The 57,671-nt window shown below is 59.9% G+C and carries 50 protein-coding genes and 2 pseudogenes (1 of these 52 running past the window's edge); 34 read left to right on the top strand and 18 right to left on the bottom strand.

What is annotated here, in order from left to right; translation table 11 throughout:
• From FLQ44_RS01045 to FLQ44_RS01060, 4 genes and pseudogenes are all read left to right on the top strand, one after another.
• A partial coding sequence (locus tag FLQ44_RS01045; RefSeq protein ID WP_147692669.1) for a DUF2345 domain-containing protein occupies positions 1-922 on the top strand: 922 nt, incomplete at its 5' end.
• The gene (locus tag FLQ44_RS01050; RefSeq protein ID WP_147692670.1) at positions 909-1,811 is read left to right on the top strand and encodes a glycoside hydrolase family 19 protein; all 903 of its coding nucleotides are present in this window, start codon (positions 909-911) and stop codon (positions 1,809-1,811) included. The genes FLQ44_RS01045 and FLQ44_RS01050, both read left to right, overlap by 14 nt.
• Positions 1,811-2,314, top strand: coding sequence for a hypothetical protein (locus FLQ44_RS01055; RefSeq protein WP_147692671.1), 504 nt, complete (start codon positions 1,811-1,813; stop codon positions 2,312-2,314). Before FLQ44_RS01050 ends, FLQ44_RS01055 begins: the two co-directional genes overlap by 1 nt.
• Before the next feature lie 147 nt (positions 2,315-2,461).
• Positions 2,462-2,770, top strand: a pseudogene (locus FLQ44_RS01060) (DUF2345 domain-containing protein); the annotation flags it as partial.
• 27 nt (positions 2,771-2,797) lie between these two features.
• Here FLQ44_RS01060 and FLQ44_RS23990 read toward each other — a convergent pair.
• From FLQ44_RS23990 to FLQ44_RS01095, 8 genes and pseudogenes are all read right to left on the bottom strand, one after another.
• Positions 2,798-3,271, bottom strand: a complete 474-nt coding sequence (locus tag FLQ44_RS23990; protein ID WP_338117447.1) for an integrase core domain-containing protein — start codon at positions 3,269-3,271, stop codon at positions 2,798-2,800.
• A gap of 9 nt (positions 3,272-3,280) precedes the next feature.
• Positions 3,281-3,574 carry a hypothetical protein gene (locus FLQ44_RS23995; protein ID WP_206208602.1) on the bottom strand — a complete coding sequence of 98 codons (294 nt, stop codon included), beginning with the start codon at positions 3,572-3,574 and terminating at the stop codon, positions 3,281-3,283.
• A gap of 41 nt (positions 3,575-3,615) precedes the next feature.
• Positions 3,616-3,930 carry a DUF1153 domain-containing protein gene (locus tag FLQ44_RS01070; protein ID WP_026108223.1) on the bottom strand — a complete coding sequence of 105 codons (315 nt, stop codon included), beginning with the start codon at positions 3,928-3,930 and terminating at the stop codon, positions 3,616-3,618.
• 268 nt (positions 3,931-4,198) lie between these two features.
• Positions 4,199-4,467: pseudogene (locus tag FLQ44_RS24255) on the bottom strand (transposase); the annotation flags it as partial.
• Positions 4,468-4,530: 63 nt separating this feature from the next.
• Positions 4,531-6,333 carry a sensor histidine kinase gene (locus FLQ44_RS01080; protein WP_147692672.1) on the bottom strand — a complete coding sequence of 601 codons (1,803 nt, stop codon included), beginning with the start codon at positions 6,331-6,333 and terminating at the stop codon, positions 4,531-4,533.
• The gene (locus FLQ44_RS01085) at positions 6,330-7,973 is read right to left on the bottom strand and encodes an EAL domain-containing response regulator (protein WP_147692673.1); all 1,644 of its coding nucleotides are present in this window, start codon (positions 7,971-7,973) and stop codon (positions 6,330-6,332) included. The genes FLQ44_RS01080 and FLQ44_RS01085 overlap by 4 nt, the downstream gene beginning before the upstream one ends.
• Positions 7,966-10,062, bottom strand: coding sequence for a sensor histidine kinase (locus FLQ44_RS01090; RefSeq protein WP_147692674.1), 2,097 nt, complete (start codon positions 10,060-10,062; stop codon positions 7,966-7,968). The genes FLQ44_RS01085 and FLQ44_RS01090 overlap by 8 nt, the downstream gene beginning before the upstream one ends.
• Before the next feature lie 113 nt (positions 10,063-10,175).
• A complete protein-coding gene (locus tag FLQ44_RS01095; protein ID WP_147692675.1) occupies positions 10,176-10,826 on the bottom strand; it encodes a HugZ family pyridoxamine 5'-phosphate oxidase in 651 nt (216 codons plus the stop codon).
• Between the two features lie 217 nt (positions 10,827-11,043).
• Between FLQ44_RS01095 and FLQ44_RS01100 the strand changes: the two genes are divergently transcribed.
• From FLQ44_RS01100 to FLQ44_RS01185, 18 genes are all read left to right on the top strand, one after another.
• On the top strand, positions 11,044-11,769 hold the full coding sequence (locus tag FLQ44_RS01100; protein WP_170252704.1) for a substrate-binding periplasmic protein: 726 nt from the start codon (positions 11,044-11,046) through the stop codon (positions 11,767-11,769).
• A gap of 196 nt (positions 11,770-11,965) precedes the next feature.
• Complete coding sequence (gene hybD / locus FLQ44_RS01105; protein ID WP_147692677.1) at positions 11,966-12,583, top strand: HyaD/HybD family hydrogenase maturation endopeptidase; 618 nt, start codon at positions 11,966-11,968, stop codon at positions 12,581-12,583.
• Complete coding sequence (locus FLQ44_RS01110; protein ID WP_147692678.1) at positions 12,583-12,909, top strand: HypC/HybG/HupF family hydrogenase formation chaperone; 327 nt, start codon at positions 12,583-12,585, stop codon at positions 12,907-12,909. The genes hybD and FLQ44_RS01110 overlap by 1 nt, the downstream gene beginning before the upstream one ends.
• A 19-nt stretch (positions 12,910-12,928) precedes the next feature.
• A complete protein-coding gene (locus FLQ44_RS01115; RefSeq protein WP_147692679.1) occupies positions 12,929-13,375 on the top strand; it encodes a thioredoxin domain-containing protein in 447 nt (148 codons plus the stop codon).
• Entirely contained in the window at positions 13,372-14,262 is an 891-nt protein-coding gene (locus FLQ44_RS01120; RefSeq protein WP_147692680.1) for a hydrogenase expression/formation protein, read from the top strand. The genes FLQ44_RS01115 and FLQ44_RS01120 overlap by 4 nt, the downstream gene beginning before the upstream one ends.
• Positions 14,259-14,471 carry a rubredoxin gene (locus FLQ44_RS01125; protein WP_147692681.1) on the top strand — a complete coding sequence of 71 codons (213 nt, stop codon included), beginning with the start codon at positions 14,259-14,261 and terminating at the stop codon, positions 14,469-14,471. The genes FLQ44_RS01120 and FLQ44_RS01125 overlap by 4 nt, the downstream gene beginning before the upstream one ends.
• Positions 14,468-14,950 (top strand): [NiFe]-hydrogenase assembly chaperone HybE, encoded by a 483-nt coding sequence (gene hybE / locus FLQ44_RS01130; protein ID WP_147692682.1) that lies wholly within the window; start codon positions 14,468-14,470, stop codon positions 14,948-14,950. The genes FLQ44_RS01125 and hybE overlap by 4 nt, the downstream gene beginning before the upstream one ends.
• Positions 14,947-15,954, top strand: a complete 1,008-nt coding sequence (locus FLQ44_RS01135) for a hypothetical protein (protein ID WP_147692683.1) — start codon at positions 14,947-14,949, stop codon at positions 15,952-15,954. Before hybE ends, FLQ44_RS01135 begins: the two co-directional genes overlap by 4 nt.
• Entirely contained in the window at positions 15,947-16,288 is a 342-nt protein-coding gene (hypA, locus tag FLQ44_RS01140) for a hydrogenase maturation nickel metallochaperone HypA (protein ID WP_206208603.1), read from the top strand. The genes FLQ44_RS01135 and hypA overlap by 8 nt, the downstream gene beginning before the upstream one ends.
• A 69-nt stretch (positions 16,289-16,357) precedes the next feature.
• Positions 16,358-17,395: a hydrogenase nickel incorporation protein HypB gene (gene hypB, locus FLQ44_RS01145; RefSeq protein WP_147692684.1), complete on the top strand. Its 1,038-nt coding sequence runs from the start codon at positions 16,358-16,360 to the stop codon at positions 17,393-17,395.
• 3 nt (positions 17,396-17,398) lie between these two features.
• Positions 17,399-19,711, top strand: a complete 2,313-nt coding sequence (gene hypF / locus FLQ44_RS01150; protein WP_147692685.1) for a carbamoyltransferase HypF — start codon at positions 17,399-17,401, stop codon at positions 19,709-19,711.
• Positions 19,690-19,926: a HypC/HybG/HupF family hydrogenase formation chaperone gene (locus tag FLQ44_RS01155; protein ID WP_147692686.1), complete on the top strand. Its 237-nt coding sequence runs from the start codon at positions 19,690-19,692 to the stop codon at positions 19,924-19,926. Before hypF ends, FLQ44_RS01155 begins: the two co-directional genes overlap by 22 nt.
• On the top strand, positions 19,923-21,047 hold the full coding sequence (hypD, locus tag FLQ44_RS01160; protein ID WP_147692687.1) for a hydrogenase formation protein HypD: 1,125 nt from the start codon (positions 19,923-19,925) through the stop codon (positions 21,045-21,047). Before FLQ44_RS01155 ends, hypD begins: the two co-directional genes overlap by 4 nt.
• Positions 21,044-22,081, top strand: a complete 1,038-nt coding sequence (gene hypE, locus FLQ44_RS01165) for a hydrogenase expression/formation protein HypE (protein WP_147692688.1) — start codon at positions 21,044-21,046, stop codon at positions 22,079-22,081. The genes hypD and hypE overlap by 4 nt, the downstream gene beginning before the upstream one ends.
• Positions 22,082-22,120: 39 nt before the next feature.
• A complete protein-coding gene (locus tag FLQ44_RS01170; RefSeq protein WP_147692689.1) occupies positions 22,121-23,557 on the top strand; it encodes a sigma-54-dependent transcriptional regulator in 1,437 nt (478 codons plus the stop codon).
• Position 23,558: 1 nt separating this feature from the next.
• Positions 23,559-24,551 (top strand): NADH-quinone oxidoreductase subunit B family protein, encoded by a 993-nt coding sequence (locus FLQ44_RS01175; RefSeq protein WP_147692690.1) that lies wholly within the window; start codon positions 23,559-23,561, stop codon positions 24,549-24,551.
• Entirely contained in the window at positions 24,548-25,993 is a 1,446-nt protein-coding gene (locus tag FLQ44_RS01180; protein WP_147692691.1) for a nickel-dependent hydrogenase large subunit, read from the top strand. Before FLQ44_RS01175 ends, FLQ44_RS01180 begins: the two co-directional genes overlap by 4 nt.
• Positions 25,994-26,361: 368 nt before the next feature.
• On the top strand, positions 26,362-27,702 hold the full coding sequence (locus FLQ44_RS01185; protein WP_147692692.1) for a PAS domain-containing sensor histidine kinase: 1,341 nt from the start codon (positions 26,362-26,364) through the stop codon (positions 27,700-27,702).
• Positions 27,703-27,759: 57 nt separating this feature from the next.
• On the opposite strand, the gene FLQ44_RS01190 is transcribed toward FLQ44_RS01185, so the two are convergent.
• A complete protein-coding gene (locus FLQ44_RS01190) occupies positions 27,760-28,149 on the bottom strand; it encodes a hypothetical protein (RefSeq protein WP_147692693.1) in 390 nt (129 codons plus the stop codon).
• A 297-nt stretch (positions 28,150-28,446) separates the two neighbouring features.
• On the opposite strand from FLQ44_RS01190, the gene FLQ44_RS01195 reads away from it, so the two are divergent.
• From FLQ44_RS01195 to FLQ44_RS01220, 6 genes are all read left to right on the top strand, one after another.
• On the top strand, positions 28,447-28,881 hold the full coding sequence (locus FLQ44_RS01195) for a GNAT family N-acetyltransferase (RefSeq protein WP_147692694.1): 435 nt from the start codon (positions 28,447-28,449) through the stop codon (positions 28,879-28,881).
• A gap of 229 nt (positions 28,882-29,110) precedes the next feature.
• The gene (locus tag FLQ44_RS01200; protein ID WP_147692695.1) at positions 29,111-29,689 is read left to right on the top strand and encodes a HupE/UreJ family protein; all 579 of its coding nucleotides are present in this window, start codon (positions 29,111-29,113) and stop codon (positions 29,687-29,689) included.
• 342 nt (positions 29,690-30,031) lie between these two features.
• Positions 30,032-31,141, top strand: a complete 1,110-nt coding sequence (locus tag FLQ44_RS01205; RefSeq protein WP_147692696.1) for a hydrogenase small subunit — start codon at positions 30,032-30,034, stop codon at positions 31,139-31,141.
• Positions 31,141-32,931, top strand: coding sequence for a nickel-dependent hydrogenase large subunit (locus FLQ44_RS01210; protein ID WP_147692697.1), 1,791 nt, complete (start codon positions 31,141-31,143; stop codon positions 32,929-32,931). Before FLQ44_RS01205 ends, FLQ44_RS01210 begins: the two co-directional genes overlap by 1 nt.
• Positions 32,932-33,134: 203 nt before the next feature.
• Positions 33,135-33,839, top strand: a complete 705-nt coding sequence (gene cybH / locus FLQ44_RS01215; protein WP_147692698.1) for a Ni/Fe-hydrogenase, b-type cytochrome subunit — start codon at positions 33,135-33,137, stop codon at positions 33,837-33,839.
• Positions 33,840-33,964: 125 nt separating this feature from the next.
• A complete protein-coding gene (locus tag FLQ44_RS01220; RefSeq protein ID WP_147683761.1) occupies positions 33,965-34,246 on the top strand; it encodes a HigA family addiction module antitoxin in 282 nt (93 codons plus the stop codon).
• Between the two features lie 4 nt (positions 34,247-34,250).
• On the opposite strand, the gene FLQ44_RS01225 is transcribed toward FLQ44_RS01220, so the two are convergent.
• Positions 34,251-34,682, bottom strand: a complete 432-nt coding sequence (locus FLQ44_RS01225; RefSeq protein ID WP_147692699.1) for a hemerythrin domain-containing protein — start codon at positions 34,680-34,682, stop codon at positions 34,251-34,253.
• Between the two features lie 303 nt (positions 34,683-34,985).
• Between FLQ44_RS01225 and FLQ44_RS01230 the strand changes: the two genes are divergently transcribed.
• Entirely contained in the window at positions 34,986-35,663 is a 678-nt protein-coding gene (locus FLQ44_RS01230; RefSeq protein WP_170252705.1) for a class I SAM-dependent methyltransferase, read from the top strand.
• A 62-nt stretch (positions 35,664-35,725) separates the two neighbouring features.
• Here the strand turns inward: FLQ44_RS01230 and FLQ44_RS01235 are convergent, their stop codons facing one another.
• Positions 35,726-36,496, bottom strand: a complete 771-nt coding sequence (locus FLQ44_RS01235; RefSeq protein WP_147692701.1) for a L,D-transpeptidase — start codon at positions 36,494-36,496, stop codon at positions 35,726-35,728.
• 242 nt (positions 36,497-36,738) lie between these two features.
• Here FLQ44_RS01235 and rlmD point away from each other — a divergent pair, with 242 nt between their 5' ends.
• Positions 36,739-38,334, top strand: a complete 1,596-nt coding sequence (gene rlmD, locus FLQ44_RS01240; protein WP_147692702.1) for a 23S rRNA (uracil(1939)-C(5))-methyltransferase RlmD — start codon at positions 36,739-36,741, stop codon at positions 38,332-38,334.
• Between the two features lie 114 nt (positions 38,335-38,448).
• A complete protein-coding gene (locus tag FLQ44_RS24760) occupies positions 38,449-38,673 on the top strand; it encodes an Arm DNA-binding domain-containing protein (protein ID WP_147692703.1) in 225 nt (74 codons plus the stop codon).
• Between the two features lie 77 nt (positions 38,674-38,750).
• Here the strand turns inward: FLQ44_RS24760 and FLQ44_RS01250 are convergent, their stop codons facing one another.
• From FLQ44_RS01250 to FLQ44_RS01265, 4 genes are read right to left on the bottom strand one after another with little or no spacing between them, the layout of a single operon-like run.
• Entirely contained in the window at positions 38,751-40,796 is a 2,046-nt protein-coding gene (locus FLQ44_RS01250; protein WP_147692704.1) for an AAA family ATPase, read from the bottom strand.
• Positions 40,796-41,236 carry a hypothetical protein gene (locus FLQ44_RS01255; protein WP_147692705.1) on the bottom strand — a complete coding sequence of 147 codons (441 nt, stop codon included), beginning with the start codon at positions 41,234-41,236 and terminating at the stop codon, positions 40,796-40,798. The genes FLQ44_RS01250 and FLQ44_RS01255 overlap by 1 nt, the downstream gene beginning before the upstream one ends.
• Positions 41,223-42,395: a hypothetical protein gene (locus FLQ44_RS01260; protein WP_147692706.1), complete on the bottom strand. Its 1,173-nt coding sequence runs from the start codon at positions 42,393-42,395 to the stop codon at positions 41,223-41,225. Before FLQ44_RS01260 ends, FLQ44_RS01255 begins: the two co-directional genes overlap by 14 nt.
• 1 nt (position 42,396) lies before the next feature.
• The gene (locus FLQ44_RS01265; RefSeq protein ID WP_147692707.1) at positions 42,397-43,440 is read right to left on the bottom strand and encodes a ComEC/Rec2 family competence protein; all 1,044 of its coding nucleotides are present in this window, start codon (positions 43,438-43,440) and stop codon (positions 42,397-42,399) included.
• 258 nt (positions 43,441-43,698) lie between these two features.
• On the opposite strand from FLQ44_RS01265, the gene FLQ44_RS01270 reads away from it, so the two are divergent.
• The 3 genes from FLQ44_RS01270 to FLQ44_RS01280 all read left to right on the top strand — a co-directional run bounded on the left by FLQ44_RS01270 (position 43,699) and on the right by FLQ44_RS01280 (position 46,522).
• Positions 43,699-44,025, top strand: a complete 327-nt coding sequence (locus FLQ44_RS01270; protein ID WP_206208605.1) for a hypothetical protein — start codon at positions 43,699-43,701, stop codon at positions 44,023-44,025.
• A 471-nt stretch (positions 44,026-44,496) separates the two neighbouring features.
• Positions 44,497-46,047 carry a Fic family protein gene (locus tag FLQ44_RS01275; protein ID WP_147692708.1) on the top strand — a complete coding sequence of 517 codons (1,551 nt, stop codon included), beginning with the start codon at positions 44,497-44,499 and terminating at the stop codon, positions 46,045-46,047.
• A 154-nt stretch (positions 46,048-46,201) separates the two neighbouring features.
• The gene (locus tag FLQ44_RS01280; protein WP_206208606.1) at positions 46,202-46,522 is read left to right on the top strand and encodes a hypothetical protein; all 321 of its coding nucleotides are present in this window, start codon (positions 46,202-46,204) and stop codon (positions 46,520-46,522) included.
• Between the two features lie 192 nt (positions 46,523-46,714).
• On the opposite strand, the gene FLQ44_RS01285 is transcribed toward FLQ44_RS01280, so the two are convergent.
• The 3 genes from FLQ44_RS01285 to FLQ44_RS01295 form a co-directional block, all read right to left on the bottom strand.
• Positions 46,715-51,232 carry a pilus assembly protein gene (locus FLQ44_RS01285; RefSeq protein ID WP_170252706.1) on the bottom strand — a complete coding sequence of 1,506 codons (4,518 nt, stop codon included), beginning with the start codon at positions 51,230-51,232 and terminating at the stop codon, positions 46,715-46,717.
• Positions 51,233-51,522: 290 nt separating this feature from the next.
• Positions 51,523-55,164 carry a pilus assembly protein gene (locus FLQ44_RS01290; RefSeq protein WP_147692710.1) on the bottom strand — a complete coding sequence of 1,214 codons (3,642 nt, stop codon included), beginning with the start codon at positions 55,162-55,164 and terminating at the stop codon, positions 51,523-51,525.
• 489 nt (positions 55,165-55,653) lie between these two features.
• Positions 55,654-57,671 carry the 3' portion of a pilus assembly protein gene (locus tag FLQ44_RS01295; RefSeq protein WP_147692711.1) on the bottom strand. It continues 1,645 nt past the right edge of the window, so the window shows 2,018 of its 3,663 coding nt (coding positions 1,646-3,663); its start codon lies beyond the right edge, outside the window; the stop codon is at positions 55,654-55,656.

Below are 57,671 nucleotides of genomic sequence, written 5' to 3' on the forward strand. Positions count from 1 at the left end.
CCTGGCGCAAAGCCTGGCCGACACCGCCAGCGCCCAGCTCGCCGACCGGCAGGAAACCGGCCCCGAGGAAATCAAGCCCGACAACAGCAAAGGGGCCCAAAAAACCGACGGCCACCTGCAGCACCACGCCGCTGCGCTGCGCGCCTGGGAAGCCGGCAGCAACACTGACGCAAACGGCAACACCGCCAAAGATCAAGCCGGCCAGCAGCCGCTGCTCATCCTCAGCGCCCCGGCAGGGTTGGCCGCCGCCACCGACAACAGCCTGACCCTGGCCGCCGGCAGCAATATCGACAGCGTCGCCCAGCGCGACACCAACCAGACCAGCGGCCGCCGCTGGCTGCACAACGTAGGCCAGCACATCAGCCTGTTTGTGGCGGGGGTAAAAGACAAAGTCAGCCTGAAACTGATCGCGGCAAAGGGCAAAGTGCAGATTCAGGCGCAAAGCGACGCGATGGAGCTGACGGCGGATAAGGACGTGACGGTCACGTCGTGCAAAGACCGCATCACCATCGCGGCGAAAGAGGAAATCCTGCTCAACGTCGGCGGCGGCGCCTACATCCGCATGAGCGGCGGCAATATCGAGGTGCACTGCCCTGGTACCGTGAGCGTGAAAGGCGCCAAGCATGAGGTGAGTGGGGGGACTTCTCTGGGGATACCAATGCCATGGTTCAAGGAAACACACGACAGCAGTATTCAGTATCAAATTTTGGACACTGCTGGAGAGCCAGTCGCAAACTTCAAGTACAAGTTACAAACAAAAACAGGATTAATGTACCAAGGCACAACAGATGAAAATGGATACACTCAACGTATCTATGCTGCAACAAAAGAGATTTTCACAATCAGTAAAAACATGAAAAAACAGGAACTCAAAGAGGATCTACAACCAGGAAGCAAAAGGATATTTAATGATGAAGAATAAAACAAAAGCAAGCCCCAATAATAATCACACACATTACGAAAGAGTAAAAATTGATTGCACATGCAATAGGAACATAACCATAGAGGAATTAACAGAATGCTACCCAGGTCAGAAAATATCTATTTTGGAGCGATTTCTACCTCATATAAACAGCGCTTTCAATAAATATGAAATCAACACCTGCATGCGTCGCATGCAGTTTTTGGCACAAATTGGTCACGAATCAGGCTGCTTGAGTTACACAGCAGAAATACTACCCAAAGGTGTGCTGGAGAGCAATATATATGACGGATATAAAGGAAGGGGGCTAATTCAAATAACATGGAAGGCAAATTATGACAAATACGGCAAATACATAGGAAAAAATCTTTTAGAGAATAACAAGATCCAACTTGAAGCAGAAGATTTAGCAACTGACTCTGCCGGATGGTTCTGGACAAATGGTAGCACACTCAACATAAACAATTTGGCTGACCCAAACGACTTTATTGCGATAACCATTACAATAAATGGTGGCCTCAATGGGTTTGAGCACAGAAAATCTTTATTAAAAAACTGCTACGACGCATTAAATCTAGGCGCATGCAAAAGTTTAGCTGCACTACGTGAGCACATGCCCGAGGAAGCAAAAAAAGCACTCTCTGCTGATAAATATCATCTTGATGACAGTATCGCCTTTAACAATCCGCGTAGTGCATTTGCTTGGGGATACTGGCACGATCCAAATAGCAAGCGATCTGGAACAAAAAAGAATAAAGAAGAATCTGCTCTAGGTTATAAACGATTCTTAGATCTAATTGAAAAGAAGCCATTCAAGAAAAAAGCATTTGGCCTGACCCCTGCTCAAATGGAAAAAATCGCAAGAACAGCAACCGAGAAGAAAGATTAATGATCAACATGAGAAAACTAATTTTATTTACAGTGCTAATCGTAAAATTTGCAACCGCAAACTCAAATAACGACATTGACATTGAGAAACGCCAACCGATAAAAATAATTGCATCAAAAGCAATAAGCACTACTATCAGCACACCCATTTTTATGCAGTACATTCAATACGGAAAAAAAACACCATCCTGCTCCATAATACTACAAGAAAAAGAATACAAAGTCATTTTCTTCGAGCAAGGCGACATCGACGACTATTCGAACTGTAACAATATTTACCCGCCAATAATAACAAAGGTAAATGGAAAATTTTATGCAGCCTACAAATACAGCGAAGAAGAAACTAGAGGATCACTAATCGATGGCTACATAGTAATCTCCATAAAAAATAATGATTTTTACATTTGCAGAAATCAAGAAAATCTTTCTTCAAAAATAAAAAAGGCAAAAAAGAAAACACCAAAAACATTAGAATGTGTTATTGAAAATGACAAATGTTTATAATTCAAAAGAACTTTACCGAGAAAGGCGGCGAATAAGGCACTGAAATCGGTATCGAGCTGCCCGAGATACTGCTGGTCGGCATCGTGATTACCGTCGAACCGATTATCTACTTTATTCCGACGCTGATCGACGCCCAGTAGGCCGAAGGCCTCCACGAGCAGTACATCAACAACGTTGGCCGCCGGCAGCAACCTCGACCACATCGCCCAGAGCGACACCAACCAGACCAGCGGCCGCCGCTGGCTGCACAACGTAGGCCAGCACATCAGCCTGTTTGTGGCGGGGGTAAAAGACAAAGTCAGCCTGAAGCTGATTGCGGCGAAGGGGAAGGTGCAGATTCAGGCGCAAAGCGACGCGCTGGAGCTGACGGCGGATAAGGACGTGACGGTGACGTCGTGCAAAGACCGCATCACCATCGCGGCGAAAGAGGAAATCCTGCTCAACGTCGGCGGCGGTGTAATGACCCAGCCCTTTCTGCACAGGTCAGGCTGCTAATTGATACGCCATCGCCGGCGTCTTCATCCCCAAAGCCTGGTGCGGGCGCCGGTGGTTGTAGAACCCGATCCAGTCGGCAATCATCCGGCTGGCGTGCGCCAGGCTTTCAAAGCGGTGCCGATGCGCGCACTGCTCTTTCAAGGTGCGGATCACCCGCTCCACCATCCCGTTCTGCTCCGGCGTGTACGGCGTGATGAACTCCTGCTGCAAACCGTAGCTTTTCACCAGCGCGATGTAGCTGCGACTGGTGAACACCAAGCCGTTGTCGCTGCGCAGCAGGAAGCGTTGCGGTACCCGCCCCAGGCAGCCAAAGCGGTTGATCAGCGCGTGTTCCAGCGCCGATTCGGCTGTTTTGGACTTGCCACTGCGTGACAGATGCCAGCCCAGCAATTCGCGGGTGCAGCAGTCAATCACCAACGCCAAATGGCACCAGCCATCCTTGCCGGCCCAGATGCGGCACAGGTCTGTCGCCTAGCGTTGGTTGGGCTCAGCCGCCACCGATGGCAGGGCTTGCACACGCGGGCGGAAGCCGACCGGACGCTTCTTCACCTGCCAGCCTTTGAGCTGAAAGATGCGCTGCACAGTGTTTTTATTCATGCCCAGCAGGCCTGCCACGGTGCGGTAGCCGAATGAGGGATTCTCCTCAATCATCTCTTTAATGGGCTCGACCAGCTGCGGCTGCAGCTTGGGCGCAGCCTTTTGCGGACGGTAGTACAGCGTGCGACGCGGCACGTCGAACCAGCGGCACAGCTTGCTGATAGGCACCTGAATGCCGTCGTCTGCCAGTCCCTGCCGGACGAGGTGGACTACTTGTCGTCCTCGCCCAGCAGAGACTGCAGCTTTTTTCGGGCACGTAGCTCCAGCATGGCTTCGCCGTAGGCTTCCTGCAGCTCTTTGAGCTGTTTTTCGTACTGCTCACGTATGTCCATCGGCTTGGCACGCAGAGCATTCTCCATGCCGCGCTTGGCCTCATCGACCCAGGTTTCGATCTCGGAGGGGGCCAGGTCGAAGGCGCGAGAGGCTTCGGCTACCGTGCTCTTGCCTTGAATGATCTCCATCACCAGCGCGGCTTTGCGCTTGGCGGTCCAGCGTTTGATGTCGTCTTCCATGGTCATACTCATCACATGCTCCTGTGTGGATTATGACCTGTGCAGGTTTTTAGTGGGTCATTACAAGACAACATTACGCTCATCAGCACGGATCATGGCCAATCATGGGACGAAACCGACGATGGCATGGCCTATGCCTGGTATTACGAAGCCGAGCGGAACCGTATCTGGAAATATCAGCTGAATTCACTGTATTGGCGGAAGGTCGAGTAAGGGTAGCTTTGTTGCACAAATCAGTTGAAAGCCGAGCCCCCCCAAACGGACTTATCCCATACAGACTGTCGGGAACCGCCGAGTCAAGTCCAGCCAGGTACAACATGCTTTGAACCGTGCCTGTGGCTTGGCGTAAAGCCAGTCCAAAGAGGCACTTGATAGTGAGACAGAACTGGATGGCAGATCAGAGAAAGTTGGCTGCAGCCTCCGCTTGCCGGTGGCATGAGCCTGCCAGTTCATGCCTTTGTCGAGCCAGAAAAAGAGCTGCCCTAGTTGCTTGAGGGACTGGTTGCAGGCCTGCCAGTTGATGGGTTGGTACTTGGGGGGCTTTCTCATGCCGTCATTTTACCGGGCAGACACAAGCCCTGATTTGTGCAACAAAGTCGATGCCCGCGCCAGCTAATCCGGCTGGCGCAGCGGCAGCGTCACGGTGAACATGGCGCCGTTGCCCTCGCTGCTTTCCAGCTCGATGGCGCCGTGGTGCATCTGCACCAGCTCTTTGACCAGCGCCAGGCCAATGCCGCAGCCGGGGATCCCTTGCGCGGTACTGGCGCGGAAAAACCGCGTAAACAGCCGGCCTTGCTCACTTTCCGGCACGCCCACGCCCCAGTCGCGCACCGAGACTTTTACCGTTTCCCCCTCCTGGCGCAGGGTCAGTGCCACGCGCTGCCAGCGCGGCGAGTATTTGATGGCGTTGTTGATCAGGTTGGAGAAAATCAGCCGCAACAGCTCCATATCGCCCTCTACCTGCAGTGCCACTTCGGCCTGGGCGTCCAGCTCGATATGGCAGTCCGGGTAAATGGCCTGGTTCAGTTCTACCAGCTCGCTGACCAGCGGCAGCAGCCGCACCGGCACGTGCTCGACACGGATCTGGCCCGACTCCAGCCGGTTAAGCGTTAGCACACTGTCTGCCAGCGTCACCATGTGCGCCACCATATCGCGCACGCGCTGCACCCGCTCGTGCAGCATGTCGCAGGTAAACTGGCCGGGGCTACGCAGGATGCGCTGGGCAATGCCGTCTATTACCGCCAGCGGCGTGCGGTACTCGTGCGACACCATGGAGACAAAGCGCCGCTGCATTTCCATCAGCTCGCGCTCGTGCTGCAGGGTGGCTTCCAGCGAACGCTCGCGCTCGCGGATGTGCGAGATATTCAGCACACTGACCAGAATGCTGGGAATGCCACGGTAGTCCACCAGGCAGCCGGTGAGACTGGCGTCAAAACGCTGCTGCTGGCGGTCGCGCAGCACGGTCTGAAAGTCGGACACCATGCCCTGCAGCTGCAGCAGGTCCAGAAAGCGCGTGCGGTCTTCCGGCTTTTCGTACAAGCCCAGCGATACCGGCGACAAATCACCACTGCTGCCCAGCCACATGCCGTACAGCTCGATGGCCAGCCGGTTGGCATAGCGTATGCGCCCGCCTTCCAGCTCGGAAATCACCATGGGCAGCGGCAGCGCGTCCAGAATGCTCTGCAGCTCTTCACTACGCTCGCGCTGCAGCTGCAGCAGTTTTTCGCGGTCGCCCACATCGTGCTGGCTTACCAGCAGCGCCTGGTCGCCGGTGGCCGGGTCGGCGACCTCGACCAGCTGCATCTGGTGGCGGGTGGTGCTGCCGTCGGCCAGGTTCACCTCCACGATACGGCGTACCGAGCGGCTTTCCGACACCGCCGTGCGCAGCTCGCGGGCGATGGCGGGGCTGTGCAGGTTGGCCGCAAAGGCGTCATCTGCCTGCGGCAAATAGGCCTGCGCCGCGGGGTTACGCAGCAGCACATTGCCGTGCAGGTCGTACAGGGTGACCATTTCGCGCACGTGGCGCAGCATTTCTACCGAGCGCGACACCTGGGTTTCAAAATTCAGCTCGCTGGCTTCTACGCGCATGATGTCCGGCACGGCCACATCCAGCTGTGCACAGTGGCAGTGCAGCTGTACCGGGCGGCCACGCGGGTAGATGGTCCAGGTTTCGCGCACGGTTTCGTGGCGGGCAAACGCGGCCTGGTAGCCCTGCAGGCGTAAACGGCCGCTTTCGCTGCTCATGCTCAGGTCGCGCTGCTGCAGTGCCTCCAGATCTGGCGCGTCCCACAGTTTTAGCGCGGCCCGGTTGGCCCACACGATGGTTTGCTGGCTGAAGTGATAAAGCCAGATGGCCGTGCTGAGCTGGTTCAATGCCGGCAGTGCCGGCAACCAGCCGGGGGGAATGGCGTTCATGGCGTCTCCAGCAGGGCAAGGAGTTCGTCTAGTGGCATGGGTCTATAGAAATAATAGCCCTGCGCATAGCGACAACCCAAGTGCAATAGCGCTTCAGCCTGCACGGCGGTTTCTACGCCTTCGGCGACCACGGTGCAGCCCATGGCGCGGGCCAGGCCGATAAGGCCTTCTACAATCTGAGCGTCGATTTCTTGCCGGGCAATGTCGGTGACAAAGCTGCGGTCGATCTTGATGACCTCGGCCCGCAGGCGCTTGAGGTAGGCCAGCGAGGCATAGCCCATGCCAAAGTCGTCTACGGCCAGCTTGGTACCCATCTCGCGCAGCCGGGCGATGGCCTGCTCCACCTCGGGCGTGAGGTGCGCCATGGAGGTTTCGGTCACCTCTATCTCGAGGTTGGCCGCCAGGCCTTGGGCATCGTCTTTCAGGCAGTCGCTCAGGTAGGCTGGCACACCGGCACCCAGGCTTTGCCCGGACAGATTGAACGACAACACGGTATGGGGCGAGCGCTGCACCATATGGCGCACCGCCTGCAGCATGCGGCTGATCACCCAGCGGTCCAGCTCGGCGGCCAGACCCATGCGCTCGGCAGCGGGGACAAAAAACCCTGGCGACAGCGCGCCAATGGCCGAGCCTGGCCAGCGTAGCAGCGCCTCTGCCCCCACGATGCTGCCGCTGGCAATATCCACCCGCGGCTGAAACACCAGCTCCAGATCGCCATTGCGTATGGCTTCGGCCAGGTTGCGCTCGGCATAGCGGGCGGCTTCCAGCGCGTGGTAGTCCGCATTGCCCAGATAAATAAAGCGCCGCGCGTTACCGGCACTCATGAAGTTCAGGTGCAGCGCGCAGGCTTCTACCAGCGCACTGGCGTCTAGCCGGCGCAGCTCGGGCGAAGTCCAGTCCACCTGGATGCGCAGCATGCTGAAGGTGTAGTTCACCATTACCCCGCCCACCATGATTTCATGGCGCTGCATGCTGGCTGGTATATCGCCAGCCTGGGTGTCGGTGCGCTCGATCAGCGCCCAGCAGCCATCGGCCCAGCCGTACACCTTGCCCGACTCGGCCAGCTGCGATAGCCGGGCGTGTACCTGGCTGCGTAATAGCTGCTGTTCGTGTGGGGCCAGGCGAATGGACAAACCCAGAAAACTGTCGATTTTGGCCAGGATCACGCTCACCGGTGCCACCACGCGCCGGGCGGCTTCCAGCCTTTCCAGTAGCAGCGGGCGGCTCAGAAACTGCCCGCTGGCGTCGGCAAAGGTATCGGAATGGCGGCGGCGCTTGATGCGCGCAGCCACGGCCGCCAGCAGCAGGTCAAAATCCACCGGCTTGACCAGGTAGTCCACCACCCCCAGCTCGCGCCCACGTATCTGGTTCTGGCGGTCGCCCAGCGCGGTGAGCATGATAAAGGGCACCGGGTCGTCGTCGTTCAGGTTCACGGCTTCCAGCAGGTCAAAGCCGTTCATGCGCGGCATGGAAATATCGCACACCACCAGGTCGGGGCTATGCTGGCGCACCATGTCCAGCCCTTCGGCACCATCTCGCGCCTGCAGCACCTGGTAGCCGGCAAAGGCCAGCTCCTCACAGATCAGCATGCGGATGGTGTTGTCGTCTTCTACACACAGTACGGTTTTTTGCTCAGACATGGTCAGTCTCCGGCAGCGGCAGGTAGACGGACACGATCAGCCCTGCGCCTTCCGCGCTATCCAGCTGCAGGCGCCCACCCATTTCGGTGACAAAGCGCGCCACCATGGTCAGCCCCAGGCCGCTGCCTATGGCACGGTCACTACTGCGGCGGTAAAACGGCTGCAACAGCAGCGCCAGCTCGTCGGCGGGCAGTGCCGCGCCACCATCGCTGACTTGCAACAGCCACTCATTGCCTTGCCGGCTGGTGGCCACGTGCAAGGCACCGCCGCCATGGTTGGCCGCATTGTGCAGCAGCTCTTGCACCACGGCGCGCAGCAGGGCTTCCGGCACGGCCGGGCTGACGGGCGCATCCAGCTGGCGTTGTATGCGCAGGTTGGTCAGGCCGTCGGCCATCAGGCTATCCAGCAGCGCGGGCATGGCCACGGGCAGCCGCGGCGCGTGGCTGTCGCTTACCGGCAGCAGCGCCAGCAGGCTGCGGTCCAGCATGGCACCCAAGCGTTCGCCGGCATCGCGGATCAGCCCCAGGCGGGCTTTCAGCGTGTCGGCGTCGGTACTGCTTCCGCGGCGCTGCAGCGCCTGGGCAACCGAATCTATCTGTGCCAGTGGCGTTCGCACCTCGTGCGACAGCACCTCGATAAATTGCTGCTGTTGCTGGTTGATCTGTTTTTCGGTGGCCAGGGCTTTTTGCATTTGCTGGCGGGCTTGTTCTTCTACGCTGGCGGCGTGCTCCAGCTGCAGCGCCATCTGGCCAATGTGCTGGCCCAGGGCATCCAGCTCAGCAATAGGCTGCTGGGCAATGGCGGTACGGTAGTGCCCGGCGCCGATCTGCTCGACCGCCTGCTGGAAGCTGGCCAGCGGCGCCACCACACGCTGGCTCATCTGGCGTGCACGGCGCGCCAGCAGCACAAAAAATATGGCATAGAACGCCAGCAGCCCAGCCAGCATGAACCAGCCTATGGTGGTCATGCGCTGGTGCAGCCGCTCGGCCTCGGCCAAGATAGCGGGCTCTTCTGCCACCATCAGCAGGGTCCAGTTCGGGCCGGCTACGCGCGACCAGGCAACAACTTCGCGCTGGCCGTGCTGCAAGGGGGCCGTGGTGATACCCGAAGGGCTCTGCTGGATCAAGGCCGCCAGCTTTTTGCCTGCCGGGTGCAGGTCGATGCGGTATTTCTCGGGCTTGAACACGTTCTGGCGAATGGCCTCGGTATAGCTGTGCTTGCCCAGCTCTTGCAGCCCCCAGTCGTGCTCGCCTTGAGGTGGCAGCGCCAGGATGGTGCCATCGCGCCCGATCAGCATCACGTAAGCGCCCCAGGGCAGATCCAGCGCCAGCAGCTCGTCCACCACGGTTTGCAGGGTAATGTCGATGCCCACCACGCCTTGCAGGGTATCGCCCTGCCATACCGGGGCAATGGACGACACCATCCAGCCCTGCCCTGCCGGGTCCAGGTAGGCGTCGGTCCATACCGGTTTGCGTGCCGGGTTATGTTTGCCGTCGGCTTCGTAATAGAAGTTGTACGACGGGATATCCATCTTGGCCGGGTACTGGCCTTTCACATCAAAATAGGGGTAGATGCGGTTGTAGGAGTCTTTGGTATTCAGGTAGACCTGCGCGATCAGCGGGTTGGCCGCTTTTACATCTTTCAGAATGGGGTCCAGCTGCACGCTACGGTGGATGGTTTGCTGCTGCTGCGGGCCCAGCGGCACGATACCGCTGTAGTAGGCAGCCGCGCCGCCATTGTCACGGGTGGTAATGAGCGCACCGCCTGGCGTGCGCTGGTAGCGCGCCAGCTCGTCGGCACCGGGGGTGTAGGGGGTTTGCAGGGCACGCCCTGTCTGGCTGGCAAACAGCCCGGTGATGCCCGACACGGCGTTCAGGCGCTCGGACAGCGCGCGCGCCTCGGCCTGGACTTCTCGCGGCATCAGGGCTTTGGATACATCGCCTACCGTACGGCTGTTATCCAGATAGATCATCTGGGCGCTCACCCAGTAGATCAGCAAGAACCCTAACTCGATCACCAGCAGGGGAATCAGTGCCGTGCGCAGGAAAGACTGCCAAAACCAGCGGTCCAGCCTGATTTTCTGGCTCATACTCACCTCATTTTATGTTTTTTTGTTTTAAATGAACCGATAAATCTTAAACTGTATTTTTAGTATGCCGTATTTATCCTGCAGCCACTACATTACCTCCCGGCTATGTACCATTAGCGCAACTCGCCAGCGGCCAAGGCTGCCTGTGTACGCGCCAGCAGCTGCCCGGCCGGCACCGCTTCGCCAAAATCCAGCCGCTGGCGTAGCCCGTGCACGCGGTAATCCACACCATGGCAATCGGCCCCCAGCACGCTAACGTGCGGCCCCGGGGCGGCCAGCGCGGGCAGCATGGCCGCCTCGGCAGCCAGATCCAGCTGCGGCATGGCCTGCCAGGCAGGTGCTTGTAACCAGCCCATGTGGCCAAAGCCACCAATAAAACGCAGCGCTCGCAATGACAGGCGGTAAAAGCTGAAATCCCCCAGCGCCAGATACTGCTCAAACTCGGGGCAATAGCGCAGCAGCCGGGCCTGTAGGGCGGCGTCTGGCGTTGCTTGCTGCAGCTCGCCCACCAGTGTCATGCGGGCCTGCTGCAGCACATCGTCGGCAGGGGCTTGTAGCAGCAGGCTGACACGGGGGTCGGCCAGGGCGTTGCGGCTATGCTCGGCCAGCGCACTCATCAACAGCCACGGGCTGTGGTCCGGGCCGGGGGCAAACGGCAACACGGTCACAAAGGGGTAGCCAGGCACCGCCTGCGAGTGGGTGCCCAAGGCGGCGGTGCTGCAGCGGTGCAGCAGGGACAAGGCTTGCAGTACAGGTATGTTCATGATGTTGACACCACAATGCTGGTACTACAGCTTAGGGGGGCGCGGTAAGCAGGGCAATAAATAGTCCATCCATATAAGGCAACAAATGCCGCGTAAAACACCATTTATTTGCAAACTTCAATAAATTTCAAGCCTGCCGGCCCAAAGCACTTAACGACGCAGGCATAGCGCGCTAGAGTCATGAAACCCCGTTTACCTGCCACCATGCCCGCCTACCGTGCTCACCCGCCTGCTCCCCCTGCTGCTTTGTGCCCCTGCCTGTGCGGCTACCATCACGGCAGTGACCACCGAGTTTCCCCCCTTCCAGAGTGCCAGCCCGCAGCCGTGGGGCATTGCCCTGGAAACCGCCCGCCAGTTGGCCAGGCAGAACGGCGATGTGCTGGACATCCGCTTTCTGCCCTGGGCACGCGCCTACCAGATGGCCGAAACCACGCCGGGGGTGATGATTTTCTGCCTGGCACGCACGCCACAGCGCGAAAAACAATTTGGCTGGATAGGGGAAATCGCCCCCAATGATGTCACCGTCTGGCGCCTGGCCACGCGGCGGGAAATCAGCGCCCGTAACCTGGACGAAGCACGCGTCTGGCAGCTGGGTGCCACCGCTGGCGATGTCAAAATGCAATACCTGCTGCAGCAGGGCTTTGTCGTGGGGCAGAACCTGCAGGAAAGCAGCGACGACCTGAGCAATATCCGCAAGCTGTTTGCCCGCCGCATCGACCTGCTGCCGTTTTCCAACCAGGTGGTGCTGCGCTACCGCAGCGCCCAGGCCGGGCTGGATAGCCGCCAGCTGCAGGCGGCTTTTACGCTACCGGGGCTGTCGCAGCCGCTGTATATCGCCTTTAGCCCCGGCACCGCCGCCGCCCAGGTAGCGCGCTATCAGGCCAGCTTTCGCCAGCTGCAACAGCGTAGCTGGGTACAGCGGCTGACGGCACGCTACCGCTAGGCCGCCATCAGCGGAAACTTTCTTTCCAACCAGACCAAGCAAAATGGAAAGAACCCTTACACCCCATCACTACCCGCGCGGCCAACCACCCGGCAAGCCCATATAAATCAGCCACTTGCCCCGCGCTGGCATAAACACAAAGCTGGCACGCCCTTTGTATATGTAACGGCCTCTGTAACAGGCCGGAACACACATCATGTCAACGCCGCATATCGTGGTACTGGGGCTGGGCAACCTTTTATGGGCCGATGAAGGCTTTGGCGTACGCTGCGCCGAAGCGCTGTACGCCCGCTACGACCTGCCCGCCCACGTAGAGGTGATCGACGGCGGCACCCAGGGCCTGCTGCTGCTGCCCTATGTCGAAGCCGCCGACCACCTGCTGATTCTGGACGCCATCGATTTTGGCCTGCCGCCCGGCACCCTGCGCGCCTACCACGACGATGCCGTGCCCGCCTACCTTACCGCCAAGAAAATGAGCCTGCACCAGACCGGGTTTTCCGAAGTGCTGGCCCTGGCCGACCTGAAAAACGCCCTGCCCACCGCCATCACCCTCATCGGCATGCAGCCGGTAGAGCTGGAAGACTACGGCGGCAGCCTGTCGCCCGCCGTACGCGCGCAGCTGCCCGCCGCGCTGGACATGGCCGTGCAAACGTTGGCCGCATGGGGCGTACAGGCCAGCGCGCGCCCGGACGACGGCAGCCGGCTAAACCACGGCAGCCTGGATATCAGCCGCTACGAAGCAGAACGCCCGGCCGCCGACAGCGCCTGCCGTGTGGGCGACGCCCGCGTACTGTTTAACGAGGAGCCGCGCTGATGTGCATGGGCACCCCGATGCAAGTAGTCAGCCCCGGCTGGTTTAGCGCCCGTTGCCGCGACCGCGATGGCAGCCTGGTCGACATCGACACCCGCCTGCTGGGCGAGGTGGCCGCCGGCCAGTGGCTACTGGTGTTCACCGGCGCCGCGCGCGAGCTACTGGACGACACCCGCGCCGCCCACATCCTGGCGGCCATCACCGCACTGGAAGCCGCACTGGCCGGCCACTACCAGCCAGAACAACACTTTGCCGACCTGCACCACCGCGAGCCGCAGCTGCCGCCACACCTGCAGGCGCTGCTGACACCCACCCCCCCATCAAGCTGACAACGCAAGGCCACCCACCATGCAATCGTATATCCCCACCTTCGACACCGTCGCCAGCCGCCTGGCCGCGCTGGGCTACAGCGAAACCGATGCGGCCAACCTGGATACGCTGGCCGCCGCCCACCCGCAGCTGGTGCTGATGCTGAACGCCGACCCGCACCAGCACCCCGAGGTGGCCGACAACGCCATCATCGTGCCCGAGGTGCTAAAAAGCCTGCCCGGCAGCGCCCCGCACATCTGCTGGGCCAACCCGGCCGCCAGCCGCACGCTGGCCAGCCGCTTTGGCGTACTGAAATACCCGGCGCTGGTCTTCCTGCGTGACGGCGGCTACACCGGCGTGATTGTCGGGCTGATGGACTGGCCAGACGTGGTACACCGCTTTGCCGAGCTGCTGGCCGCGCCGGTACGCCGCCCGCCGTCAATCGGCATTCCTGTTACCAGCCACACCAGCGGAGCCTGCCAATGAGCACCTTTACCCTGCCCAAGGCCTTTCCCATTCCGGTAATCGGCATCGGCCCCGGCTCGCAGCCGGTTGACCCGGACCTGAACTACATGCCGCTGCCGCGCGAGCTGGACGGCTTCGACATGCCCTACCTGCCCACCGCCGAAGAAACCGCCCACCTGGAAGACGCCAAGGCGCTGGTAGCCGAGCTGATCCAGCGCATGCACGCCTGGGACGGCCACAGCGAGCCCAGCCCGTCGCTACTGCTGAACGGCCTGGGCCGCGACGAGCGCACACTGATCAGCCAGCTGCTGGGCGAAGGCGAAGTCAGCGCCCGCGTGCGCTGCAGCAACGGCCACGAGCTGCTGATACAGGAATCGGTCTTTGCCGGCGTATGGCGCGTGCTGGAGCTGGACGCCAGCGGCCAACCCCTGGCCGACCGCATCGAAGCCTGTGCCATCCCCGCTGCCGTGTGGCAACAGGCACGGGCCTTTGGCAGCCGCGAGCTGACGCCATTCGACCCGGCAGGCGTGGCGCTGATGAACGCGCCGGCCGTGCTGGCCGAAATCGCCGAGTGCGTGGCCGCCTACCAGGACGGCGACGAAGACCACGTGATCAACTTCAGCCTGCTGCCGATGACGCCCGAAGACATGGCCTATATCGATGCCAACCTGGGCGGCGGCAACAGCGGCGTGTTCTCGCGCGGCTACGGCAAATGCCGCGTGATGGCCACCCGCCTGCAAAACGTGTGGCGGGTGCAGTACTTCAACGGCATGAACGCCATTTTGCTGGACACGCTGGAAATCACCCGCATGCCCGAAGTGGCCCTGGCCGCCGCCGACGACATCGCCGATGCCATCGAGCGCCTGCAAGAAGCACTGGACTGGCTCAGCCTGGAGCAGCCCGCATGAACACCTTTGAAGGCAGCTTTCTGGGCCACGAAGACCGCCTGGCCGACGACGCACGGCTGGAATGCAAGATCTGCTGGTGGGTATACAACCCGGCCGAGGGCGACGCGGTATGGCAGATCCCGCCCGGCACGCCGTTTAGCGCGCTGCCCGAACACTGGCGCTGCCCGGTGTGCGACGGCGCGCACAGCCAGTTCATGGTGCTGCCATGAACGCGCCGGCAGTGCGGCAAGGTTGGCCGCACGACCCTAGCTTCGAGCTGGAGGCGGTCTATGGCCTGATCCACGCCACGCGCATGCAGGGCATCCCCATCCTGAACCCGGCCATCCGCGTGCAGGCCGTGGGGTTTCGCCCGTATCAGGGCTGGTGGGTCGGTACCCTGATTACCCCGTGGTTCATCAACCTGATGATCCTGCCCGGCGACGCCCCGCTGCCCGCCAGCCAGCCCGGGGAAGAAGTGCTGGTGGTGCTGCCGGAAGGCGCCATGCCGTTTATCCCCGGCCATGAAGCCGCCATCGGCCCCTACCTGATGTGCTCGCTGTTTTCACCGCTGCCGCAGTTTGCCGACCACGACAGCGCGCGCGACACCGCGCACGAAGTACTGCGCCTGCTGTTCGAAGTACCACCGCCACCCGCCGCGCCGCCAGGGCCGGACCTGAGCCGGCGCCGCCTGTTCGGGCTAGGCACATGAGCCGCGACAGCATCACGCTGCTGCGCCAGCACGGCCAGCACGGCCAGGCGCAGCTGCATTGGCCCAGGTTGGCCGCAGAGCAGCTGTTCATCGGCCGCAGCGCCGACGACGCCTGTGCGCTGGCCGGCCGCCTGTTTGCCCTGTGCAGCCACGCGCAAAGCCTGGCGGCACGCCTGGCGCTCGCCTGCGCCAGCGGGCAGGCCGCCGCAGCAGACGGCAACGCACTGGACAGCGTGCGCCAGGAAGCCATCCGCGAAACGCTGCGCCGCTGGCTGCTGGACTGGGCCCCCGCCTGCGGCCAGGCCCCCGACCCGCGCTGCCTGGCGGCACTGGGCCAGGCCCGCACGCTGGCCGACTGCGCCGTGCTGGCCGAGCACAGCGTGTTTGGCACCCGCACCCGCGCCTGGCGGCAATACGGCCTGGCCGGCTGGCAAAAGTGGGCCGCCAGCGGCCACAGCCCGGCCGCCCGCGCCCTGCAGGTCTTGCTGCAACAGCCTGCCGAGCCCGCACCGGCGCTGCTGGCGCTACCCGACAGCCGGCAGCTGGCGGCGGCGCCACACTGGCTGGCCGGCCCCCACCCCGCCTGGCACGGCCAGGCAGTGGAAACCGGCGCGCTGGCGCGCTACCACAGCGTGCTGCAACCGTGGCTGCACGCCGGCCACACCAGCGCCGCGCGCCTGCTGGCGCGGCTCTTGGCTTTGGCCGACGCCCTGCTGGGCGTGCCACCGCACGCCTGCGCCAGCCCGCTGGCCGGCAGTGGCCTGGCGCGGGTAGACACCGCACGCGGCCCGCTACTGCACCTGGCCACACTGGGGCCAGACGGCCGCATCAGCCATTACCGCGTGCTGCCGCCTACGCTATGGCACACCCACCCCGCCGGCTGCATGGTGCAGGCTGCGGCCAACGGTGACAGCGCACAGATTACCCGCCGGCTATTGCTCATTGACCCCTGTGTCAGCTTTACACTAGCGGGCTTCGATAATAAGGAACACGCTCATGCATGAAATGTCGCTGGCCGAAGGCATCGTGCAGCTGCTGGAAGAACACGCGCAGGCGCAGCAGTTCAGCCGCGTGAAACAGATCTGGCTACAGGTAGGCGAGCTGGCCGGCGTGGAGCCCGAAGCGCTCACCTTCTGCCTCGAGGTGGTACTGCGCGGCAGCCTGGCCGATGGCGCCCAGGTGCACCTGCTGCGCGAGCCAGGCCGTGGCTGGTGCCTGGCCTGCAGCCAGGAGGTGGCCATCCACGCGCGCTTTGACGCCTGCCCCTGCTGCGGCCGCCACCAGGTACAGGTTACCGGCGGCACAGAACTGCGCGTAGCGGAGCTAGAGGTGGAATAAGCCCTGCCAGCACCGTTACCGCCTGCACAAAAAAACACAACACCGAACAGAACAAGAAAGGACCCACCCATGTGTACCGTTTGTGGCTGCGCCGAAGGCAATGTCAGCATCGAGGGCCAGAAACCGGCCGTGAAATACCCGTACCGCCCGCGCCGCGCCGGCGGCCACGCACACGGCCATCACCACCATCATGACCACGATCACCCGCATGATCACCCGCACCATCATGATCACAGCCACACGCACGCCCAGCCTGCCGCCCAGCCCGAAGCGGCCGACAGCGCACCGGTGCAGCTAACCGATGGCAGCCTCCACTACGGCCAGGGCCCGGCGCACGCCCACGCACCGGGGCTGAGCCAGGCGCGCATGGTAAAGATCGAGCAGGACATTCTGGGCAAGAATAAGCAGTACGCCGCGGTAAACCGCCGCCGCCTGGCCGAGCGCGGCATTTTTGCGCTGAATCTGGTGTCCAGCCCCGGCTCCGGCAAAACCACGCTGCTGACCGAAACCGTACACAGGTTGGCCGCCTCCACCCCGCTGGCGGTGATCGAGGGCGACCAGCAAACCGCGCACGACGCCGAGCGCATCCGCGCCGCTGGCGCGCCGGCCATCCAGATCAACACCGGCAAAGGCTGCCACCTGGACGCGCACATGGTGGGCCAGGCACTGGACGCGCTGGCGCTGCAGGACGACAGCCTGCTGCTGATCGAAAACGTGGGCAACCTGGTGTGCCCGGCGGCGTTCGACCTGGGCGAGGCGCACAAGGTGGCCATCCTGTCGGTCACCGAAGGCGAGGACAAACCGCTGAAGTACCCCGACATGTTTGCCGCCGCCAGCCTGATGGTGCTCACCAAAACCGACCTGCTGCCGCACCTGGATTTCAACGTGGACGCCTGCATCGCCTACGCCCGCCGCGTGAACCCCGCCATCGAGGTGCTGCAGCTCAGCGCCCGTAGCGGCGAGGGCATGGACGCCTGGCTGCAATGGCTGGCCTACGGTTTGATCGAGGCGCGCGCCCAGCGTGCCGAGCGCCAGACCCAGCTGGACCAGCTGGCAGCGCTAAAAGCCCAGGTCGCCGCGCTGGAAGCCCGGCTGGCGCAGGGCTAAGGCATGACGCTGCAACGCCGTTGCCTTACCGCCCGTGGCCGCGTGCAGGGTGTGGGGTTTCGCCCGCACGTGTGGTGCGTGGCCAGCGCGCTGGGTTTGGCCGGCCACGTGGCCAACCACGCCAGCGGGGTGGTGATCGAGATAGAAGGCAAGACAGCGCAGCTGGACGCCTTTGCCGTGCAGCTGCTGGCCAGCCTGCCGCCGCAGGCACAGGTGGATAGCCTCACTAGCCACGCGCTGCCAGCGCAGGGCGGGCAGGATTTCGTCATCGCCGCCAGTGAAGGCAGCGCGGCGCAGGTACGGCTACCCGCCGACAGCGCACCGTGCGCCGCGTGTCTAGCCGAGCTGTGCCAGCCCGATGGCCGCCACTGGCGCCACGCTTTCGTCAACTGCACCCAGTGCGGGCCACGCTACAGCGTCACCCGCGCCCTGCCCTACGACCGCAGCGCCACCACGCTGGCCGGCTTTGCGCTGTGCGCGGCCTGCCATGCCGACTACCACCACCCCGCCAGCCGCCGCTTTCATGCCGAACCCACTTGCTGCCCGGCCTGCGGCCCGCAACTGCACTACCTGGGCGCGGATGGTACGCCGCTAGCCGGCGACCCGCTGGCACTGGCGCTGGCCACGCTGCAGGGCGGCGGTATTGTGGCCATAAAAAGCAGCGGCGGCTTTCACCTGGCGTGCGACGCGCGCAACGCTGCGGCCATCGCCCGCCTGCGCCAGCGCAAACACCGCCCGGCCAAGCCGCTGGCGCTGATGGCGGCCAACCTGGCCAGCCTGCACGGCGTGGTACAGCTGGATGCCACCGCCGCCGCGCTGCTGGCCAGCCCGGCGCGGCCCATCGTGCTGCTGCCACGCGGCGAGCTGGCGCTGCCGGATGCACTGGCGCCGGGCCTGGCCGAGCTGGGCGTGCTACTGCCGCCCACACCACTGCACCTGCTGCTATGGCACGAGGCCGCCAGCCGCCCAGCGGGTACCGGCTGGCTGGATCACGCCCAGCCCATGCTGCTGGTGATGACCAGCGGCAACGCCAGCGGCGCGCCGGTGGCCATCGATAACCACGACGCCCTCACTGCGCTGGCCGGCATCGCCGACGGCTTTTTGCTGCACGACCGCGGCATCCACGCCCGCAGCGACGACAGCGTACTGCGTGTCGACGCACTGGGCACGCCCACGCTGCGCCGCAGCCGTGGCTATGTGCCGGACGTGCTGCCGCTGGCTGGCGACGGCGCTACCGTGCTGGCCACCGGCAGCTACCTGAAAAACGCCCCGGCGCTGCTGTACGGCAACGCGGCGCTGCCTGGCGCCCACGTGGGCGACCTGGCACACCCGGCCGCCTGCCTGGCGCTGGAGCACGCCGTGGCTGCGCTGCAGCTACACGCAGGCCACCCGCCGCAGGCCATTGCCTGCGATAACGGCGAGCACTTTGCCAGCCAGCTGGCCGCACAGTTGGCCGCAGCGGCCAAGGTGCCGCTGATACCTGTGGGCCACCACCACGCCCACATCGGCGCCGTATGCGCCGAACACCAGCTGCACGGCCCGGTGCTGGGCCTGGCGCTGGACGGCCACGGTGTAGGCGACGACGGCGGCGCCTGGGGCGGCGAGCTGCTGCTGGTAAACGGCGCACACAGCCAGCGCATCGGCCACCTGGCACCGCTGGCGCTGCCCGGTGGCGATGCCGCCGCGCGCGAACCGTGGCGCGTGGCCGCCGCCTGGCTGCTGCAACACGGCCATGCCGACGAGGCAGAACGCCGCTTTGGTAGCCAGCCGGCGTGGCCGCTACTGGGCCAGCAGCTGGCACGCGGCATCAACACCCCGTACAGCAGCAGCATGGGCCGCTATTTCGACCTGGTGGCCGCGCTGGCCGGCGTGTGCCTGCAGCAAGGCTACGAGGGCGAAGCGCCGCAGCGGCTACAGGCACTGGCCCGCCCCGCCGCGCCACTGGCGGGCGGCTGGCAGATCGATGCGGCCAACGTGTTGCAGTTAACGCCACTACTACCGCAACTGCTGGCCCAGCCCGACGCCGCCGCCATCGCCAGCCTGTGGCACGCCACGCTGGCGGCGGCACTGGCCAGCTGGGTGCTGGCGGCGGCGCAAAACCACACCATCCGCACGGTGGCACTGGGCGGCGGCTGTTTTGCCAACCGCACGCTGCTGGCCGCCCTGCTGCCCCCACTACAACAGGCCGGTCTGGCCGTCTACCACCCGCAGGCCCTGCCGGCCGGCGACGGGGGGCTGGCCGTGGGCCAGGCCTGGGTAGCACGGCAAGTACTGGCCAACAAGGAGACTGACCCATGTGCCTGGCCATGCCGGTAAAAGTAACGGAGCTACTGGCGGGCGATAACGCCCGTGTCGAGGTAGACGGCGTGATGCGCGACGTATCCGTCGCCCTGGTGCCGGGCGTGCAGCCCGGCGATTACGTGATCCTGCACGTGGGTTACGCCATTGGCCGGCTGGACGCCGCCGAGGCCGAAAAAACCCTGGCGCTGATGCACGAGCTGGCCGCGCTGCCGCAGGGGGAACAGCCATGAAATACGTAGACGAATTCCGCCGTGGCGACGTGGCCCGCGGCCTGGCCGCGCGCATTGCCGAGGCGGTACAGCCAGGCCGCAGCTACCGGCTGATGGAATTTTGCGGCGGCCATACCCACGCCATCGCCCGCTACGGGCTGACCGGCCTGCTGCCGGCGGCGGTGCAGCTGATCCACGGCCCCGGTTGCCCGGTGTGCGTGCTGCCCATTGGCCGTATCGATTCCGCCATCGAGCTGGCGCTGCAGCACGGCGCCATCGTCTGTACCTACGGCGACTGCCTGCGCGTACCGGCCAGCAACAAGCTGAGCCTGTACAAGGCGCGGGCGCTGGGCGGCGACGTGCGCATGGTGTATTCCACCGCCGACGCCCTGCAGATCGCCCGCGACAACCCGGCGCGCCAGGTGGTGTTCTTTGCCATCGGCTTTGAAACCACCACCCCGCCCACCGCGCTGGCACTGAAGACGGCACGCGCCGAAGGGCTGGCCAACTTCAGCGTGTTCTGCAACCACGTGCTGACGCCGCCCGCCATGCAGCACCTGCTGGCCGCTGGCGACGCGGTGCAGCTGGACGGCTTCATCGGCCCCTCGCACGTCAGCACCGTCATTGGCAGCGCGCCCTACCAGGCAGTGGCCGACGCCTACGCCAAGCCGGTGGTGATTGCCGGTTTCGAGCCGCTGGACGTACTGCAATCGGTGCTGATGCTGGTAGCGCGCATCAACCGTGGCGAAGCCGGTGTGGCCACGCAGTTCACCCGCGCCGTTACCCCGGACGGCAACGCCACCGCCCGTGCCGTGGTGGCCGACACGCTGGTACTGCGGCCAACCTTTGAATGGCGCGGCCTGGGCCAGGTGCCACAGTCGGCGCTGGCCATCCACCCCGACTACGCCGACTTCGACGCCGAGCGGCGCTTTGCCCTGCCCTACCGCCACGTGCCGGACCACCGTGCCTGCGAGTGCGCCGCCATCCTGCGCGGGCAAAAACAGCCGCAAGACTGCAAGGTGTTCGGCATTGTCTGTACCCCCGATAACCCGCTGGGCTCCTGCATGGTGTCCAGCGAAGGCGCCTGCGCCGCCCACTACCACTACGGCCGCTTTGTCACGCAGCAGGAGCAACCGGCATGAGCCACACCACCAGCAAGCTGGACTTTACCCACGGCCGCATCGACATGACCCACGGCAGCGGCGGCCGCGCCATGGCGCAGCTGGTGGACGAGCTGTTCGCCCCGGCTTTTCGCAACGACTACCTGGCGCAGGGCAATGACCAGGCCATCCTGCCGCCGCCCGGCGGCCGCCTGGCCATGGCCACCGACAGCCACGTGATCTCGCCGCTGTTCTTCCCCGGCGGCGACATCGGCAGCCTGGCGGTGCACGGCACGGTAAACGACCTGGCCATGGGCGGCGCCACGCCGCTGTACCTGAGCGCCGGCTTTATTCTGGAAGAAGGCCTGCCGCTGGCCGAGCTGCAGCGCATCGTGCACAGCATGGCCGCCGCCGCGCGCGACGCCGGCGTGCGCATTGTGACCGGCGACACCAAGGTGGTAGAACGCGGCCACGGCGACGGCGTGTACATCAACACCACCGGTATCGGCGTGGTGGCCGACGGCGTGCAGCTGTGCGGCAGCCAGGCACAGCCGGGCGATGCGATTCTGGTATCCGGCAGCCTGGGCGAGCACGGCATGGCGGTGATGAGCCAGCGCGAAAACCTGGGCTTTGCCAGCCCCATCGTGTCCGACAGCGCCGCACTGCACACGCTGGCGGCGGCGCTGATGGCGGCCAGCCCCGGCCTGCGCCTGATGCGCGACCCCACCCGTGGCGGCCTGGCCACCACGCTGAACGAAATCGCCCGCCAGTCCGGCGTGGGCATGCAGCTGCAGGAAGACGCCATCCCGCTGCAGCCAGCGGTGCGCGCCGCCTGCGAGTTCCTGGGCCTGGACCCGCTGTACGTGGCCAACGAGGGCAAGCTGGTGGCCATCTGCCCGGCACACGAGGCCGACGCCGCGCTAGCCGCGCTGCGCGCCCACCCGCTGGGCCGCCATGCGGCCAACATTGGCCAGGTGGTGGCCGATGCGCACCACTTTGTGCGGGTACGCACGCCGTTTGGCGGCGAGCGCCTGCTGGACTGGCTGGCCGGCGAGATGCTGCCGCGCATTTGCTAAGCCCCGCTACAATACGCCCATGCTACAGAAAGACACGCCATGAGCCCCCAAGCTACCGTTTTGCTGGTGGACGACGAAATCCGCTCGCTTGAAGCGCTGCAACGCACGCTGGAAGACGACTTCACGCTGTTTACCGCCAGCAGCGCCGACGAGGCGCTGGCCATCCTGGAAAGCGAATTCATCCAGGTGATCGTTACCGACCAGCGCATGCCGGACATGACCGGTGTGGCGCTGCTGCGCCGCGTGCGCGAGCGCCACCCGCAGGTGGTGCGCATCATTCTGTCCGGCTACACCGACAACGCCGACATCATCGCCGCCGTGAACGAAGCCGGCATTTATCAGTACCTGCTCAAGCCCTGGCACCCGGAAAGCCTGCTGCTGACCGTACAGGGCGCGGCCGAGCTGTTCCGCCTGCAGCAGGACAACGAGCTGCTGAACGTAGAGCTGAAAACCTCGGCGCCGTGGCTGCAAAGCCGGGTGGATGGCAAGCGCCGCGAGCTGAAAGCCCGCCACGCCATGGCCAATATCACCCGCGCACCGGACAGCCCGCTGGGCCAGGTGTGCGCGCTGCTGGAACGCGTGGCCGGCTTTGACATTGCCGTGCTGATAGAAGGCGAATCCGGCGTGGGCAAAGAGCTGCTGGCGCGGGCGCTGCACTACGCCAGCCACCGCCGCGAGCGCCCTTTTGTGGTGGAAAACTGCGCCGCCATGCCGGAGCAGCTGCTGGAAAGCGAGCTGTTCGGCCACAAGCGCGGGGCGTTTACCGGCGCTTACCAAGACCACGTCGGCCTGTTTCAACAAGCCGACGGCGGCACCATTTTTCTGGATGAAATCGGCGAAACCTCGCCCGCCTTCCAGGCCAAGCTGCTGCGCGTGCTGCAAGAAGGCGAAATCCGCCCGGTGGGCAGCCCGCGCCCGCTGAAAGTAGACGTGCGCGTGGTATCGGCCACCAACCGCAAGCTGGCCGAGCTGGTGCGCGAGGGGCGCTTTCGCGAAGACCTGTACTACCGGCTGTCGGCCTTTGCCGTGACCGTGCCGCCGCTGCGCGAACGGCCAGCCGATATCCCACTGATTGCCGAAAAGCTGCTGGACGAAGCCCGCCAGCACTACCAGCGCCCCGGCCTCACCCTGCTACCGGCCACGCTGGACGCGCTGCGGCTGTACCGCTGGCCCGGCAATGTGCGCCAGCTGCGCAACGAGCTGAACCGCATGCTGGTGCTAGCCGATGGCGACGCGCTGGGCGCCGAGCTGCTCTCGCCCGAGGTGCTGCAAGCCGCCGCCGAAGAACAAGTGGCCGAGCTGGCGTTTCTGGCCGGCATCGAGGGCGACCTCAAAACGCGGCTGGAGGCGCTGGAACAACGCATCCTGAAAGAAACGCTTACCCGCCAGCGCTGGAACAAAACCCGCGCCGCCGAAGAACTGGGCCTGTCGCGGGTAGGCCTGCGCAGCAAGCTCACGCGCTATGGGCTGGAATAATATGAAACCCGCTACCCTGGTGTGGCTGCAAAGCGGCGGCTGCGGCGGCTGTACGCTGTCGGCGCTGTGCGCGGAAAGCCCCGACTTTTTCACCGCGCTGGCCGATAGCGGCATCCGCCTGGCCTACCACCCGTCGCTGACCGAGGCCAGCGGCGACGAGGTGGCCCCGCTGCTGGCGGGGTTGGCCGCAGACGGTATCGACATCCTGTGCCTGGAAGGCTCGGTGATGCTGGGCGCCGACGGGCGCTTCCATATCAGCGGTGCCGCACACCAGCCCTACTACCAGCAGATCGCCGCGCTGGCCGCGCGCGCGCGCTACGTGGTGGCGGTGGGCACCTGCGCGGCCTACGGCGGCATTACCGCCGCGGGCGACAACCTGACCGGTGCCACCGGGCTGGCGTGGCAGGGCAGCCAGCCCGGCGGCCTGCTGGGCGATGGTTTTGCCGGCAGCAGCGGCCTGCCGGTAGTGAACATCAGCGGCTGCCCCACCCACCCCGGCTGGGTGCTGGAAACGCTGGCGCTGCTGGCTGCCGACGCGCTGCGCGCCAGCGACCTGGACCCGCTGGGCCGGCCGCGTTTTTACGCCGACAAGCTGGTGCACCACGGCTGCGACAAAAACGAGTTTTACGAATTCAAGGCCAGCGCCGAAGCGCCCGGCCAGCAGGGCTGCCTGATGGAGTTTGTCGGCTGCAAAGGCACGCAGGCGCACGCCGACTGCAATATCCGCACCTGGAACGGCGAAGGCTCCTGCCTGACCGGCGGCTACCCGTGCATCAACTGCACCGCGCCAGACTTTGCCGACCCCGGCCACGCGTTTTTCGAGACGCCCAAGATTGCCGGCTTCCCGGTGGGCCTGCCGACCGACATGCCCAAGGCCTGGTTTGTGGCGCTGTCCACGCTGTCCAAATCTGCCACACCCACGCGGGTGAAGGTTAACGCCACGCAGGACCGCATCACCATGCCGCCCTCGCTCCCCAAAAAGAACACCCCATGACACGACGCATACTGGGCCCGCTGGGCCGTGTGGAAGGCGACCTCACCCTGACGCTGGATCTGCAAGATGGCAAGGTGGCCGCCGCCGAGGCCACCAGCGGGCTGTTTCGCGGCTTCGAGCGCATTCTGGTAGGCCGCCAGGCCATGGACGCGCTGGCCATTGTGCCGCGCATCTGCGGCATCTGTTCGGTATCGCAGTCGGTGGCCGCTGCGCGGGCGCTGGCACAGCTGTACAACGTGACCCCGCCGGCCAACGGCGAACGCGTGACCAACCTGATCCACGCTGTAGAAAACGTGGCCGACCACCTGTCGCACTTCTACCTGTTTTTCATGCCGGATTTTGCCCGCGACGCCTACGCCGGCCACGGCTGGCACGCCGATATCCGCGCCCGCTTCAAGGCGGTAGAAGGCAGCGCGCACGCCCCCATGTTGGCCGCACGCGCCACGCTGATGCGCTTTATGGGCACGCTGGCCGGGCACTGGCCGCACTCCATGGTGATCCAGCCTGGTGGTGTCAGCCGCACCGTTACCGCTGCCGAACGCGTGCGGCTGGGGCAGTGGCTGGCGGCGTTTCGCCGCTTTCTGGAACAACACACCTACGGGGTGCCCTTGCAAGAGGTGGCCGCCTGGGACAGCCCCGCGGCGCTGGCCGACTACGCCGCCCGCCAGCCGCAAGCCGACCTGGCGCGTTTTCTGCAGCTGGCCGATAGCCTGGGCCTGGCCGCACTGGGCCGCTGCGACGCGCCGCTGATTGCCGGCCCGGCCTACCTGGAAGGCGAAGGTGGCAGCGCCTGGTCGCCCGCCGGGGTGTGGCAGCAGGGCAAAACCGACGTGCTGGATACCGCGCAGATCCGCGAACACAGCCGCCACGCCTGGCTGGTGGACTACGGCCCCACCCACCCGTTTGACGACGACACCCTGCCGGTGCCGGACAAAACCGACGCCTACAGCTGGAGCAAAGCACCACGGCTGGCCGGGCAGCCGGCGCAAACCGGCGCCATCGCCCGCGCCCTGCTGCGCCGCGACCGGCTGACCACTGCGCTGGTGCAGGCGCAAGGCAGCACCGTGTACACCCGCGTGCTGGCACGGGTGCGCGAAATGGCGCTGCTGGTGCTGCAGATGCAGGGCTGGCTGGCCGCCATCGAGCTGGCCGCGCCGTTCCAGACCGCCCTGCCCGCCCACCCGCTGTACGCCCGTGGCGAAGGCCTGACCGAAGCCGCACGCGGCATGCTGGGCCACTGGGTCACGCTGGACGGCAGCCGCATCCAGCGCTACCAGATCATCGCGCCCACCACCTGGAACTTCTCGCCGCGCGATAGCCACGGCCAGCCCGGCCCGCTGGAAGCCGCCCTGCTGGGTACCGTGGCCGACGACGCGCAGGCGCTGGCGGTGCAGCACATCGTGCGCAGCTTCGACCCGTGCCAGGTGTGCACGGTGCAGTAGGACAGGTTTTACCCCATGAGCGAATACAGACACCTTAGCCATGTGCCCCATCCCGTTGGCGCGAGCCGGGCAAAACGGTTTGCCCCAGGGTTTAAGACGCCGATTTGTTTGAGCCCCGCGCCGTTAGCAAGGGGCGAGTTCGGCGGCGCCTGGGGCGGGCCGTTAGGCGCGGGGTTTCGAGCAGCCCCGGGTCGCCTTTTCTTTGGGTACTTTCTTTTGGCGAAGCAAAAGAAAGTACCCCGTCCGCCGGGCGGAACCGGCTATGTTCATCACCATCCGCAGCGCGGATTCACTATCGTCCGTCAACCATCCGGCCCTATTCACACGGCTCACAGAAAAAGCTGATAGACAGAGAAACGAGCAAAGCCATGCCCGACAAACTCAGCAGCAGTGCCGAAGCCACCCGCCTGGGCGGCGAGCTGGCCGAAGAAGCCTGGATCGACGTGATACGCCGCATGGACCAGGTGTACACCGAGCTGGTGCAATCGCAGGAAACGCTGGAAGCCAAGCACCGCGAGCTGGCCGACGCGCACCGCTTTACCGAAGGCGTGCTGGAAGCCATGACCGACGTGATGGTGGTGTGCGACACCCTGGGCCAGGTGCGCCAGGTGAACCGCGCCATGGTGTCGCTAACCGGGCTGAGCGAAAGCCTGCTCACCGCCTGCAAGCTCACCGACCTGGTGCCGGGCGAGGCCGAGCGCGAGCTGCTGCTGCAAAGGTTGGCCGCAGGCAATGCCGAGGGCTGCGATATCGAAATCGCCCTGATCGCCCATAACGGCGAGGCCATACCGGTAACCTGGAACGTCAGCGCCCTGTACGACGGCGAACGCCGCTACAGCGGCTTTGTGGCGGTGGGCCGCCCGGTGGGCGAGCTGAAAAAAGCCTACGCCGAGCTGAAGCAGGCGCACGAGGCGCTCAAGGCCGCGCAGGCGCAGCTGGTGCAGGCCGAGAAAATGGCGTCGCTGGGGCGGCTGGTAGCCGGTGTGGCGCACGAGCTGAACAACCCTATCAGCTTTATCGTGGGCAATACCCACGCCATGCAGCGCTACGCCGGCAAGCTGCAACAGTATCTGGCTGCGGTGCATGCGGCCAACCCGGACGCGGGCGCGCTGCGCCAGCAGCTAAAGATAGACCGCCTGCTGGCCGACCTGCCGTCGCTGCTGGACGGGCTGATGGAAGGCGCCCAGCGCAGCAGCGCCATTGTGGACGCGCTCAAGCGCTTTTCCGCCATCGAAACCGACACCCGCCAGCGCGTAAACCTGGCCGAGGCGGTACAGCGTGCGCTGCACTGGGTGGGCCAGGCCGCACCGCACCGCGTGAGCGTGCAGTGCCACGGGCTGGAGAGCGCGCTGTGGGTCACCGGCTCGGCCAACCAGCTGCAGCAGGTACTGGTGAACCTGATCCAGAACGCCTACGACGCCGTAGAGACCCAGGCGGCTCCGGCGCTGGTGCTCACACTGGCCAGCGCCCAGGGCCGGGTGCTGTTAAGCGTGGCCGACAACGGCCCCGGCATTGCTGCGGCCAACCTGGCGCGCATCTTCGACCCGTTCTTTACCACCAAGCCGGTGGGCAAAGGCACCGGCCTGGGCTTGTCGATCAGCTACGGTATTGTGGAGCAGCACGGCGGCACGCTGGCCGCGGCCAACCTGGCAGACGGCGGCGCCTGCTTTACGCTGACCCTGCCCACCGCCGCAAGCGGCACGCCATAAAACAAAACCCCCTGCGCTGCATGGCTGCAGCCAGGGGGTTTTGCCCGTGCTGGCGGTTTATTCGCTAGCCGGTTTTTTCTTGCTGCGCGAGCGTTTGGCCGGTGCTGCCTTCTCTGCCACCTCGGCGGCAGGCGCAACCTCGGCGGGGGCGGGCTGCTCGGGCTGCCGCTCGGGGTGCTGCTCGGCTTCGCTGGGCAGCATCAGCTCGGGGTATTCGCCAAACAGGCGCTCTATCAGCTTGCTGCGCGCATCGATATGGTGCCCCAGGCGCCAGTCTTGCAGCAGCTGGATGGCAATCTCGAAAAACGGGTAGTCAATCTCGTACAGGCGGTGCAGCTCGTATGGCTGCTGCAGCTGCAGCGCCAGCGCCAGGTGTTTCAGTGTTTCCAGCTGCTGCGGGTCGGCCCCGGCGTCCATCAGTTTCTTGATACGTTTGGCAGCGTTCATACTTACTCCTTTGAGGTGACAAGACAAACAAGGTCAGGCTAACACACTGACAAACAAGCGTTTAAGACCTGCATCATCTCTCCCCGTATTAAAAAAAAGCCCGCCTAGGCGGGCAAACCATCCGAAACGGGACAGAAACAAATAAGGAGAGACGCGGCAAACCATGCAAAACCCGCGCAGGTCCCAATCTAAGGCAGCAACATGACAGCAGCGTGACAGATATTATTGCCACCACACGGTTGGCCGCACCGCGCTGCCAATGTATGTTGATGCCTTGCGTTGCAACCGGCTAACACCATGACACTCACCCTTTCCCCGGCAGCCGCCAGCGATGCCCAGGCCATGGAACAGCTCATCCGGCAGGCCATGGCGCCCTGCTACGCCCGCCATGCGCTGCAGTGGGACAGTGCTGCGTTTCACCTGCAGCTGGCCACTACCCGTAACCACTGGCTGTACTGGCATGGCCAGCTGGCCGGCGTGCTGCGCTACCAGCAAGATGGCCAGGCCCTGTACCTGCGGGACCTGCATATCGTGCCCACGCTGCGTGGCCAGGGGCTGGGTGGCATGGCGCTGGCCCAGCTGGCTACCCTGGCACGGCTATGCGGTAACACGGCCATACGGCTGCGCACTTTTGCCGACAGCCCGGCGCTGCACTTCTATCTGCGCCATGGCTACCAGCAAGTACGGCAAGACGGGCCGCTGGCCGGGCTGGCATACCCACTAAGCAGATAGCCGCGACAGACACCGCGCACAGGCAAGCTGCTTGCCATCCCCGCCACAACAGTGCAAAGCCGCTTGCCAGCGGCTGTAACGCCAGCCGTTACAGCGCAGCACCATCCCATTGAAAAACAGCCACTTGCCCCACCCGCCTACCTAGCGCTGTAGCTGGCATGCTTCCTGCAGTGCCGGCTGCATGCCCGGGCCAAAACGGGCAAGACACGCATCCCACCTGGAGACACCGATGACCCCGACCCGCAGCTTGCTGGCTGGCGCCCTGAGCCTGGCCACCCTGCCCGCGCTGGCCCACACCGGCCATAACGATACTTTTAACCTGCTGTCCGGCATGGCACACCCGACAGGCGGGCTGGACCACCTGCTGGCCATGGTGGCCGTAGGCCTGTGGGCCGCCGCGCACCAGGGCAAGGTACGCCTGGCCGCGCCCGCCACCTTTGTGCTGGCCATGCTGGGCGGCTGCCTGCTGGGCGCTGCCGGTATGGCGCTGCCTGCCGTGGAGCCCGGTATTGCCCTGTCGGTACTGGTACTGGGCCTGATGGTTGCAGCCGGTAGCCGCGTACCGGCCAGCATCGGCCTGCCGCTGATTGCCGCTTTCGCACTGGTACACGGCCACGCCCACGGTGCCGAAGCCCCCGCTGGCAGCCTGGCCGGCTATATGGCCGGTTTTGTCCTGGCAACCGCTGCCCTGCACGCCGCCGGCCTGGTAGCCGGCCGCACCCTGCTGGCGCGCGCCAGCCTGTGGGCCCGTGCCACCGGTGCTGCCATTGCCGCCAGCGGTGCCTGGCTACTGGCCGGCAGCCTGTAATACCCCGCGCGCAGCCCTTGCCTGGCGAGGGCTGCACGAGTGGTATTGCCGCTCACACTCCTCCATCCAAACCTGGTTGTTATGCATGACAACAGCCGGGCAGGCCGCCCCCCGCGCCTGCCCGGTATTTTTTTGCCTGCACGGCAGACAGGCGGCCGCACAGCGGGCAGCCAGTTGGCCGCACCCACTGCAAAGCCGCTTACCACCCTGCTGCAGCGTGCCGCACAAACACCATTAAAAACAGCATCTTGCACACCCACGCAAGCTGGCACGCTTCTTGTAACAGGCTGCCACCCATGTTGTAACCACCCCCCTACAAAACAGAATAAGGCAGAGACCACGATGGAGACTTTCTACCAGGCCATGCGGCGCCAGGGTGTTACCCGCCGCAGCTTTCTGAAGTTCTGCAGCCTCACCGCCACCTCGATGGGTTTGGGCTCGGCCTTTGTGCCGCGCATCGCCCAGGCACTGGAAACCAAACCGCGCACGCCGGTGATCTGGCTGCACGGGCTGGAATGCACCTGCTGCACCGAATCGTTTATCCGCTCGGCGCACCCGCTGGCCAAAGACGCCATCCTGTCGCTGATCTCGCTGGACTACGACGACACCATCATGGCTGCCGCCGGCCACCAGGCCGAAGCCATCCTGGATGAGATCATGGAAAAGCACAAAGGCGAGTACATCGTGGCCATCGAGGGCAACCCGCCGCTAAACGAAGACGGCATGTTCTGCTTCCCTGGCGGCGAGCCCTTCGTGGAAAAACTCAAGCGCGTCTCGGCCGACGCCAAGGCGCTGATCGCCTGGGGTTCCTGTGCCAGCTGGGGCTGCGTGCAAGCGGCCAAACCCAACCCTACCCGCGCCACGCCGGTACACCAGGTGATTCTGGACAAGCCCATCATCAAGGTGCCGGGCTGCCCGCCCATCCCCGAAGTGATGGCCGCCGTGATTACCTATATGGTCACCTTCGACCGCATCCCCGAGCTAGACCGCCAGGGCCGCCCCAAGATGTTCTACGGCCAGCGTATTCACGATAAATGCTACCGCCGCCCGCACTTCGATGCCGGCCAGTTTGTGGAAACCTGGGACGACGAAGGCGCACGCAAGGGCTACTGCCTGTACAAGGTGGGCTGCAAAGGCCCCACCACCTACAACGCCTGCTCCACCGTGCGCTGGAACGGCGGCGTGAGCTGGCCGGTGCAAAGCGGCCACGGCTGCATAGGCTGCTCGGAAGACGGCTTCTGGGACAAGGGCTCGTTCTACGACCGCGTCACCAGCATTCCGCAGTTCGGTATCGAAGCCAACGCGGACCAGATCGGCATGACCGTGGCCGGTGGCGTGGGCGCTGCCATTGCCGCGCATGCCGCGGTCAGCGCCATCAAGAGCACGGTACTGAAAAAGCAGGACCTGAAGCCGCTGGATGACACCCAGAACAAGAACAAGGAGAACGTGTAATGGCCTACCAGACCCAAGGCTTTACCCTGGACAACAGCGGCCGCCGCGTAGTGGTAGACCCGGTAACCCGTATCGAAGGCCACCTGCGCTGCGAAGTAAACCTCGACAGCAACAATGTGATTACCAATGCCGTGTCCACCGGCACCATGTGGCGCGGGCTGGAGGTGATCCTGAAAGGCCGCGACCCGCGCGACGCCTGGGCGTTTGTGGAGCGCATCTGCGGCGTGTGCACCGGCACCCACGCGCTGACCTCGGTTCGTGCAGTAGAAGACGCGCTGAAGATCAATATCCCCGAAAACGCCAACCTGATCCGCAACATGATGCAGGCGGCGCTGTACGTGCACGACCACCTGGTGCACTACTACCATCTGCACGCGCTGGACTGGGTAGACGTGATATCGGCACTAAAGGCCGACCCCAAGCGCACCAGCGAGCTGGCGCAAAGCATTTCCAGCTGGCCACTGTCCAGCCCCGGCTACTTCCGTGACCTGCAGTCGCGGCTGAAGCGCTTTGTGGAAAGCGGCCAGCTGGGCCCGTTCCGTAACGGCTACTGGGGCCACCCGGCCATGAAGCTACCGCCGGAAGCCAACCTGATGGCGGTAGCACACTACCTGGAAGCGCTGGATTTCCAGAAAGAAATCGTCAAGATCCACACCATCTTCGGCGGCAAGAACCCGCACCCGAACTGGCTGGTAGGCGGCATGCCGTGCGCCATCAACGTGGATGACACCGGCGCGGTGGGCGCCATCAATATGGAGCGGCTGAACCTGGTGAAACAGGTGATCGACCGCACCATCGAATTCTGCGAACAGGTCTACGTGCCGGACGTGATCGCCATTGCCGGCTTCTACCCCGAGTGGTTCAAGATCGGCGGCGGCCTGGCCGGCCAGAGCCTGCTGTCCTACGGCGACTTCCCGGCCCGCGCCAACGACTACAGTGCGGCCAACCTGCTGCTGCCACGTGGCGCCATCATCAACGGCAAGTTCAGCGAGATCCACCCGGTAGACCTGTACGCGCCGGACGAGATCCAGGAGTTCGTTACCCACAGCTGGTACAGCTATGGTGACGACAAAAAAGGCCTGCACCCGTTTGATGGCATTACCGAGCCCAAATTCGAGCTGGGGCCAAACCACAAGGGCACCAAGACGCGCATCGAGTCGCTGGACGAGTCGGCCAAATACTCGTGGATCAAGTCGCCACGCTGGAAAGGCCACGCCATGGAGGTGGGCCCGCTGGCGCGCTACCTGATTGGCTACCACCAGAACAAAGCCGAGTTCAAGGAGCCGGTAGACGCGCTGCTGAAGCACTTCAACGCGCCGCTGGAAGCCATGTTCTCCACCAACGGCCGCACCGCCGCGCGCGCGCTGGAGTCGGTATGGGCCGCACGCCAGATGGCCAGCTTCTACGACCAGCTGATCGCCAATATCAAGAACGGCGACACCGCCACGGCCAACGTCGAAAAATGGGACCCGGCCACCTGGCCGGCGTCGGTAAAAGGCGTGGGCTTTACCGAGGCACCACGCGGCGCGCTGGGCCACTGGCTGAAAATCGAGAACACCAAGATCGACAGCTACCAGTGCGTGGTACCCACCACCTGGAACGCCGGCCCCCGCGACGACAAGGGCCAGATCGGCGCCTACGAAGCCTCGCTGATGGGCACCAAGATGGCGGTGGCAGACCAGCCGCTGGAGATACTGCGCACGCTGCACAGCTTCGACCCCTGCCTGGCTTGCTCTACCCACGTGATCGGCGACGATGGCGGCGAGCTGGTCAAGGTACAGGTGCGCTAACGGCCAAGGTTGGCCGCATGCGGCCAACCCTGCGCCCCCAGACCCGGCTGCCGCCACCGCACACCCCGGCGGCGGCCCGGTCGCCGGAATAGCCCGCGGCGGGGGCTGCACTCCCCTGCCGCGGCGCTGCCGGTTTATCAGAGCCGTGTCACAGCCCGCGCCACTGTCGTAGCAGGCTGTGACCCAAGACTCAGGAGCAAGCGATGAAAAGCTATGATTTTGACGGCAAGGCCCCGCAGGGGGTTAGCCGCAAGGTAACGTCGGTTTACGTGTACGAGGCGCCGGTACGGCTGTGGCACTGGGTCACCGTGCTGTGCATCATTATCTTGTCGCTGACCGGCTATTTTATTGGCAAGCCGCTACCCAGCGTGCCGGGCGAGGCCACCTTCCAGTACGTGATGGGCTATATCCGCTTTGCCCACTTTGCTGCCGGCTATGTGCTGGCAGTGGGGCTGGTGGGGCGGCTGTATTGGGCTATCGTGGGCAACCACCACGCGCGCGAGATCATTCTGGTGCCGGTGTGGGATAAGGCGTGGTGGAAAGAATTTTTCTTCGAGATCCGCTGGTACCTGTTTATCGAGCGCTACCCCAAGAAATACATCGGCCACAACCCGGTAGGCCAGATCGCCATGGCCAGCTTTATCTGGGCCACGCTGTTCATGTGCGCCAGCGGCTTTGCGCTATACGGCGAAGGCACCGGTGAGGGCAGCTGGGCGCATACCGCCTTTAACTGGGTGATTGTGGCGTTTGGCAATAGCCTGGACGTGCACAGCTGGCACCGCCTGGGCATGTGGGCGATTTTGCTGTTTGTGATGATCCACGTGTACGCCGCCATCCGCGAGGACATCATGTCCAAGCAGAGCATGGTCTCCACCATGATCAGCGGCTTTCGCATGTTCAAGGATTAGCGCCTGCCGACAGGCTTTTTGTGTTACGCCGGCACGCTGCGCGCTGCCGGCAAACGATAGTTGTAGAGTGTGTGGGTAAGTTTGGGCCGGGGGCGACCCCGGCCATTTTTTCAGAGGTTGGCCGCATGGCACGCAATATCCTGACCACCCGTACCCCTATCGCCCCCGGGCGCTTTCTGTACAGCCGCTTTCTGCGCCCGGCCGGCCTCACGCAAACGCATGCGGCCAACCAGCTGGGGCTGTCGCGCCGCCGCCTGAACGAAATCATCCAGGGCCACCGCAGCATTACCCCCGATACCGCGCTGCGGCTATCGCTGCTGTTTGGCCTGCCGCCGCGCTTCTGGCTGGATCTGCAGGGCGACTGGGACCTGGCGCAAGCACGGCGCAAGCTGCAGCAAGCCGCCTGACCGTTCAGCCGGGTGGCACGCCCGGCCAGCGCAGCGCCACCCACTGCGCGGTACTGAGCTGGCAAAACGGGTAAAGAATGCTTTCTTCCTTGTCAAAGTGCTGCTGTAGCTGGCGTTGCAGCACGCCGGCCAGCGGGCCGCACACTGCAGCATCGTGCTGCTGTACGGCCTGGAATAATGCTTCCATCAGCTCGCGCAGCTGCTCGTGCTCGTAGCGCATCACCTCGGTAGGCCCGTGCTGCTGGCCGCTTAGCTGTTCGTACAGTGGGTACAGCACCTGCTCTTCGTCGGCAAAGTGGCTGTCCAGCTCGGCACAAAAGTCATGGCAGGCGCGCTGTGCCTGCGCCCACTGCTGCTGCACGATATGGCACTGCAAGGCGTCAAACAGCTGCTGGCAATGGCGGTGTATGTGTATCAGATAGTCTGCTGGTTTCATCGGGTGTCCGGTGTCCTGGTAGCCCTGGCAGCACCGTGCTGTACGGGCTGATTTCAGTATTGCACCGCCCGGCTACCCGTAACTGACGCGGATCAAATGCGGCCCCACCTACCCACACAGCATGCCAAAACAGGCCAGCGCAGACCCGGGAGCAGACTGTGCTACCATGCTGGCTCTTGTCTCCCCTCTTTTCCCGCCTGCTTTACCCGATGTTCTCATCGCCCAAGCATCGCCTCTGCCCTTTGGTCGCGACGTCTGTTCGACGCACATAGAGTCCAGCTCGTACCGCACCAAAGGTTTGCCATGCCAGGCTATGCAGTGAAAACCCAGCACGTTCACGTGGCTGGGGCGCCCGATCTCGTCATCCGATCCCTGCTGGATAACCAGCAATACGCCGACCCGCTGGGCGAAGCCGCCGCACTGGGTATTTCCGCAGCCAGCTGGCCATTGTTTGGCCTGGTATGGCCATCGGCACAAAAGCTGGCCGACCTGATGCAAGGCTGGGAGCTGGGCACACAACGCATTCTGGAAATAGGCTGCGGCCTGGGGCTGGCCAGCCTGGTAGTACAGCGCCGCGAAGGCAATATCACCGCCAGCGACTGCCACCCGCTGACCGCCGGCTTTCTGGCGGCCAACGTGGCGCTGAACGCGCTGCCACCGCTGCCCTACCTTACCGGCAACTGGGGGCACACCAACCCGGGGCTGGGCGAGTTCGACCTGATCATCGGCAGCGATGTGCTGTACGAGCGCGACCAGCCGCTGACCCTGGCGGCGTTTATTGCCCTGCATGCGGCCCCGGCCGCGCAGGTCATCATCATCGACCCGAACCGTGGCAACCGCAGCCTGTTTCACCGCCAGATGGCCTTGCTGGGCTTTACGCTGAGCGAAAGCATGATCGAGGCCCCGCTGTGGGACGGCACCCCCTACCGTGGCCGCCTGCTGCACTACCAGCGCAGCCTGCCACCCGCCAGCCTGTGCTAGCGGCACCAGGCCAAACAAAAAGCCCACCGCGAAGGTGGGCTTTTTCTATACAGCGGGCAGCGCTAGCTCGGGCTCATCACCGGCGCCTTGCTCTGCAGGGCACGCCCCTGCACCGGCACGGTGGCATCCTGCCGCACCGGCTCCTGGTCTACGCTGAGCCAGCGCTTCATGCTCAGCCCGCCGGTTACCGTGGCCGTGGCCGCATCCTTGCACGACAGGCACACCGGCTTGCCGGTACGCTCGCGTATCGCCGCATCTACCCTGGCGCCGTGCAGCACTTTGGATTTGTCACGCTGCCATTCCAGCAGCGTATTGGCCAGGTGGCGGTAGGATGGGTCTTTCATGCCGTAGATATCACGGTAGGCGGTAAGCCACAGCTCGCCAGCCTCGTCTTCGTTCAGCACCAGCGGCTGGTAGGCAATGGTCACTTGTGCGCCGTTGCTCACCCAATCGGCCAGCGCCAGCGCGTTTTCGTTTTTCAGGCGTACACAGCCATGGCTACGCACCCCCGGCACGCTGCCGGGCTGGTTGGTGCCATGAAAGCCCAGGCCCAGGCGCGGCTCGCCAAAACGGATGAACACCTTGCCCAGCGGGTTTTCCGGCCCCGGTGGCACCTCGGTTTTCACCGGCTGGCCTTTTTTGGCCATTTCAGCCTGGATGGACTTGGGCACATGCCAGGTAGGGTCGCGGTGTATACCGGTAATACTGTAGCTGCCAGTGGGCGTACGCGTGATCTGCTTGCCCACCGCTACCGGGTAGCTGCGCAGCAAAACACCATCCTGATACAGCAACACGCGGGTTTGCGGCAGGTTTACCACCAGATGCTGGCCCACGGGGGCAATCTCGACATCCGGTTCAGGGGTAGACGCCCATACAGTGCTACTGACTAAGGCAAAGAGGGCAAGGCTGGGCTTGAGTGTCAATTTGGTACTTTGAACAGGTTGCAATAGCAAGGATGGTAGCAGATGCGGGGCAGTTTGTTGCAATGCCATGCGGCCAACCTGGCACCGTGCGTTTTGCTGTGGTTTCTGCGACAATTGCGGCCTTTGCCAACGCATTTTGACTTTAAAAAACAATGACTCAACAGCAACAAATCGCCCAGATCGAATCCCTGGACCATGAAGGACGTGGTGTTGCCCACGTCGAAGGCAAGACAATATTTATCGAAGGCGCGCTTCCTTACGAGGTGGTTACTTACAGCAGCTTCCGTAAAAAACCCAGCTACGAGAACGCTGTAGCGGTGGATGTGTTGAAAGATAGCTACATGCGCACCCAGCCATCCTGTCCGCACTATGGCGTATGCGGTGGCTGCTCCATGCAGCACGTCGAGTTCACCGCCCAGGTCGCCATCAAGCAGCGCGTACTGGAAGACAACCTGGCCCGTATCGGCAAGGTACGCCCGCACGTGGTGATGACCCCTATCGCCGGCCCGGCCTGGGGCTACCGCCACCGCGCCCGCCTGTCTGCCCGCCTGGTAGAGAAAAAAGGCGGCGTGCTGGTAGGTTTCCATGAAAAGCGCTCCAGCTTTATCGCGGACATGAACGAGTGCCACATTCTGCCCAAGCACATCTCGGCGCTGATCACCCCGCTGCGCCAGATGATCTACCAGCTGTCCATCAACAACCGCATGCCACAGGTAGAAGTAGCCGTGGGCTCGGACGTGGATATCCTGGTGTTCCGCAATATGGACGCCATGACCGACGCCGACATCGCCATCCTGAAAGGCTTCTCCGACCAATACAGCCAGCCCGGCCGCCCGCTGCAAATGTGGCTGCAGCCCAAAGGCCCGGAAACCTGCTACCCCATCTACCCGCTAGACGCACCACGCCTGACCTACCGCCTGGCAGACTTCAACGTGGAAATGCCCTACTACCCCACCGAGTTCACCCAAGTAAACCCGGACATCAACAACGTGATGGTCGCCCGCGCCCTGCGCCTGCTGGACCCGCAAGCCGGCGAGCGCATTGCCGACATGTTCTGCGGCATCGGCAACTTCACCCTGCCCATCGCCCGTAGCGGCGCCACCGTACACGGCATGGAAGGTAGCCAGGCACTGGTAAAACGCGCCGTGGAAAACGCCACCCACAATGGCCTGCAGCACAAGGTAAGCTACGAAATGGCCAACCTGTTCGACGTGACCGAAGAATCGTTGGCCGCATTGGGCAAGTTCGACAAAATGCTGATCGACCCGCCACGCGACGGCGCCATCCAGCTGGTCAAAGCCTTTACCGAGGAAACCGCCCCGCAGCGCCTGGTGTACGTGTCGTGCAACCCGTCCACCCTGGCCCGCGACGCCGGCATCCTGGTACACACCAAGGGCTACACGCTGAAATCGGCCGGTATCGTGAACATGTTCCCGCACACCGGCCACGTGGAGTCCATTGCCTGGTTCGAAAAAACCAGCCCCTGCATGACCCACGCGGAAGTAGCGGAAATGGAAGCACGCGAAGAAGCCGAGCGCGATGCCGCCCGTGCCATCGCCATTGCCGCCCGCGAAGTGCGTGAAATCCAGCTGGCCGAGCTGCGTGCCATCGAAAAGGCTGAAAAGCAGGCCGCCAAAGCCGCCCGCACCGCCGAGTTCCAGGCCCGCACTGCGGCCAACGCTGAAAAGCGCGCTGCCTTCGAAGCCCGCCAGGCAGAGGGTGAGGCGGGTAGCGAGCAGGCGGAGTAAGCGCTAAAGCAGGGCGGCAAAGTTCCACCACTAGGCGACTGTTCCGATAGGGCTACCGACTGCATTAGATGATTTTTTGTATCGCTCGACCCCAGTTCTACCCCAGAGCGAACCATGAAGATTCATCTAACAGATAGTGCAATCGCCAGACTAAAGACCCCGGTTGACCGTGTTGAGTACAAAGACACGAGGCTTCCGGGGTTTACTTTACGCGTGGGACGAAGAGCGAAGGTCTGGTACTTCCGGTCTACCATCAATAGAGCGCGTGTCAGCGTTAAGCTTGGAACATGGCCTATCGTGAGCGCTGACTTAGCAAGAGCGCGTTCATTTAATATGTAGTCATTATATAGAACTCCAATAAAATATAGAATACTGTGGAGAATCATATTTTTAAATGAATCCCCACAGCACATAACTTACCCGTGGATAATCGGCTTGATAATTTTTATCTTAGCATCTTTATCAATATCAATAACTTTCACTTGATTGAGCCCCTCAGTTAACTCGAGAATATCCATGGTTCGAATCTTGCTCTCCTCTATCATTTTTTCTCTATTTTTGGAAATTGCAAAAATCACCTGCTTGTCAGTAAATTTACTAGCGGCCTCACACAATGCTCTCATCGACTCAGAACTCATTGCATGCTGACCTGGTTCATCAAAAACCAAAATACCAGGATGGAATTTAGAAGTTTGAAGAAGCGTAATATAATATGCCCACTCTGATCTAACAAAATCACTAGCCGAGGACCCAATCCGAATTGGCTGTTTTGTTTTATTAGCAAGCACACAAGGGAAAAGTTTCGATGGATAATCTCTAGTAATTGATATAGTCTCAATTCTTGAACTGGTATAGTTAAAATCTCTTAAATACTTCTTGTAGACATTTTCAAAACTATCAATTTTGACCTGATCTCGCTCAAAAGATGTTTCAATATCTTTTGCCTCGCTCTTCTTCCCCAAAATCTCGTAAGCAAGACTGCTCAGCAAGGCTTTATTTCTATTAAAGTTAACCTGTATACTAGTTACCCTATCAATCTCAACTTTCACATGAGCCGCATCAAATGCTATTTTTTTAAGTTCATCATATGGAGCATTTCTTGCTCCTCGCGTATCAAAGGCTATTTTTTCCCTTGTCATGTTAATGGCCGAGTCGTAGTATGTAATACTCCGCTCTTGATTTTCAATAAAAATCTTAGAAGAACAAATATACGACTCAAGTAAATTTATTCTAGATTTTAGTGATGATATTGTAAAATTTACATCCTCAGGTTTGCCAATTGAAGACAGTTTATTACGACCAATCAACTCAGTTTCACAAACTGGACAGCTAGTAAAGTTTTGTAAATCGACAGAGAATATTCTTGTTTTTCTAGCACCATCCAAAGTGGCCAGCTCACTCTTCAGGCTAGAGATCGTTCTGCCATACTCTTCTATTTTCAAACTCTCAGAGACAAGTGTATTAACTAAACTGCTCTTTATTGCCTTTAGTTTTGCCAACTCAACTTTTAATTTCTTCGTGTCACCACTCTGCCCATGGTAAATTCCACGTTCAGCATTTGAAATTTCCCTTAACTTCTCTTCTAGACCAATTAAAACATCTCGAGAACGCTTCCATTCTTGGCCTACCTTAATAAATATATTAGATTTATCAACATCGCTACTCTTGTAATCATCATATTTCTCACCAATCTGACTCACTCTAACAGGCACGTTTCCGAAGCCTAAGATCATTGCTGAGTATATATTTGTCCATTTGACTTGCAATTGGCTAAGTTGCTTTTTTAGGTCATCTTGGATGAACTCATTTTGCAGACACTCTAAGTCAAGCAAGTACTCTGTAAGCTTTCTCTTAGCATCTCTTATACTAAAAGATGGCATCTTTGCATAAAAATCAGACCACCCTTGGGTTTGTTCAACAAGGGCTGCAGCAAAAATATTCTGCATGTACAAGATTTTTTTTCTTTCCTGATTCTCATCCTCGTAAATAGGCAGTTTAATTCCTATAAAGTCAGCCAACCATCTATAAAATCCATCATTGTTATCATGATCCCCCTGCGATTTCAAAAAATATTCTTTACGAGCACCTTCTATTTCTATAGAAATCACACTAGGACTGTTTTCACCACCAGGTTCTTTGATGCTTCTAACTAATTTCGCGCTTTGATCTTTGCTATTGCTGATCAGCAATTCCACATACGAATGTGCAACCGAATAGCTCTTATCGTCATAATCAAAAGCATCATGCAAGCACTTATCTAAGACAAATTGCTGGCTGTTCCACATTCCTAAAAACTGCTCCATACCCAGCCCGTAATAAAGCGCGGATATTATTGTGGACTTCCCACTGGAGTTAAAACCAAAGATAATGTTCAAACCTCTATTGAAACCAACATCAAATCCAAATACCTGACTGGATGAATTGGTCGTAATTCTCGCCTTTACTGCATCTATCCTTAACATTACTCAGCTCCAATATAATACTTCTTGGAATAAACCTCTGTCACTTCAGCAATCACATTGGAAATCAAAACATCCGTTTCCACAAACAGACCATCTTTGATCAAATTATCAACTATAATTTGACCACTTTGTTTAAGTGTAAACTTCTCTTTTGATGCAGAAGCCTCCCATTCTATATATTTAGCATTTCTGAGAATAATTAGAATTGTGTTTAATTTCCCGTCTGGGCTCCATGGCTTGACTAGAAATTTAAATCGCTCATCACGAGAAAGGCTATGAGTAATCACATGATCAAAGATTATCGCAAGCCGATTTCGGGTTATGCTCTTCGTCCGACCAGTGATTGCTCTATAAAGAATCAACAAAACAATAATCGATAAAATCTCTACCGCATTGTAAGCAGAGACTTTCTTTATGACTTTTTTCTCAAATACAATCATCACTGTTGCCCTTAATATCAAGATTACAATCTGCCAACTGAGTTGATATTATATAATTTCGGATGACTTTCTTTTCCACTAGCGGCAATTTATTAGAGAAACTTTCCTCTACCTCTTGTAAACACTCATCTTGAATTTCCTGATATTTCTCATGGGCCTGTGCTATATTCGAGCTAGTATTCAAGTATATTTTAGGGCCTTCCCTCGCGGTCATCAGGTAGTCATATTCGCTACTCAAGTCTTGATTTTTTCTAATATAATTCTGAATATAGCTATCCCCTGCAATAATTAGACGAATAATTTTAGATCGTTCACTTAATGCATCGGAGACAGCAGGATAAATCACCTTCATTTTTCTTGTTATATTATCAAAGAAAATTTTATTCTCTGCATTGGCTGACCAATCATTTATTGCATTTTGCTCAACCCTCAATATTTTTAGCATTTGACGTGACTTAATTGCAGAACTTAAATCGAAATTTTTTTCAATCAATGTTATATCTTCAGAATCTATATCAGCTATTTTATCTAATTCACTATATCGGAAGGTAGCGGATATACCATCATGCGGCACCTCACATAAAATTCCATGTAAATACAAGTTACCTTCACTCGGCTCCGCATCGACAAATAGCCCACTTCCTGATATCCCTGCTAATAAATATGAACCACCACTACCTTGCTGTACACTCTGCAAGTGGTTTGGTTCAACATTAAAATCATGCAGAGCATTGCTTACAACTTGTTCTCGATAAGTTAGATTGGTTACTGGATAGGAGTTTTCATTTTGAAAAATTGCAGGGCGAATAACTGAGCACGATGTAATTTCTGGGTTCTTTACGATGCGGCAAAGTTCTATTTTTTTAAGATTGGCTTCAAGCCCACCCTCCAGCTCAACCTTTAAAATGCACAACTCGTTTTCTTTTGAAAATGCACAATCTGTTAAAATACAAACCAATTTGCACTGCACACCACACTCTAACTTAATTAAAAACTCGCCACCATCTATCAATTCAAAATTATGACCATAAACAACATGCCCGGCAGTTATAACATAAAAACTGCCATTACTCTCTAAAATAACCCCCCGTCCATTCAGAGTGCCATTCCTATAAAAATCAACTGAATTTGAGCGTATTTTGTTATAAAAGTCCACCATATCACAATCTCTCTATATCAATTTCATTTGAGAATATAGCACTCACTTTAAAATCGTATGGCACATTAACGAATTGGATGGCATTCTTTACACGTTCATAGTTAAAGAAAAAATTGCACTCACTAAAATCGTGTAAGTATGCTTGTCGTACAATAGCGCCCAACACAGGGGCGTGAGGATGATCGTATGCGCCAGCACTATTTGTTGAAATCATGTAATTTCTGCAGCGAATCCGCTCTAACCATTTAGATGATGTGCTATGAACCGAGCCATGATGTGATATTTTCACTATATCGCATTGTAGTTCTTCATTCTTACCCAAAAACTTCCCCAGTGCCAAGTCAATATCAAATGGATGTGCATCGCCCAAAAACAGCATTACTTTTTTATTGGCCTCGACAATCATGGCAATGGAAGTTCTATTTATAAAGTCACTTTTTATAGGCTTGCGTTGATTTAATATTTTATCAATATCACAATCAACAATTTTCGCAGCCAAACTAACTTTTCTAGATATGTTCTGTTGCTCACTTCGCTCGGCAGATAACAACTCTTCAAAATCTGATTTATATTTATTCAGAACTGTCCTAGGTGGCGATATGATTCGCAGCTTAAATTCACCCACCTCAATTACAGCACCGTCTACTGCAGGATAAATAACGTCATCACTACGTAAAAGACCGGCTAAACTATTAACATCACCGACTGAAACTTTATTACCACTCTGGAAATAGTGAAGGTCAGGCATGTTGACAATAAAATCAAAAGCCTCACCAGGAATCCTATTCTTCAAAAATTGCACTATTCCACCAATATGGTCATTATCTTGGTGTGTAATTACTATGGTACATTTCTTATTTTTCCCATTAATGATACCTCTCAGAGCTGCCGCTGTTGTAGGCATACCGCCATCTATGACCAGGATGTTTTTATCGTCTTCCAACACAAGAGAATCGCCAGTATTAGCAGGCAGGAAGTGCAATTTCATATTTAAAGAAATGTTTAAAGTAAAATAATTAATTATTGCAATTTGTGGTGTATTCAAAGCACCTCGTCACAACAGGCACATCACCCCCTCCATGCTATCACGTAAGCATAAATTTCCGATGCTGCAACATCGGAAGATTGCTCACGGTTGACTCGTTGGTCTCAGTTACTCCTAAAAGATGAAACACACTACTTTTAGGCTGGCTACTTCTGATCTCTTATCATTAGAATGAAACCCCGTATCAACCCCAGACAGGCTAAGGCTTGTCTACTGGAGTACAAGCGTACAAAACATCTGAAGCTGCTCGTTCCAATCGTGAACATGTTCCCGCACACCGGCCACGTGGAGTCCATTGCCTGGTTCGAAAAAACCAGCCCGTGCATGACCCACGCGGAAGTAGCGGAAATGGAAGCACGCGAAGAAGCCGAGCGCGATGCCGCCCGTGCCATCGCCATTGCCGCCCGCGAAGTGCGTGAAATCCAGCTGGCCGAGCTGCGTGCCATCGAAAAGGCTGAAAAGCAGGCCGCCAAAGCCGCCCGCACTGCCGAGTTCCAGGCCCGCACTGCGGCCAACGCTGAAAAGCGCGCTGCTTTCGAAGCCCGCCAGGTAGAGGGTGAGGCGGGTAGCGAGCAGGCTGAGTAAACGCGAAGGCAGCAGCTAAACGCCAAAGCCAAACACTGAGGACAGCACCGGTTCACCCCGGTTGCTGTCCTTTTTTGTTGGCTGACAGAGTCTGCCACCATGCAGACTCTGTCAGCCTTTACCAAGGCACAGCTGGCAGTAGGGCGCCAACTGCAGCAGCTGCACCCTACCCCAACCGGACGTCAGAGATGTGCCACTCCAAGCTATCCGCCACCGTGAACGAGGAATTGCCTCTAAAAAAATTGCACCCTCAACCATGAAAAACACTCATGCTAATTTAAAATTCAGCCCGTGTATTTCACAAGACAGATTGGCAAATTCACGAAACACCTGCTGAAATACAAGATCACACGCAACCAAGCACTGCGCAACAACACTCCTCCCAAGAACGCCACCCGCCACACCCTTGTAAGCATTTTTCAGAAAACGTAGTAGTATTTAATCGTTTCCACAGTGCGCTAATCGAAAATCATGCCACGTATCGGGTATCAATGGCTGTCCCAAACCTATGACGTGCGCCCCGTGCACCCGTTCGTGGTGCAAAGCGAGATCGGCCGCACCCGTTCAACTTCGATGCGCGATGGCATCCGCAGTGAAGTCTACCCAGAGAACTATCGCCCAGAGCCAACCCTTCCGGCGCACCTGACCTTTGCCTTCAAGCATGAGGGGGTGCATCTTGAGTTCCTGGTGCGGCTTTATCGGCTACCGCAGGTGCAAACCGAACTGGAGCGGTGGATTCAGAGTGAACCAACCGGTGCCTACGCTCGGCGCGCTTGCTTCTTGTATGAATGGTTGATGCCCGAGACATTGAACGTTGCCGGCGTCTCCAAGGGCAACTACGTCGATGCGCTTGATCCGGAGCGGTTTATTACCGGCCACCCAGTGAATAACCCGCGATGGCGTGTGCGGGATAACCTGCCCGGCTCGCGTGAGTTCTGCCCGGTTGTCTGGCGCACGGATGAGGTGCTACAGGCGGAAAGCTACGACATTCCAGCGCAGCTTGCGCAGCTGGAGGCGGACTACGGTATCGACCTGATCCTGCGCAGCACGGTATGGCTGACCGTGAAGGAAAGTCGCGCCAGTTTTCAGATAGAGCGAGAACAGGGCCAGGAGGATCGAATTCGCCGCTTTGCCGCGGTGATGGAAAGGGAGTGCGGACTGCATGAAAACCCATTCGCCCCAGAAACACTCTCGGCGCTGCAGCATGGCATCCTCGGCACATCAGCCTTGCGCTATGGTCTGCGGAAGTCTCCTGTATTTGTTGGTCACGTCGCTCGCTATCAGCAGGTAGTGGACTACATCGGCCCTCATTGGCTTGAGGCAGAAGCAATGCTGGGCGGGCTGTCCGCTTTTCTGGACCGCAGCGCTGGTGTTGCCGCTGTGGTGCGCGCAGCCGTCGCCTCTTTTGGCTTCGTTTACGTGCACCCGATGGCTGATGGCAATGGCCGAATCTCACGCTTCCTGATTAATGATGTATTGCGCAGGGATGGCATTCTGCCGGCACCGATGATCTTGCCTGTATCAGCCACCATTACCCACAGCACCTATAACCGAGCAGACTACGATCGGGTGCTGGAGCGTTTCTCGAAGCCATTGATGCGTCACTACGCAGAGCATTACCGCTTTGGTGAGACCGTGCAGGCGGAAGATGGCGTCGAATACAATTTTCACTTCAGTGCTTACGATGACGCGCTACCAGCCTGGCGCTACCCGGACCTCACTGCCCATGTTGGCTATCTTGCCAAGGTCATTCACCAGACACTAACGCATGAGATGCGCGATGAGGCCCACTTTCTGCAAGCCAACGAGCGTGCCCGACAGGCAATCAAACAGGTGCTGGAAGCACCGGATAATGAGCTTGATGTGATCATCCGCAGTGTTCGGGAGAACAACAATCGAATCTCCAACAAACTGACCAGGCTCTACCCAGTGCTGGCCGAAAAGCAGGTCATTGCAGAGCACATCTGCCATGCAGTGATGGAGGCATTCTCGGACTCGACCGGCAACAATGAAACCTCGTAGAATCAAGCCGGCCAGAGGTATAGACGATGCGTCCTCCCAGGCCGGTTTTCCCCCTTTGTCCTGCTGCTCCTCCCCCCGATAGTTTCCCAATTCTTTACTACCGCAAGAATCTTCAAGATAATCAAAGCACTCAGTGACGAGCTGAAGCGTGAACATGTTCCCGCACACCGGCCACGTGGAGTCCATCGCCTGGTTCGAAAAAACCAGCCCCTGCATGACCCACGCGGAAGTAGCGGAAATGGAAGCACGCGAAGAAGCCGAGCGCGATGCCGCCCGTGCCATCGCCATTGCCGCCCGCGAAGTGCGTGAAATCCAGCTGGCCGAGCTGCGTGCCATCGAAAAGGCTGAAAAGCAGGCCGCCAAAGCCGCCCGCACTGCCGAGTTCCAGGCCCGCACTGCGGCCAACGCGGAAAAGTGCGCTGCCTTCGAAGCCCGCCAGGCAGAGGGTGAGGCTGGTAGCGAGCAAGCGGAGTAAGCGCTAAAGCAGGGCCTGGCCCTGCTGGCGTTACGCTGTAACACACAAAAAGGCAGCCCCGTTTCACGACAGGGCTGCCTTTTTTATTGGCCATTTTCAATCGACTACGGGCAGGCCGCTGGCATGGGGGGCGACCGGGTTGCCGAGAAGCACCTTCATGGCTGGCTGCCCGTAACCCAACCCTGATTGCTGCTAGTCCGTGATGATTTCTCGCCAGGAGGTACGTTTAACAATACGCGAGGTACCGCAGGCAACCGGGCCGATCACGTTGCCGTTATAGCTCAGATAGCATTTATTACCCTGCTTGAAGGTATTACGGCGCAGCAAACCATAAGAGCCCGCCAGCGACAGGCTACCAGGGCCGCCAATACCGGCAGCCAGCTGACGCGCTTTGGCTTCGGTATAGCCGCGGGCAATCAGCTGGGCTACCAGCGCTTCTACTTCGGGAGTAAGCGGCGGGTTGATGATCCCCTCCAGCGGCTTGCCAGTCAGGCTGAAGTTATCGTACGGATAAGTAACGTACTCGGACTCGCAGGCATCGGTACCCGACTTGCGGTAATCGGTTTCAAAGATGACACGGGTTTTGCCAAAAACCTCCAGATTCACCACGTTTTCCAGCGGCAACTCCAGATCAACATAGAAGCCCAGCTTGTAGCTGGCCAGGCTGTACGCGCTTTTGCCATCGACACTGGGCAGGGTACGCACGCCGCTGGTGACGCAACTGGCGTTGTTGACTGCCGAGCCAGGGTAGGCCAGCGAGCCATAGTCAAACACATGGCGGGTTTTGGGCATGGTGGTGGCGGGAAAGTGCTCTACGCCCACTGCGGCCAACTCGCTGCGGTTGCAGGTATAGCCACCAAAGTCCCAGATGCTGTACAGGCTGCGCGTGGTGGACTCGCCGGTGCAACCCGCCGTGTCTTTGTCGCAGGATTCCAGGAACTTGCCGCCGGAGAACGTCAGCACCAGGTTGGGCTTGCTGGCGGTGCGGCTCAGGCTAAGCGTGGGGTGTAGCGATAGCTGTGGCGCCAGCACGACCGGCTGTGCTTTGCCATCCGGGCCGGTGGCGACAAAGAGGCTGCGGGCTGTCCATTGGCTGGTGTTGCTGTTGCTCACGTCAAAGCGCCAGATATTGCCTTTCAGGTCGCCCGCGTAGATCAGGTCGACTTTGCCATCTTTGTTGAGGTCGTAATAGGAAAAGTCGGACAGACCGTTAGCGCCACTGGTACTTTCCACCACCATTTTTTTGTAGTTGGCCGCAGCCCAGCGGTTACGCGCATTGACCGGCAAGAAGAACATGGCGGCTTTGCCGTCGGTGCTGTTGTAACCGTTGGGCGAGACCACGTACCAGTTGCCATCGTTCAGCTGCAGTATCTGCGGCTGGGCAAACGTGAGGCCCAGATCGCTGTCGTCGCTGGCGGTGAATTCCCACTGCACTACGTCGTTAGCCTTGCTTTCCTGCAGGTTGGCCGGCGTGGTGACATCCAGCAAAAACAGGCTGCGGCCACCACCACGCAAGCCACCTGCCAGCAGGGTTTTCCAGCGGCTATCGGCCCAGGCGGCGCTGCTGTGCAGCTGGCCATCTACAAAGTAGCGGTGGCTATAGCCCTGCTCGGTCAGGTCGATCAATGGCGACTGCCCCACGGTGGAGGACAAGAACACTTTGGGAATAAAGGCAAAGCGCTCTACCCCGCTGGCCGCATCAAAGCCATGCAACATGCCATCATTGGCACCCACGTACAGCATGGGGGCGCGGGTTTTGTTGTTGTTGTAAAAATTGGTATAGCTACTGTCGCTGCGAAAGCCGCTGACCGGCGCGGGAACATAGGCGCCACGCGAGTGCAGGATGTCACCCAGCTTGGTACGGCTACGCACGCGAAACTTGCCGGTGCTGGTGCCTTCGTTGCTGGCGCTGCCGCGCAGGTAATCCACACGGCTACTGGCTACGCTGATGTTTTCGGCGCTCTCGCGCAGCGACGGCAGCAGGTTGTAGGCAGCCAGCCCCAGGCTGGTAGCGGTAAACGGAATGGCTTTCACATTGTCATGGCTGACACCGGCGATGATCTGCCGGCTGCTGCTGACAGGCAGTAGCTCGGCCGCCGACCACAGTGTGGTAACAAACTTTTTCTGTATTTCATCGTATTTTTTGGCGACCAGGCTACCGGACCAGTCGGCAGAGTCGTACCCGCCGGTGTATTCGGCGGTGTCGGTTTCCAGCTTGCTGTTACTGCCCACCGCCGGCACCAGAAACGGCGCCTGCTGCTGGATGGTGCTGAAAATGCGGTCCAGCTGCTGCTCCAGTTTCAGCGGGTTGGTGGCAGATGCGTAGGCATCCGGCACGCCATCGCCATCGGCGTCCCACTGGCTGCTGTCTACCAGGGCATTGGGGTCGCTGCCGGTCTTGGCGTCGGTATAGCCACCGTATTTGGCCATATACCACAGCGGCGACTGCAGCCGCTCTACCGTCGATTCACCATTACTTACCGTAAAGATACGGTCGAAGTTTTCCGGCAGGATCGGGCAGCTGTTACGGCGCGGGCTGTTGATCAGGCCGTACAGCAGGCTGTAGTAAGGCTGGTTGCTGGCAATACACTCGATGCTGGTGCCTTTGTAGCCGTTCCAGGTCAATGCCCAGGGTTCGTCTTCTTTCTCGCGTATCACCAGATAAGGGCCGGTCTTGTTGCCGTCGCTGGCCCCGGCTAGCGGGCTGACACCGGAAATGATGAAACCGGCGTAGGTTTGCGCACCGTTGGCCGCATAGAAGGTATCCACCTTGACGCGCACCGTATTACTGCTGTCTTTGCTGACACGGTAATCCACAATGTGGTCAACGTCCCAGTCACTGCCGTCTTCGGAGTTCTCGAAATTCACCCGGAAGCGATAGCAATTGGGCCAGGTGCAACTGCTGTCGCTTTTGAACAGGTAGTAATCCACGATGGACATGGTATTGCCGCCAGAGCGCGCATACGGGATGAACGTGACAGTCTGCTGCGGAAACTTCAGTTCAACTTTGGGTAGCGAGTTGGACAGCGCAATGGCAAAGGTACGCACAGTGGGCTTGCTCTTGCCGGCAGGCACGGTCACGTCCACCAGTGGCTTGGTGCGCGCGTAATAGGCGGCCGCCGCGCCATAGAAACCGCCCTGGCGGGTGGGCTCTTCCGGCGAGATACCACGCACATTGAACGAGCTGGCCGATTTGCCGGTAGGCAGGCCCACACTGCTATTGTTGCCGCTGACCTGGCCGATCATGATGGTCTTCATCGCGCCGGCAAACTCCTTGTCCCAGAGCGTACTGGCCAGCGTACTGACATTCAGATCATTCATGCGTGACTCGGCTGACATGCTCTCGAACGGCGAGCCGGGCAGCTTGCTGTCAAACGACGACACGGCATCGCTAACCACGGTGATGAAAGGCTTGGAACACCAGTATTTGCCAGCATACGGTTTATAACTGGACCAGTTTTCCAGGAAGTTGAGGCCGATATTGTTTCTGTCGATCGTGCGACTGCTACCCGCAGTAAAGTAATACGGCCCGCTATTGCCCGCGTAGTAGCGCAGTGCCTCGTAATACATTTCAGCCAGCGGGTTGCCCCAGTTACCGTCCCCGCCGCCGTTGTAGCCACCGCTATTGGGCTTGTAGATCATCAGTGCATCCAGCGTCTTGACGATGCCGCCCGCGAGGAAATCGCCATTACTGTCGATCTCGGTAGCAAAGCGGCGCATGTTGACGCGCAGTGCGGCACCGCTTTGCGGGCTGGCATAGATACTGGTAAACAGCGCGAACTCCATATTGTTGTCCACGCTGTACTTGTGCAGCAGGCCGGTAGGCTTGTAGGTGCTGCCGTACAGACGGCAGTTGGCCGTTTTGCCCAGCGCTTGCGCCGCTTCCAGGTCGTAGCTGGTGCAAGACTGCACCTTCGCCGTCATGCCGACCATCGCAGTGAAGCGGGTATTGTTGAGGTTGGCATTAGCTTCGCTACTGACCCACTGGGTGATGTCCACACCATTGCTGGCCGACGCCACCTTGATCACCGGGGTGCTGCCGTCGTCCGCATTGGCAAACACCAGCGTGTGCCCCAGGTCCAGCCGGCTCTTGATGGTATTGGTGGCACCCGACACGCTGACGCACAGGTTGCTATTACCGGCGTCGGAACAGGCACCCAGGGTACCCAGCCTGAAGCTGGATGGCACGTAATCCAGCAGGCTGCCCTGCCCCGACAGGTCCGCCGTGAACTGCTTGCCCCAGGCGTGGGCATCGCGCGGCACGCGGGAGCGCACCAGCACAGCGGTGTTACCCTCACGCTGGCCACCGTATAGTGACTTGCGCAATACGTCGGCACGGGACATGGCTACGTAATTCAGCAGGTTGCCAGACCAGTAGCTCCCACCGCATTTTTTGTCGGCCGTGTACTGTCTGGCCTCGAAAAGGTTGTTAGTGGTGACGTATTCGTAGCAGACGTTACTATTGAAATAACCGTAGTAGTCGATAGACGGCTTGAACTGCACATCGTACACACCGTCATCGTCCAGGTCGGTGGCGTCGTTGTAGGCTTCGACAAACATATTGCGGTCGCGCCCCACCACCAGCACGTTCAGGGGCGGCTGCGAAACAGAGGTGCCGACCATGGGCAGGTTGGGCACAACCAGTGCGGCAGCGGGCAGTATCTGGCACGCCAGGATCAGGTATTTAAAGCGCTTAAATAATTTATTCATTCCAACCTCAAATCGCAAAGCCCTGCCCTCACGCTTTTGCCAACCCAGACAGCAACCACTCATTGTTTAAATATAAAATGCTAGCGAAAATACGCGATTATATAGAATTTATAATTATAAAATAAAAGCAAAATCAGGGTAATGGGTGCCGGATTACACGCAGCCACGCAGCGTGCGGGCTTGCCACCAAGCACATTCCGGCTAGCGCGCTTTTCCCGCTCAAGGCGCCTGAACCCTTGATGCGTCACCACGCCAACAAGCGCAATAGCAAGCGGCTAGATTGCCCGCCGTCAGTCGGCAATGATCTCGCGCCAGCTTACCCGGCTGACTACCCGGCTGGATGAGCCCAGCGGGTTGCATTCGATGGTGCCGCTCACGCCGGTATTGCATAGCACCAGCTTGTTTTTGTTACCACCCAGGGTCACCAGCAGCGAGCCGCCGTAGTTCACGCCAGTGGAAAGCGACTGCCGGTTGACCCGGCTATCGCGGCTGGTAACGCGGCCATCGCCATCGGTATCCATGATGGGTTTGTCTGGCGCAGCGCCGTTACTGAGGCTGACAATGGTACGGAACGATGCCTCGCCGGCGGTGGAGCATTCCTGGCGCAGGCGGATGCTGTCTACCACCACCATATCGCTTTTCAATACCGACATATAAAACGGCGACGACACAACCTGTTCGTTGGTGGTAAGCGGGATGTACCAGCCTTTCTGGTTGGCCGCCATGCTGCTGGTAGAGGTGCGCGAATAGCCGGAGTCCGACGACGGCGTGGCGTGTGCCAGCAGGCTGCGCGGGTCGCCTACGGCAGAGCCATTATCGTAAATGCCATAGATGGCATGGCCGGTAGAGGCACGGTCTTGCTCGTCGTAGTTGATGCCGGTACCAAACACCACCACCTTCTGCCCGCCCGCCGTCTTCATCAACACCGGGGCGGCGGTAATGGGCTGGCGGCTGCCCAGTGTGCTGCCATTCATGGTGTAGGCGGTAAACAGGGGGCTGGCGCTCAGGGCCACGTTCCAGCTGGCTGGCGAGGCGGCGCTGATATTAAACTTCCATACATTACCGTTCAGGTCGCCAGCGTAGAGGTAATCGACGGTGCCGTTGCCATCGTCGTCGTAGGTGCTGACATCGGTAATGCCGTTAGGCGCATACAGCGGCGTACTGCCGGGGGACACCGTCAGCTTGAAGTAGTTGTCGTTCAGCACCCAGGCTTGCCCGGCGGGCTTGTCCAGCATCAGCATGAATACCCCGGCATTGCTGCCGGTCTGGTTGATGCCGTTACCCAGCACGGCTGCCCAGCGGCCGTTATTGAGTTTTACCAGCTTGGGCAGGGTCATCATGTTACCCAGCGTGCTGTCGTTGGCCGAGGAAAACTCCCAGCGCACATTTGATGCAGTCATGCTGGCGGGGTTGGTGACATCAATGGCGTAGATGCTGCTGCTACCGTAGCCGTCTGCCTTGGTAATACCACGGCCGGAAGCACCAATCAGCAGGGTTGCTGCCTGGTTATTCAGGCACACGTCCTTGATCACCGGGCTGCCATCGTGCAGGCGTACGTACTCGTAGTCTTTTGCGGCCAACTTGGCGGCCTGCGGGTAAACCGCAGAGGGCATGAAGGCAAACAGCTCTTTGCCTTTGTCTGCCGCAGCTTTGTCACCGTAGTTGAAAATGTGCAAGAAGCCGTCGTTAGCCGGTACGGCATAGATGGCTGGCCGGGCTTTGGCCGCGACAGAAAAAGTCCCGCAGCCGGTGATATCGGCAGGCGCAGGGCCAAAGGCTACTTTGGCCAGCTCGATGGGCCCCAGCCGGGCACTGCGCGCGCGGTATGCCTTGCTACCGTTATTACCCGCATTGGTGTTGTCGCCCATCAGATAGGCCAGGCCGTTGGCATTCAGCCCGATCTCGCTTTGCAGATAGCTGCTGCCACTGCTAAAGCTGATACCTGTTTCGTTGCTCTTGTTGTAGGCATAGATGTTACGGCCACTGGCGGTGGTGCCCAGCTGTGCTTCCAGCTTGGCTTTGGTGCTCCAGTCCAGCGACAGGGCATTGGTATTCAGCACATTATTAGTGAGCGTTACCTTGTAGGCTTCTACATCGCCATACCAGTCGGCGCTGTCGGTAGACGAGCGCTCGAAGGTGGTGCGGAACAGGTGGCTGCCGTTGTTGACATTATTAGTACCGGAAGACACTGCCAGGCCGGACAGCGACGGTTTCACCGCCAAAGCGGCGTAGCTGAAGGCGCGGTTTAGCGCCTTTACCAGGGCTTCGGGGTTGTTGGCGGGGGCGTAGTTGTCTGGCACCCCGTTAGGAAAAGCGCCGATGGTTTGCAGATCGCTGGACCATTCCGACTTCACATTGGGTGTCTTGCTGCCGTCCTTGTCATCGAAACCACCCCACTTGGCCGCCAGGTAAAACGAGTTGCTGGTTTCGTTTTTGTAGGAGCCGCTTTCCACCACGTCGATCATGAAAGCTTTGACGTGCTGATCGCCGGATTTATCGCTGCGTATATCAAACATATTGCCCCAGTAGGCCAGCGCAGCAATATAACCCGGCGAATTGGTAGAGCCGATATTGCTGGTACCGCCGCCACGCACGGTATTCAGCAGGGTGCTGACATTCAGGTCGGTATCGTCGCCAGGCTTTCTGGGCGTACCCCAGGTAGAGCCAGGCAAGTCCACATCACCGTGTACGTTGACATCCCCCAGATAGATGATGAAGTTGTTCTGGTCCGAATTCTTGAGCGGGTCGTCCCAGTCGGTAATCACCGGGAAGCTGTCTTTCTGGCTGCTGGCAGTGATGTTGGAGTAAGCAGAATAGTTACCCTTATTACGCAGGTAGCGCTGGGCTGAGTAATACAGCTCGGCAGCCGGGTCGTAGGACTTGTAGCCGCCTTCGCCAAAGCGGTTCAGATAGTTCACTACGCCACTGTTACTTACACTGCTGTTGGTCGCGTCGGTGGGGTCGGGGTTGGTGTAGAAAGCACCGGTTTTCGGGTCCCATTCGCGCCCCAGGGCAATGGTATTGCCACCATTGGTGGTAACGGTCTGATAGCAACCCGGGTATTTCAGCCGTGCGCGCAGCACGCCACCGTCACGGTCGTAGCTGTTATCCAGCAGATAGCTGAACACCCCTACCCGCATGGTTTTGGCGTACTTCTGGATCAGGCCTTCCGGTTTGTAATCCACCACACCGGTAGACGGCGTGTACAGCGTGCAATTACTGCCCATGGCAAAGCTGCCGGACTGCGCACAAGCGCGTACGTTCAGGTCGTAGCGCGTGGTGTCGTTGAACGATTGCCAGTTAAAACCGCTCCAGCGCTGGTAGCTACGCGTCAGGTTCATCGAGTACGGGTTGGCGCTGGGTCGCACCAGCGTGGCACTCACATTCTGAATGTACGACGAAGTGCTGCTATGCCCCGACAGCAGCGGCAGATAACCGCGAAAATCGCCATAGCTGCGCGAGGCATCGCCGTAACCATGCCGGGAGAAACGCAAAATCGTCTTGCCGGTGATTTCCTTCACCCGGTAACCACCGGTCAGGGTTTTGCGGAAAATATCGGTAGCGGTACCTGCGGCCCAGTTCAGGAAGTTGCCCGACCAGTAGCCATCGTTACACGTACGATAGGTGCTGTTGTTGACCTGGCTTACCGGGTTGAAATAGTTCACCCCCGCTGCGCTGTCATTGGTGACATAGCTATAGCAGAGGCCGGCATCAAAATAGCCCAGATACTCGTTGGTCGTCGTGTAGCCCGTCTGGTAAGCCCAGCCGGCGGTGGGGAACTCGATAGACAGGGCCAACAGCACATTGGGGCCATCGGTATCGCCGGTACCCGCCAAAGGGGACGTGCTGGCCGGCACCAGTGCCTGTACAGGGGCCGCTACGGTAACAGCCAGCGAGATGAGTGCCACAAGGCGGGACAGCGTGCGCAACACGGCGACTCCTGCTATTGATATAGGTGCATTTTTATCTTCATCTATATGATAATCGATAAGATAACTTATGAAAATGCAGCTTATCTGCCAACCCACCCATTTTCACCATTCCATTGAGCTAAAGCCTTATCAGGCCTGCCTTTTAGTTTCTATATAAATACCAGCCACAATAACAACACGGTTTTTGTAGGCACTGGATAAAATTAAAGCCCGCATTTAGCGGGCTTTAATTTTATAGCACTTAATTTACAATTACTTTGCCGTGTTTTCCCGCCAACCTACCCTGCGTACCGTACGCCCACCCGGCTCGATAACCGGGCTAGCGGTGCCGCCATGGGTATGGCGCGGCGCCACCGGCTCCCACCTATACCATCACTGCGGGCGAGTAGCCGATACCGGGACAACCCGGCCATCTGGATGCGGGGCACGCGCCAAGCTGCAGCAACCCCCTGGGTCTAAGCGACGTGTACAGTGGCGGCTCTGCCAGCCCTACTTTCCGGTACAGCTGATACCGCCCGTTGAGGTAAAAGAAACGGGACAATCTGAAATGATCTCCCGCCAGCTCACCCTGCGTACCGTACGCCCACCCGGCTCGATAACCGGGCCACCGGTGCCGCCATTGGTATTAGCCAGCAAGGTCGAGTTGCTAATCGCTGTACGCCCCAAAGCCCCCTGCAGGCGTAGGCCAACCACATCAAAAGCATCGGCCTGTTTTCTTGCCAGCGCCGCATCAAGCTGCGAGTGCAAAAAGCGTGGCCGCGTGAACGGACCACCATTCTGGTAGTTCAGCCGCAAAATATAGCTGGCATCGTTGGCCGCACCACACGCTTTGCTACCCACGGCAGACGGAATATACGTTTGCACCTCCAGACGCCTGCGGTCGTAGCGCAAGTGGCCCACCACCCGCTCACCTTCTGCAGGTAGATCGATAAACCAACCTAGCCAATAGCTGCTGTTTTTCACCCGCTCGGTCTGGGGCAAGCCAAATGCAGGAAAAGCATAAGTGCCGCCAGGCCCGGCCACCAGACTACGCGGTGTCACCCCGGTCATACAGGGGGTGGCGTAGATGGTTTGCGGCGGGTACACCAGCGCGCGCTTGGTTACCTTGCGAAAGGTACCCGTAGTTGTATTGGCAATGCTGGCGTTGACCAGCTGTTGCTGCTGTAGCTCCTTGCGCTGGCACACCTGGCCACCGTAATCCCATATGCCGTATATCGAGTCAACACTGTCTTCGCCGACACACTGGGTGCCCGCTTGGTCACACGCATCCAGAAAGCGGCCGGTTCCCACATACACCATCACCCCCGGCCGAGTGGCGGTTACCGGCACGGGTTTGCCGTCCGGGTGCGGGGCAAGCACCGGGGCAGACACGATAGGCTGCGGTAAATTTTTGGGGCCAAGCGCTTTGTAAAGCGGCTGCCCTGCCAGCCCTACTTTCCAGTACAGCGGGTCCTTACTGCTCAGGTCGAACTTCCACAAGTTGCCTTTCAGATCGCCGGCATACACCAGGTCTACCGTACCGTTAGCATCCATGTCGTAGGGCGTGATAGCGGATAGCCCGTTACCCGGCAGCAAACTGGCACTTAAGCGCCAATAGTTGAAACCCGGCAGCCACGCGTGTGTCGGGTTGCTGACAGGCAATACAAACAGGTGCGCCCCGCCTAGCAAGCTGTTGTAACCATTTGGCGCCAGCACATAGTCCTTGCCGTCATTGAGGCGGGCAATGCGTGGGGCTGACTGGTACAGCTTGCCAAGATAAGGGTCATTCAGGTTGCTGAACTCCCACAGTAGCGGGCGGGCATTGGGTAGCGTGCTTTCCTGGATATTCTGCGGCGCGGTAACGTCCAGCAAAAACAGGCTTTCTCCACCACGGCCCTGACTGCCGGCCAGCAGGGTTCGGTATTCGCTACCAATCTGTGCCTCTGCCGTACTGAGCTGGCCATCCATCAGATACTGGTGTTTGGCGCCGTAATCGGTGTCAGCCAGGCTGGCCAGGCGGCCAAGTGCCGGGGAAGGGATATAGGCAAAGCGCTCATCGCCGGTAGCCACGTCAAACGCATGCAACATGCCATCGTTGGCCGCAACATATACCATGGGTGGCCGTAACTGATGCAGAGGCAACTTGTCCGATGGCCTGCCTACATACAAGGGGCTGGAGTCGATGATGTCGCCCAGTAATTCGCTACGCTTGCGGTATTTCAAGCCAGCAGGGCTCTCATTGCTGCGCCCGCCACGCAAGTAATCCACCATCGACGGGTTCAGCCCATTAACGGCCATATTAACCACCCCAAGACCGGCAACAGTGAATGGCAGTGTGCTGGCACCGTTCAGCGTACTGGTAAAGATTTGCCGGTTGCCATTGAGTGCTAACCGCTCGCTGGCACGCCACTTGGGTGGGTTCACAATGAAGTAGCCCTTGCCCAAACGGGCCAGGCCATAAGCATCCAGCTGACCGTACCAGCCATTGGCAGAAAACTGTGCCTGAAAATACAGACTGGCCGCGGTAT

Source organism: Vogesella mureinivorans (genome assembly GCF_007644035.1).
Taxonomy (GTDB): Bacteria; Pseudomonadota; Gammaproteobacteria; order Burkholderiales; family Chromobacteriaceae; genus Vogesella; species Vogesella mureinivorans.

What these genes read in the sequence shown, in the direction of transcription:
- FLQ44_RS01090 (WP_147692674.1), bottom strand. Translation starts at nt 10,062, where the DNA reads ATGAGCCAGAAAATCAGGCTGGACCGCTGGTTTTGGCAGTCTTTCCTG.
- FLQ44_RS01185 (WP_147692692.1), top strand. Translation starts at nt 26,362, where the DNA reads ATGCCCGACAAACTCAGCAGCAGTGCCGAAGCCACCCGCCTGGGCGGC.
- FLQ44_RS01085 (WP_147692673.1), bottom strand. Translation starts at nt 7,973, where the DNA reads ATGTCTGAGCAAAAAACCGTACTGTGTGTAGAAGACGACAACACCATC.
- FLQ44_RS01155 (WP_147692686.1), top strand. Translation starts at nt 19,690, where the DNA reads ATGTGCCTGGCCATGCCGGTAAAAGTAACGGAGCTACTGGCGGGCGAT.
- FLQ44_RS01200 (WP_147692695.1), top strand. Translation starts at nt 29,111, where the DNA reads ATGACCCCGACCCGCAGCTTGCTGGCTGGCGCCCTGAGCCTGGCCACC.
- FLQ44_RS01180 (WP_147692691.1), top strand. Translation starts at nt 24,548, where the DNA reads ATGACACGACGCATACTGGGCCCGCTGGGCCGTGTGGAAGGCGACCTC.
- hybE (WP_147692682.1), top strand. Translation starts at nt 14,468, where the DNA reads ATGAACGCGCCGGCAGTGCGGCAAGGTTGGCCGCACGACCCTAGCTTC.
- hypB (WP_147692684.1), top strand. Translation starts at nt 16,358, where the DNA reads ATGTGTACCGTTTGTGGCTGCGCCGAAGGCAATGTCAGCATCGAGGGC.
- FLQ44_RS01205 (WP_147692696.1), top strand. Translation starts at nt 30,032, where the DNA reads ATGGAGACTTTCTACCAGGCCATGCGGCGCCAGGGTGTTACCCGCCGC.
- FLQ44_RS01070 (WP_026108223.1), bottom strand. Translation starts at nt 3,930, where the DNA reads ATGAGTATGACCATGGAAGACGACATCAAACGCTGGACCGCCAAGCGC.
- FLQ44_RS01055 (WP_147692671.1), top strand. Translation starts at nt 1,811, where the DNA reads ATGATCAACATGAGAAAACTAATTTTATTTACAGTGCTAATCGTAAAA.
- FLQ44_RS01080 (WP_147692672.1), bottom strand. Translation starts at nt 6,333, where the DNA reads ATGAACGCCATTCCCCCCGGCTGGTTGCCGGCACTGCCGGCATTGAAC.
- hypE (WP_147692688.1), top strand. Translation starts at nt 21,044, where the DNA reads ATGAGCCACACCACCAGCAAGCTGGACTTTACCCACGGCCGCATCGAC.
- FLQ44_RS01050 (WP_147692670.1), top strand. Translation starts at nt 909, where the DNA reads ATGATGAAGAATAAAACAAAAGCAAGCCCCAATAATAATCACACACAT.
- rlmD (WP_147692702.1), top strand. Translation starts at nt 36,739, where the DNA reads ATGACTCAACAGCAACAAATCGCCCAGATCGAATCCCTGGACCATGAA.
- FLQ44_RS01110 (WP_147692678.1), top strand. Translation starts at nt 12,583, where the DNA reads ATGTGCATGGGCACCCCGATGCAAGTAGTCAGCCCCGGCTGGTTTAGC.
- FLQ44_RS01135 (WP_147692683.1), top strand. Translation starts at nt 14,947, where the DNA reads ATGAGCCGCGACAGCATCACGCTGCTGCGCCAGCACGGCCAGCACGGC.
- FLQ44_RS01190 (WP_147692693.1), bottom strand. Translation starts at nt 28,149, where the DNA reads ATGAACGCTGCCAAACGTATCAAGAAACTGATGGACGCCGGGGCCGAC.
- FLQ44_RS24760 (WP_147692703.1), top strand. Translation starts at nt 38,449, where the DNA reads ATGAAGATTCATCTAACAGATAGTGCAATCGCCAGACTAAAGACCCCG.
- FLQ44_RS01260 (WP_147692706.1), bottom strand. Translation starts at nt 42,395, where the DNA reads ATGGTGGACTTTTATAACAAAATACGCTCAAATTCAGTTGATTTTTAT.
- FLQ44_RS01125 (WP_147692681.1), top strand. Translation starts at nt 14,259, where the DNA reads ATGAACACCTTTGAAGGCAGCTTTCTGGGCCACGAAGACCGCCTGGCC.
- FLQ44_RS01285 (WP_170252706.1), bottom strand. Translation starts at nt 51,232, where the DNA reads ATGAATAAATTATTTAAGCGCTTTAAATACCTGATCCTGGCGTGCCAG.
- FLQ44_RS01280 (WP_206208606.1), top strand. Translation starts at nt 46,202, where the DNA reads ATGTTCCCGCACACCGGCCACGTGGAGTCCATCGCCTGGTTCGAAAAA.
- hypF (WP_147692685.1), top strand. Translation starts at nt 17,399, where the DNA reads ATGACGCTGCAACGCCGTTGCCTTACCGCCCGTGGCCGCGTGCAGGGT.
- cybH (WP_147692698.1), top strand. Translation starts at nt 33,135, where the DNA reads ATGAAAAGCTATGATTTTGACGGCAAGGCCCCGCAGGGGGTTAGCCGC.
- FLQ44_RS01095 (WP_147692675.1), bottom strand. Translation starts at nt 10,826, where the DNA reads ATGAACATACCTGTACTGCAAGCCTTGTCCCTGCTGCACCGCTGCAGC.
- hypD (WP_147692687.1), top strand. Translation starts at nt 19,923, where the DNA reads ATGAAATACGTAGACGAATTCCGCCGTGGCGACGTGGCCCGCGGCCTG.
- FLQ44_RS01115 (WP_147692679.1), top strand. Translation starts at nt 12,929, where the DNA reads ATGCAATCGTATATCCCCACCTTCGACACCGTCGCCAGCCGCCTGGCC.
- FLQ44_RS01255 (WP_147692705.1), bottom strand. Translation starts at nt 41,236, where the DNA reads ATGATTGTATTTGAGAAAAAAGTCATAAAGAAAGTCTCTGCTTACAAT.
- FLQ44_RS01225 (WP_147692699.1), bottom strand. Translation starts at nt 34,682, where the DNA reads ATGAAACCAGCAGACTATCTGATACACATACACCGCCATTGCCAGCAG.
- FLQ44_RS01275 (WP_147692708.1), top strand. Translation starts at nt 44,497, where the DNA reads ATGCCACGTATCGGGTATCAATGGCTGTCCCAAACCTATGACGTGCGC.
- FLQ44_RS01195 (WP_147692694.1), top strand. Translation starts at nt 28,447, where the DNA reads ATGACACTCACCCTTTCCCCGGCAGCCGCCAGCGATGCCCAGGCCATG.
- FLQ44_RS01250 (WP_147692704.1), bottom strand. Translation starts at nt 40,796, where the DNA reads ATGTTAAGGATAGATGCAGTAAAGGCGAGAATTACGACCAATTCATCC.
- FLQ44_RS01210 (WP_147692697.1), top strand. Translation starts at nt 31,141, where the DNA reads ATGGCCTACCAGACCCAAGGCTTTACCCTGGACAACAGCGGCCGCCGC.
- FLQ44_RS01175 (WP_147692690.1), top strand. Translation starts at nt 23,559, where the DNA reads ATGAAACCCGCTACCCTGGTGTGGCTGCAAAGCGGCGGCTGCGGCGGC.
- hypA (WP_206208603.1), top strand. Translation starts at nt 15,947, where the DNA reads ATGCATGAAATGTCGCTGGCCGAAGGCATCGTGCAGCTGCTGGAAGAA.
- FLQ44_RS01220 (WP_147683761.1), top strand. Translation starts at nt 33,965, where the DNA reads ATGGCACGCAATATCCTGACCACCCGTACCCCTATCGCCCCCGGGCGC.
- hybD (WP_147692677.1), top strand. Translation starts at nt 11,966, where the DNA reads ATGTCAACGCCGCATATCGTGGTACTGGGGCTGGGCAACCTTTTATGG.
- FLQ44_RS01120 (WP_147692680.1), top strand. Translation starts at nt 13,372, where the DNA reads ATGAGCACCTTTACCCTGCCCAAGGCCTTTCCCATTCCGGTAATCGGC.
- FLQ44_RS01230 (WP_170252705.1), top strand. Translation starts at nt 34,986, where the DNA reads ATGCCAGGCTATGCAGTGAAAACCCAGCACGTTCACGTGGCTGGGGCG.
- FLQ44_RS01170 (WP_147692689.1), top strand. Translation starts at nt 22,121, where the DNA reads ATGAGCCCCCAAGCTACCGTTTTGCTGGTGGACGACGAAATCCGCTCG.